General features: G+C 48.9%; 44 protein-coding genes. 16 read left to right on the plus strand and 28 right to left on the minus strand.

Annotated elements, in window-relative coordinates; all coding sequences use genetic code 11:
* Positions 1 to 85: 85 nt before the first annotated feature.
* Positions 86 to 598: a DUF1269 domain-containing protein gene (locus tag PsWM33_RS26300; RefSeq protein WP_063302220.1), complete on the minus strand. Its 513-nt coding sequence runs from the start codon at positions 596 to 598 to the stop codon at positions 86 to 88.
* Positions 599 to 827: 229 nt separating this feature from the next.
* Positions 828 to 1,526, minus strand: a complete 699-nt coding sequence (locus tag PsWM33_RS26305) for a Crp/Fnr family transcriptional regulator (protein ID WP_153040022.1) — start codon at positions 1,524 to 1,526, stop codon at positions 828 to 830.
* Positions 1,527 to 1,794: 268 nt separating this feature from the next.
* Between PsWM33_RS26305 and PsWM33_RS26310 the strand changes: the two genes are divergently transcribed.
* From PsWM33_RS26310 to PsWM33_RS26330, 5 genes are all read left to right on the plus strand, one after another.
* Positions 1,795 to 2,097, plus strand: coding sequence for an HdeA/HdeB family chaperone (locus PsWM33_RS26310; RefSeq protein ID WP_063297779.1), 303 nt, complete (start codon positions 1,795 to 1,797; stop codon positions 2,095 to 2,097).
* A gap of 139 nt (positions 2,098 to 2,236) precedes the next feature.
* Positions 2,237 to 3,655 carry an amino acid permease gene (locus PsWM33_RS26315; protein ID WP_063297778.1) on the plus strand — a complete coding sequence of 473 codons (1,419 nt, stop codon included), beginning with the start codon at positions 2,237 to 2,239 and terminating at the stop codon, positions 3,653 to 3,655.
* 14 nt (positions 3,656 to 3,669) lie between these two features.
* Positions 3,670 to 5,058: a glutamate decarboxylase gene (locus tag PsWM33_RS26320; RefSeq protein ID WP_063302222.1), complete on the plus strand. Its 1,389-nt coding sequence runs from the start codon at positions 3,670 to 3,672 to the stop codon at positions 5,056 to 5,058.
* A gap of 322 nt (positions 5,059 to 5,380) precedes the next feature.
* Positions 5,381 to 6,841 (plus strand): catalase, encoded by a 1,461-nt coding sequence (locus PsWM33_RS26325; RefSeq protein WP_063302223.1) that lies wholly within the window; start codon positions 5,381 to 5,383, stop codon positions 6,839 to 6,841.
* A gap of 105 nt (positions 6,842 to 6,946) precedes the next feature.
* Complete coding sequence (locus PsWM33_RS26330) at positions 6,947 to 7,267, plus strand: hypothetical protein (protein ID WP_208994765.1); 321 nt, start codon at positions 6,947 to 6,949, stop codon at positions 7,265 to 7,267.
* A 417-nt stretch (positions 7,268 to 7,684) separates the two neighbouring features.
* Here PsWM33_RS26330 and PsWM33_RS26335 read toward each other — a convergent pair whose 3' ends face one another.
* Positions 7,685 to 8,596 (minus strand): LysR family transcriptional regulator, encoded by a 912-nt coding sequence (locus PsWM33_RS26335; RefSeq protein ID WP_063302224.1) that lies wholly within the window; start codon positions 8,594 to 8,596, stop codon positions 7,685 to 7,687.
* A gap of 97 nt (positions 8,597 to 8,693) precedes the next feature.
* On the opposite strand from PsWM33_RS26335, the gene PsWM33_RS26340 reads away from it, so the two are divergent.
* The 3 genes from PsWM33_RS26340 (at position 8,694) to PsWM33_RS26355 (ending at position 14,764) form a co-directional block, all read left to right on the plus strand.
* Entirely contained in the window at positions 8,694 to 9,803 is a 1,110-nt protein-coding gene (locus PsWM33_RS26340) for an NADH:flavin oxidoreductase (RefSeq protein ID WP_063302225.1), read from the plus strand.
* A 1,118-nt stretch (positions 9,804 to 10,921) separates the two neighbouring features.
* Positions 10,922 to 14,257, plus strand: coding sequence for a M10 family metallopeptidase C-terminal domain-containing protein (locus PsWM33_RS26350; RefSeq protein WP_063302227.1), 3,336 nt, complete (start codon positions 10,922 to 10,924; stop codon positions 14,255 to 14,257).
* Between the two features lie 99 nt (positions 14,258 to 14,356).
* Complete coding sequence (locus tag PsWM33_RS26355; protein ID WP_063302228.1) at positions 14,357 to 14,764, plus strand: hypothetical protein; 408 nt, start codon at positions 14,357 to 14,359, stop codon at positions 14,762 to 14,764.
* Positions 14,765 to 14,847: 83 nt separating this feature from the next.
* Here the strand turns inward: PsWM33_RS26355 and PsWM33_RS26360 are convergent, their stop codons facing one another.
* The 12 genes from PsWM33_RS26360 to PsWM33_RS26415 form a co-directional block, all read right to left on the minus strand.
* Complete coding sequence (locus PsWM33_RS26360) at positions 14,848 to 16,143, minus strand: hypothetical protein (RefSeq protein WP_208994766.1); 1,296 nt, start codon at positions 16,141 to 16,143, stop codon at positions 14,848 to 14,850.
* A gap of 46 nt (positions 16,144 to 16,189) precedes the next feature.
* The gene (locus tag PsWM33_RS26365; RefSeq protein ID WP_063302230.1) at positions 16,190 to 16,747 is read right to left on the minus strand and encodes a hypothetical protein; all 558 of its coding nucleotides are present in this window, start codon (positions 16,745 to 16,747) and stop codon (positions 16,190 to 16,192) included.
* Between the two features lie 10 nt (positions 16,748 to 16,757).
* Complete coding sequence (locus tag PsWM33_RS26370) at positions 16,758 to 18,149, minus strand: FAD-dependent oxidoreductase (RefSeq protein ID WP_063302231.1); 1,392 nt, start codon at positions 18,147 to 18,149, stop codon at positions 16,758 to 16,760.
* Complete coding sequence (locus PsWM33_RS26375) at positions 18,133 to 18,951, minus strand: FTR1 family iron permease (RefSeq protein ID WP_063302232.1); 819 nt, start codon at positions 18,949 to 18,951, stop codon at positions 18,133 to 18,135. Before PsWM33_RS26375 ends, PsWM33_RS26370 begins: the two co-directional genes overlap by 17 nt.
* Entirely contained in the window at positions 18,951 to 22,385 is a 3,435-nt protein-coding gene (locus PsWM33_RS26380) for a multiheme c-type cytochrome (RefSeq protein ID WP_208994767.1), read from the minus strand. Before PsWM33_RS26380 ends, PsWM33_RS26375 begins: the two co-directional genes overlap by 1 nt.
* 118 nt (positions 22,386 to 22,503) lie before the next feature.
* Complete coding sequence (locus PsWM33_RS26385; RefSeq protein ID WP_063302233.1) at positions 22,504 to 24,537, minus strand: hypothetical protein; 2,034 nt, start codon at positions 24,535 to 24,537, stop codon at positions 22,504 to 22,506.
* Positions 24,538 to 24,853: 316 nt separating this feature from the next.
* Positions 24,854 to 25,612 carry an iron ABC transporter ATP-binding protein gene (locus tag PsWM33_RS26390; protein WP_063302234.1) on the minus strand — a complete coding sequence of 253 codons (759 nt, stop codon included), beginning with the start codon at positions 25,610 to 25,612 and terminating at the stop codon, positions 24,854 to 24,856.
* On the minus strand, positions 25,609 to 26,553 hold the full coding sequence (locus PsWM33_RS26395) for an iron chelate uptake ABC transporter family permease subunit (protein WP_193778484.1): 945 nt from the start codon (positions 26,551 to 26,553) through the stop codon (positions 25,609 to 25,611). Before PsWM33_RS26395 ends, PsWM33_RS26390 begins: the two co-directional genes overlap by 4 nt.
* Entirely contained in the window at positions 26,543 to 27,496 is a 954-nt protein-coding gene (locus tag PsWM33_RS26400; RefSeq protein WP_063302236.1) for an ABC transporter permease, read from the minus strand. Before PsWM33_RS26400 ends, PsWM33_RS26395 begins: the two co-directional genes overlap by 11 nt.
* Positions 27,497 to 27,555: 59 nt before the next feature.
* Positions 27,556 to 28,464: a siderophore ABC transporter substrate-binding protein gene (locus PsWM33_RS26405; RefSeq protein ID WP_063302237.1), complete on the minus strand. Its 909-nt coding sequence runs from the start codon at positions 28,462 to 28,464 to the stop codon at positions 27,556 to 27,558.
* A 156-nt stretch (positions 28,465 to 28,620) separates the two neighbouring features.
* Positions 28,621 to 30,177, minus strand: a complete 1,557-nt coding sequence (locus PsWM33_RS26410) for an alpha/beta hydrolase-fold protein (RefSeq protein ID WP_208994768.1) — start codon at positions 30,175 to 30,177, stop codon at positions 28,621 to 28,623.
* Positions 30,178 to 30,285: 108 nt separating this feature from the next.
* Positions 30,286 to 32,322 carry a TonB-dependent receptor domain-containing protein gene (locus PsWM33_RS26415; protein ID WP_063302239.1) on the minus strand — a complete coding sequence of 679 codons (2,037 nt, stop codon included), beginning with the start codon at positions 32,320 to 32,322 and terminating at the stop codon, positions 30,286 to 30,288.
* Positions 32,323 to 32,585: 263 nt separating this feature from the next.
* Here PsWM33_RS26415 and PsWM33_RS26420 point away from each other — a divergent pair, with 263 nt between their 5' ends.
* The 3 genes from PsWM33_RS26420 to PsWM33_RS26430 all read left to right on the plus strand — a co-directional run bounded on the left by PsWM33_RS26420 (position 32,586) and on the right by PsWM33_RS26430 (position 36,333).
* Positions 32,586 to 33,446: a helix-turn-helix domain-containing protein gene (locus tag PsWM33_RS26420; protein ID WP_208994769.1), complete on the plus strand. Its 861-nt coding sequence runs from the start codon at positions 32,586 to 32,588 to the stop codon at positions 33,444 to 33,446.
* Positions 33,447 to 33,591: 145 nt separating this feature from the next.
* The gene (locus PsWM33_RS26425; protein ID WP_063302240.1) at positions 33,592 to 34,086 is read left to right on the plus strand and encodes a ferritin; all 495 of its coding nucleotides are present in this window, start codon (positions 33,592 to 33,594) and stop codon (positions 34,084 to 34,086) included.
* Between the two features lie 306 nt (positions 34,087 to 34,392).
* Positions 34,393 to 36,333: a TonB-dependent receptor plug domain-containing protein gene (locus PsWM33_RS26430; RefSeq protein WP_063302241.1), complete on the plus strand. Its 1,941-nt coding sequence runs from the start codon at positions 34,393 to 34,395 to the stop codon at positions 36,331 to 36,333.
* A gap of 33 nt (positions 36,334 to 36,366) precedes the next feature.
* Here the strand turns inward: PsWM33_RS26430 and PsWM33_RS26435 are convergent, their stop codons facing one another.
* The 3 genes from PsWM33_RS26435 to PsWM33_RS26445 all read right to left on the minus strand — a co-directional run bounded on the left by PsWM33_RS26435 (position 36,367) and on the right by PsWM33_RS26445 (position 38,288).
* The gene (locus PsWM33_RS26435; RefSeq protein WP_063302242.1) at positions 36,367 to 36,825 is read right to left on the minus strand and encodes a MarR family winged helix-turn-helix transcriptional regulator; all 459 of its coding nucleotides are present in this window, start codon (positions 36,823 to 36,825) and stop codon (positions 36,367 to 36,369) included.
* Positions 36,826 to 36,933: 108 nt separating this feature from the next.
* Positions 36,934 to 37,695 (minus strand): hypothetical protein, encoded by a 762-nt coding sequence (locus tag PsWM33_RS26440; protein WP_063302243.1) that lies wholly within the window; start codon positions 37,693 to 37,695, stop codon positions 36,934 to 36,936.
* Positions 37,692 to 38,288, minus strand: a complete 597-nt coding sequence (locus PsWM33_RS26445) for an RNA polymerase sigma factor (protein WP_244275174.1) — start codon at positions 38,286 to 38,288, stop codon at positions 37,692 to 37,694. Before PsWM33_RS26445 ends, PsWM33_RS26440 begins: the two co-directional genes overlap by 4 nt.
* Before the next feature lie 25 nt (positions 38,289 to 38,313).
* Between PsWM33_RS26445 and PsWM33_RS26450 the strand changes: the two genes are divergently transcribed.
* Positions 38,314 to 39,249, plus strand: a complete 936-nt coding sequence (locus PsWM33_RS26450; protein WP_063302245.1) for a c-type cytochrome — start codon at positions 38,314 to 38,316, stop codon at positions 39,247 to 39,249.
* A 56-nt stretch (positions 39,250 to 39,305) separates the two neighbouring features.
* Here PsWM33_RS26450 and PsWM33_RS26455 read toward each other — a convergent pair whose 3' ends face one another.
* Genes PsWM33_RS26455 through bioB form a run of 5 tightly spaced genes read right to left on the minus strand, consistent with a single transcriptional unit; the run spans position 39,306 to position 44,294 of the window.
* Positions 39,306 to 40,298, minus strand: coding sequence for a beta-ketoacyl-ACP synthase III (locus PsWM33_RS26455; RefSeq protein WP_063302246.1), 993 nt, complete (start codon positions 40,296 to 40,298; stop codon positions 39,306 to 39,308).
* The gene (locus PsWM33_RS26460) at positions 40,285 to 41,544 is read right to left on the minus strand and encodes an adenosylmethionine--8-amino-7-oxononanoate transaminase (RefSeq protein WP_063302247.1); all 1,260 of its coding nucleotides are present in this window, start codon (positions 41,542 to 41,544) and stop codon (positions 40,285 to 40,287) included. The genes PsWM33_RS26455 and PsWM33_RS26460 overlap by 14 nt, the downstream gene beginning before the upstream one ends.
* Entirely contained in the window at positions 41,544 to 42,182 is a 639-nt protein-coding gene (gene bioD / locus PsWM33_RS26465; protein WP_063296839.1) for a dethiobiotin synthase, read from the minus strand. The genes PsWM33_RS26460 and bioD overlap by 1 nt, the downstream gene beginning before the upstream one ends.
* Positions 42,179 to 43,318: an 8-amino-7-oxononanoate synthase gene (locus PsWM33_RS26470; protein ID WP_063302248.1), complete on the minus strand. Its 1,140-nt coding sequence runs from the start codon at positions 43,316 to 43,318 to the stop codon at positions 42,179 to 42,181. The genes bioD and PsWM33_RS26470 overlap by 4 nt, the downstream gene beginning before the upstream one ends.
* Positions 43,302 to 44,294 (minus strand): biotin synthase BioB, encoded by a 993-nt coding sequence (bioB, locus tag PsWM33_RS26475; protein WP_063302249.1) that lies wholly within the window; start codon positions 44,292 to 44,294, stop codon positions 43,302 to 43,304. Before bioB ends, PsWM33_RS26470 begins: the two co-directional genes overlap by 17 nt.
* Before the next feature lie 758 nt (positions 44,295 to 45,052).
* On the opposite strand from bioB, the gene PsWM33_RS27020 reads away from it, so the two are divergent.
* Genes PsWM33_RS27020 through PsWM33_RS26490 form a run of 3 tightly spaced genes read left to right on the plus strand, consistent with a single transcriptional unit; the run spans position 45,053 to position 46,938 of the window.
* Entirely contained in the window at positions 45,053 to 45,625 is a 573-nt protein-coding gene (locus tag PsWM33_RS27020; RefSeq protein WP_082827168.1) for an amidohydrolase family protein, read from the plus strand.
* A complete protein-coding gene (locus tag PsWM33_RS28755) occupies positions 45,622 to 45,786 on the plus strand; it encodes an amidohydrolase family protein (RefSeq protein WP_084407826.1) in 165 nt (54 codons plus the stop codon). The genes PsWM33_RS27020 and PsWM33_RS28755 overlap by 4 nt, the downstream gene beginning before the upstream one ends.
* A gap of 48 nt (positions 45,787 to 45,834) precedes the next feature.
* Positions 45,835 to 46,938, plus strand: a complete 1,104-nt coding sequence (locus PsWM33_RS26490) for a nitrilase-related carbon-nitrogen hydrolase (RefSeq protein ID WP_063296836.1) — start codon at positions 45,835 to 45,837, stop codon at positions 46,936 to 46,938.
* A gap of 574 nt (positions 46,939 to 47,512) precedes the next feature.
* Here the strand turns inward: PsWM33_RS26490 and PsWM33_RS26495 are convergent.
* Positions 47,513 to 49,579, minus strand: a complete 2,067-nt coding sequence (locus tag PsWM33_RS26495) for a VCBS domain-containing protein (RefSeq protein ID WP_063302250.1) — start codon at positions 49,577 to 49,579, stop codon at positions 47,513 to 47,515.
* A 588-nt stretch (positions 49,580 to 50,167) separates the two neighbouring features.
* On the opposite strand from PsWM33_RS26495, the gene PsWM33_RS27590 reads away from it, so the two are divergent.
* Positions 50,168 to 50,326 (plus strand): hypothetical protein, encoded by a 159-nt coding sequence (locus PsWM33_RS27590; RefSeq protein ID WP_156701956.1) that lies wholly within the window; start codon positions 50,168 to 50,170, stop codon positions 50,324 to 50,326.
* Between the two features lie 40 nt (positions 50,327 to 50,366).
* Here the strand turns inward: PsWM33_RS27590 and PsWM33_RS26500 are convergent, their stop codons facing one another.
* The 4 genes from PsWM33_RS26500 to PsWM33_RS26515 form a co-directional block, all read right to left on the minus strand.
* Positions 50,367 to 50,603 carry a hypothetical protein gene (locus PsWM33_RS26500; protein ID WP_063302251.1) on the minus strand — a complete coding sequence of 79 codons (237 nt, stop codon included), beginning with the start codon at positions 50,601 to 50,603 and terminating at the stop codon, positions 50,367 to 50,369.
* A 195-nt stretch (positions 50,604 to 50,798) separates the two neighbouring features.
* Positions 50,799 to 51,236 (minus strand): hypothetical protein, encoded by a 438-nt coding sequence (locus PsWM33_RS26505; protein ID WP_063302252.1) that lies wholly within the window; start codon positions 51,234 to 51,236, stop codon positions 50,799 to 50,801.
* Entirely contained in the window at positions 51,233 to 51,703 is a 471-nt protein-coding gene (locus tag PsWM33_RS26510) for a lysozyme (protein WP_063302253.1), read from the minus strand. Before PsWM33_RS26510 ends, PsWM33_RS26505 begins: the two co-directional genes overlap by 4 nt.
* Positions 51,704 to 51,750: 47 nt before the next feature.
* Positions 51,751 to 52,395, minus strand: a complete 645-nt coding sequence (locus PsWM33_RS26515; RefSeq protein WP_063302254.1) for a hypothetical protein — start codon at positions 52,393 to 52,395, stop codon at positions 51,751 to 51,753.
* Between the last annotated feature and the right edge of the window lie 27 nt (positions 52,396 to 52,422).

A 52,422-nucleotide genomic window follows, 5' to 3' on the forward strand; every position in this document is an offset into this window, starting at 1 on the left:
GTGATTACTCAAGTCCTTTAACTTATAAAGGTCAGGCTACGCAGTACCTCAAAGACATTGGTAACCCGACCCTATCTCTTGAATTCTATACGTTTACACTTGAAACTTCAGAATGAGCTGCGTCGAAAGCTTCACGAAGGGAGCTTTCTTTGGAGCGATCAAGATTTGTTCGGATGATATGACCGCCCTGTTGACCAAGCTTTTCAATGACTTTGTCGGATACTTCCTTGCGGACCATCATAAACAAAGCTGCCTGCCCTGGTTTTAGTACAGAAGCGACGTCCTTCATGAACTTGTTGTTGATGCCATAGTCACTGAGCGCCCCGCCAAGTGCTCCGGCTGACGCCCCGGCAACGACACCTAGAAGAGGGTTCAGGAAAATTAGACCAATCAGCAATCCCCAAAATGCGCCTCCAGCGGCTCCGGCAGTCCACATGTTGACCATCTGGTTTAGCTTTATTTTTCCGTGTTCATTTGCTTTGGCGACGACTGCATCTGCAATTTCCACCATATACTCGTGTTGTAGTTCTAACAGTTCTTCGCGTGCTTTTTCTGCTTCTGCTTCATTATCGTAGCCAATGACGATCAATTCGGACATTTTTATCACCTTGTTTTAGTCTTTAAAACAAGCAAACAGGCTTGAACATCGATCATTGGGTTTGGTCGATCGCGCAGGCCTGTGTTGTTTGCTGGCAAGCTATGAAGCAGATGAAGGTGCTGTGTCTGTTAGCTGGTTAACAGACCGCCGAATATTTTAGAGCTAAGTTGGGAGCTTTGGAAAAGCGTGTTTATTTCTAACAGAACTGTATTGAAGAATGTGAATCTATTTACTCTGCATAACTCGGAGCAGCGTCGGCCAACTTTTCAAGCTTGTTGAGCTGGACAATGCTTAGATAGCCATCTTTCAGCTCAATTATGCCTTGTTTTTTAAAGTCATTGAGAGTGAGGTTGACGGTCGGTCTTGAGCATCCAACTAGGGTTGCAATTTCGCCTTGTGTTAAACGCACATTAATGCTGATGCGATTGTTGTTTTCCTGGCCAAGATCATTTGCAAGCAGGCTTATCATTTTTGCCATGCGCGATGTCGCGCTTTTAAAAATCAAATCTTCAGCTCTGGTCTCAATCCGTTGCAGGCGCTTTCCGACCTGTTTGGATATTGCAAAACTAAAACTGGGAGCAGTTTGCATTAGTTCGATGAAAACCTTTTTGGGGAGTTTTAAAACACCGCATTGATCAATCGCAACTGCAAAGCTTTCACGAGAGTCATTATTGAGTGCTGATAGCTCCCCAAAGACTTCTCCAGGCTCTACAAAGCCAAGAGTGAATTCACCACCGGAGTTCGAACAGCGGTACAATCTCGTTAAGCCCTTTTCCAGCAAATACACAGTATCAGGCTCGATCATAGGAGAGAAGATCGTTTCCTTGTCCTGAAACACCTGAGTTCTTGAGGCCGAACGAATACTTTTGACAGTGTCATCTGGTAGCGCGTCAAGCCAGTTAATTGTTGTAAGATGCCAGTGCGACAACTTTTCCTCCCCTTGTCATCAATAGACGAACATGCAGCAAAAATAACTTCTGAGAACACATTTTATCTACACTCAAGTGTCTTGTTATCCGTCATTCGAGGCAAAAACAACAAATTAAATAATGTTAATTTTGAGCGTTTTTGAGCGCAGCTGTTGGCCAGCTAACAGCGAGTCTATGAATGGACTGCTAATCGTTCGCCTGTAGGTTGGGAGTTCGGCCTACCTATTAGAAACATTAGATAATTAGCTCTGAAGGGAAAGTTAGCTCATGCGGTTTTTGGGTATTACACTAGCATTATTGCTTGCAGGCGGAAGCAGCGTCTATGCAGATGAAGCTGCCACATCAAAGCGTGATATGTCAAAACTCACTTGTGGTGAGTTTTTGGAAATGAGTGCACCTGATGCGGTTGTGACACTTTTCTGGATTGATGGATACCTATCCAGCAAAAACGATGCGCCAGTATGGGATGCTGAAACTTTTGTGGAGCATCGCGACAAACTCGTAAAAATTTGCGCCTCAGAAGATGGCAAGGAGAAATTCCTCTTCGAAGAAGTGGAAGAACTAAACTAGATCTGCCGTGAAGTGGGACTGCGTAGCAGTCTCACTTTTGGTAAACTGATGCCTCCCGTTTAGGGACGTTGCTCCTTGAAGACCAATCAGTGATGCAACTTTCCTTCGCTTCTTGTCCTCTGATACAGCATCCCACAATATGAAAACTCAACGCGCCAAAGGCGTGCAGCAAATAGGTGCACTTGCGCTTACTTTGACCACTGCTGCTTTGTTTATGACACTTCGTAATATGCCGATGATGGCTGAAACCGGGATGAAAATGATCCTCTTCAACCTCATCACCATTTTCGCCTATCTTATTCCTGTGGCTCTTATCTCCACAGAACTTGCTACAGGATGGCCAAAAAACGGAGTTTACCACTGGGTAGAAGAGGCATTTGGATCACGTATGGGCTTTATTGCTGTATGGATGCAATGGGTCCAGAGTATTTTCGGGATAACGTCTATCCTAGCCTACATAGCGGCTTCACTAGCATATGCTTTCGACCCAGAACTCGGTACCAACAAGTACTTCATAATATTCATTATCTTGTCTGTTTACTGGTCTGCCACCCTTGTCAATTTCCGAGGCAGCAAAGGCTCAGGCATAATAAGCTCTCTCGCTGTTTCCGCAGGAGTTTTATTGCCTTCTGTTCTCCTGATTGCATTGGGTGCGATCTATGTAAGTTCTGGAAATGAGCTCCATCTAGATACGACATTGACTGCCAAAAATCTGGTCCCATCAGTTTGGGAGACAGGGAACCTGGTTCTCTTCTTGAGCTTTATCTTTGGTTTTGTTGGGGTTGAAGTATCGGCCAGCCACGCTCGAGAAGTTAAGAATATACGACGTGTCTATCCCATCGCAATTTTCAGTGCTGCCGGGATTGGGTTTGTAACAACTTTACTGGGTGGGTTGACGGTCGCTTCAGTGTTACCCGCGGGGTCCATTGATCAAATCAATGGCGCGATGCAAGCGTTCTCTGCTTTGCTGACACACTTCAAGCTACTGTGGTTCTTACCGATAATAGCTATTCTTGTTGCATTAGGTGCTGCAGGACAGGTGAGTACTTGGATTGTGGGTCCGGTGAAAGGGCTTTTTGCTGCAGGCCAAGCTGGAAATTTACCCCTCTGGGCGCAGAAGGTGAACCATCAGGGCGTGCCTACTAATCTTCTTGTTTTGCAGGCTGTACTTATTTCGCTCATTGCGATGTTCTTCATTGTTGTCAAAGATGTAAATACGGCGTTCTTGATACTCACCTCAGCCGCAGTCCTCATATACTCACTGATGTATATATTGATGTATGCCGCAGCAATACGCTTGCGATATACACACCCAGAAGTTGAGAGGGCCTATCGAGTTCCTGGTGGGAAAAAAGGCATGTGGCTTGTTGCTGGAACCGGCCTAGTTGCTTCTACCGCATGTTTTGCAATTGGCTTCATTCCCCCGCTTCACAGTGGTTTTGCCATCGAAACCTTTGAACTCTTGATGGTTGCAGGTCTGGCAATTGTCGTTGCTGTTCCAGTTCTAATATTTTCAATTCGCCGACCATTTTGGTCACTGACAAAAGCGATCAGTTAAGAAGGACCCGAATAATGGGTAACACAAAAACCGATATGTCTGATGTTGATGTATCTTCATCTATGTTGATGCCCTCTTATGGCGGGCGCGTGATGCGGGAACCTATCCCTAAGTTCAGTCTGCCTGCTGGCCAGATGGAAGCTGAGACTGCGTACCGGATCATCCATGACGAGCTTATGCTTGATGGCAATGCCCGACTTAATATGGCAACTTTTGTAACAACCTGGATGGAGCCTCAGGCAGAGCGCCTGATGGCTGAAACCTTTGATAAGAACTTAATTGACAAAGATGAATATCCAAACACAGCAATGATAGAGGAGCGCTGCATCAAGATTGTAGCGAACCTCTTTAATGCTCCAGATGGGTTTACTGGTTCGTCAGCGATCGGTTCGAGTGAAGCTGTCATGTTGGCGGGCATGGCATTGAAGTGGAAGTGGAGAGATCGACAGAAAGCTAAAGGCAAGCCCACTGACAAACCGAATTTGATCCTTGGAACCAATGTGCAAGTTGTCTGGGAAAAGTTCTGCCGTTATTGGGATGTAGAACCACGGTTTGTTTCAATGTCAGCAGATCGATATGTTATCGATCCTGACGAAACTGTTGCGAAAATTGATGAGAACACCATTGGTATTGTTACAATTTTGGGAACGACTTATACCGGCGAATATGAACCAATCAAAGAAGTTCATGACGCGCTGGTGATATCCAACGAACAGACTGGTTTCGAAGTTCCTCTTCATATTGATGCTGCAAGTGGTGGGTTTGTTGCACCGTTCTTGCAGCCTGAGTTGGAATGGGACTTCCGCTTGCCACTGGTTAAGTCGATCAATGTCTCAGGCCATAAATATGGCTTGGTTTATCCTGGTGTTGGTTGGGTCGTGTGGCGGGACAAAAGTGATCTGCCTGAAGATCTTGTTTTTCATGTAGATTACCTGGGCGGTAATATGCCCACCTTCACCTTAAACTTCTCCAGACCGGGCAATCAGATCGTAGGCCAATACTACAACTTCCTCAGATTAGGACGGGATGGTTACACACGGATAATGGAGAACTTACGTTCAATTGCCAGCTATCTGTCCCAGAACATCGCGCAAATGGATCAGTTTGAATTGCTCAGTGATGGAAGTACCATCCCGGTCTTTGCATTCAAAATGAAAGGCCCGAACAAATACACCGTGTATGCTGTTTCCGAGCACCTGAGAGTTCATGGATGGCAAGTTCCTGCGTATGCAATGCCAGAGGGAGCTGAAGATATACACGTGCTCAGGATCGTTCTTAGGGAAGGTTTCAGTCGTGATATGGCGGAGCTGCTTCTCAAAGATTTAGCGACCGTTATTGAAAAATTAGAACGAGAGTCAAAGAACGGACATGAAGCGCCATCAAAACACTTTGCTCACGTATAGTCCCCCTACCATAAATTTTTAGCGTGCTAAGCATATCAAACCAGTGTTTCTGAATACGACTATATTAGCCTGAGAATTACAAGGCTATACCTATCGGCTTTTAGGCAGGTTTGATATGCTCCTGCACCCAAATTCATTACTGATGGAAAAGTTATTGACAGGTCAGAGAGTCCTCAATTTGATGCTGCCCGCTATACTCACTCACCCTTTTAGCTTTGTTTGGTGGCATCATCAAAACTAGTTATGACTCAATAAGTTTATTTGATTTTGATTTTCTCCGCTCTGAAATCATCCTTCAGGCATAATAATATGCGGAGAGAATATGACTAATCAACCCAAGTTGACCACTGCTTTTGGTTCCCCCGTCCCCGACAATCAGAACATTCAAACTGCAGGCCCCCGCGGTCCAGCTCTGCTGCAGGATGTTTGGTTCCTCGAAAAAATGGCCCACTTCGATCGTGAGGTTATTCCTGAGCGCAGAATGCATGCCAAAGGTTCTGGCGCTTATGGAACGTTCACAACAACCAATGACATCACCAAGTTCACTCGCGCTAAGATATTTTCCGAAGTTGGCAAAAAATCCGATTTATTTATGCGTTTCTCGACAGTGGCAGGAGAACGTGGCGCTGCTGATGCAGAACGGGACATTCGCGGCTTCGCCATAAAGTTCTATACTGAGGAAGGCAATTGGGATCTGGTGGGCAACAACACACCAGTCTTCTTTCTCCGCGATCCGCTAAAGTTTCCAGATCTGAACCATGCAGTAAAACGAGATCCGCGCACCAACATGCGCAGTGCGGATAACAACTGGGATTTCTGGACGAACCTGCCTGAAGCTCTGCATCAGGTCACAATCGTCATGTCAGACCGCGGCATTCCGGCGACTTATCGCCATATGCATGGATTTGGCAGCCATACCTATAGTTTCATCAATACTGATAACGAGCGTTATTGGGTTAAGTTTCACTTTGAAACCCAACAAGGTATCAAAAACCTGACAGATGAAGAAGCCGCTCAAATCGTTGCAAATGATCGCGAAAGTCACCAGCGAGATCTATATGACAGCATTGAGAATGGCGAATTTCCGAAATGGACACTGTCAGTCCAGATTATGCCAGAAAAAGAGGCCGGCAATTATCACATTAATCCGTTTGATCTAACCAAAGTCTGGCCTAAGTCCGACTACCCGTTGATCGAAGTTGGCGTGCTTGAACTGAACCGGAACCCTGAAAACTACTACGCTGAAGTTGAGCAGGCTTCATTTGCCCCTTCCACAATTGTGCCCGGCATCAGTTTCTCTCCCGACAAAATGCTTCAAGGCCGCCTGTTCTCTTATGGGGATGCTGCTCGGTATCGTCTTGGAGTTAATCACTCGCAAATCCCGGTCAATGCACCGCGCTGCCCATTCCATTCCTATCACCGCGACGGAGCCATGAGAGTTGATGGCAACAACGGTTCACGTATCGGATATGAGCCGAACATGTTTGGCGAATGGCAACAGCAACCAGATTTCTCCGAACCGCCACTCTCAATAGAAGGAGCCGCAGGTCATTGGGACCATCGGGAGGATGAAGATTATTATTCTCAGCCTGGCGCTCTTTTCCGTTCAATGAATGCAGACCAGAAAGAAGCTCTGTTCGCAAACACAGCCCGCTCGCTTAGCCCCGCACGTATCGAAATCCAACACCGTCATGTCCGCAACTGTTACCGCGCGGACCCTGCTTACGGCACAGGTGTTGCAGCCGCGCTCAACATCAGTATTGCAGATGTAAAAGACATCTAAATTACATTGATAACCAAAGATCAGGGGCTCTGCCAAAGCCGACCAACCAATCAATAAAGGCCCCTGATCCACAATTGCCGAAGTACATTCTAAGGGGAAAATTCAATGGATTTCAAAGGTAACGATACCCATATCAATCGACGCATGCTTTTAACGCGCGGTTCCACGATGGCTGTCGCCACAGGAGCATCTGTCGTTGCGAGCAATGCCTGGAGCGCGAGTCAAAATGAGGAAGACTTAAGCGCCAAAATCCTTCAGGTCATATCGGAGCTTGAAGCAGAAACAAATTCTGAGCTCGCAGCTATTACCTGGTCCAGACAACATATCGCCAATAAGCTGCGTGCATCGCTTGGAATGCCAGTAGAACAAGAAGAGTATAACAAAAACTATCGAGATTATTACAATTATAGCCTGCAGGAAGCGTGATCTTACGTGGCTGGTTCGATCAATATTAACGTATACAGCTGACTGATAATAAAAATAGAAAAAATAACAATAGACAGGGATTTCTCAAACCCTGTTTACTGATGTGTTTATACCGAGATCACAATACTCTCAACCGCTTCTGCTATCTTTTACGCTTTGGAGTATAAAGGATGGTCTCAATTCTCTTTTCGAGCACTTTCGTGGATTGATAGATCCGGATATGAGCCAAGCCTTATGACTGAAACGTGCAAAGTCTTTGGGGGCAATGTACTGCTAATAAAGTCAGCTGACTTAACTGCTTGAAAATCTTGATTGCCAGTTCATATTAAAGAGTTTCTTTCGGGTCGTTGCATGATACTGCTCCTCTTCTGCTGGGGCTTGGAATGATTTACCGGCAAACTTCAGGAAGCTACTAAACTACTCCCAGCTTGTTTTGTCTTTGCAAGCTTGGGCAAAAAAGCGCCATGCAATTTGAACACGCTTGGGAAGATGTTTTCTGGGCGCGCGCAGTAAGAACAATTTAAAGGGGTCAGCATCTTCTATTTGGTTTAAATGGATCAGCTGACCAGTTCTTAGTTCATTTTCTACAATCACTTTAGGCAGAAAAGCGATACCCGCGCCGCTGATCGCTGCTCGTTTTAAAACAAAACTATTATTGGCACGCAGCACGACATTTGGCGCAATCCACTCCTGCCCCTCGCGACAGCGCAAAAACCACTCAGAAGAACTCTGAGGGCCATCGAACACAAGAGCTTTATGGCCTTTCAAGTCATGGCTTGTTTCAATTTTTGGAGTACGCGAAAGGTAGTCTTTTGAGGCGCAAAGTACTCGTGGCACAAATGAAACTTGCTGTGTAATAGCTGTGCTGTCTTCAAGGGCTCTGGAGACCCTAAAAATGATATCAACATCCTCGTTCAAGACATCAGAAAAGCTATCAGACACAACTATATCTAGTTTTAAGCTCGGATATTTCATCTGAAACTCAGAAATGTGCTCAGCTATGACATCTTGAGCAATTATTGAGGGCACATTGAGCCGTACAACGCCCGTAATGGCCTTCGAGTCTGCACAAAGCTTGTCCTTCAACCATGTCAACTCATCAGCAACAATACTTGCGGTTCGGTAACATTCTTGCCCGGCGTCTGTAAGACGCAAAGCACGTGTTGAACGGATCAATAAGCTAGCGCCTAAAACGGCCTCCAACCGGGTAACCTGCTTGGCAACCCAGGCAGGTGAGATATTGAGATTGCGTCCGGCAGCTGAAAAGCTTCCAGAATCAACAACAACCCGAAAAATACCGAGTAGATCTGATAGGTTCTCGCTTGTCATTATATAACGAATTGGAAAAGGTGATTAGTCATTGCATCCAATTAACATGCGATCAGGAAAAGGTATACCCGATTGACCACCAGCAAACGGAGATACCATGACCTACTCTCAGTTATTCGAAAGCGCAAAACTTGGGAAGCTAGAGCTACGCAACCGAACTCTTGTCGCTCCAATGACGCGCGTCAGTGCAAGTGCTTCAGGCTGTGTTGGCCCTCTTATGCAGCCGTATTATGAGAGATTTGGCAAGGGGGGCTTTGGAGCAATCATTACCGAGGGCGTCTACACTGACCAACACTTTAGTCAGGGATACGAGTTCCAGCCGGGGATCACTGATAAAACGCAAGCCGCAAATTGGACTGAGTTAATCAAAGGCGTGAAGGCAGCAGGCGCAAAAATAATTATGCAATTAATGCATGCTGGTGCCCTGTCTCAATTTAATCGCTTCTCTAATGAGACACGTGGCCCTTCCCCCGTACAGCCTAAAGGTCAACAAATGGAGTTTTATCGGGGTTCTGGTATGTATCCTACCCCTTCTGAAATGACGGTTTCTGAGATTAAGACTGCAATTTGCGGTTTTGCAGACTCGGCTAAACGTGCTCAGGAGGCCGGTGCAGACGGGGTCGAGATTCACAGTGCCAACGGTTATCTTTTGGATCAGTTCCTAACCGATTACGCAAACCAGCGTGGAGACCAATACGGCCAAGGCATATTTGAACGCACGCGACTGACACGCGAGGTTCTAGAAGCTGTTCGCGATGCTGTCGGGGGCGATTTTACGGTTGGCGTACGTCTATCACAGAGCAAAGTCAACGACTTCGAGCACAAATGGGCAGGACAAAGAGACGACGCTAAGGTTATCTTCGAGGCGGTTGAAGCGAGTGGTGCTGATTACATACACACTACAGAATTTGCAGCTCAGGCCTCGGCATTTCAACATGGAGCGTCTTTAGCTGCACATGCAAAAAATCTTACCGGTTTACCTGTCATAGCGAATGGCGGCCTAGGTGATCCTGCAATCGCACAAAAAATGATCCTGCAAGATGAGTGCGATTTTGTGGCGATTGGTAAAGACTCGCTTGTTACGCAGAATTGGCCTGTGAAAGTGCAAAAGAACGAAGCACGGCGTCCGTTTGATTTTGAAATGTTCACGCCTCTGGCTGATCTAGAGACAGCGAATGCTTACTTTTCTGCCCGTGCCGAAATCTAGTTTAGAACATTCTCTTTACGGCATCTCTCCACAAGAGGGGTGCCGTCAGTTCCTTAGTTTAGGATTGAGGAATGAAACATCTCATAATATAATGATCTACTTTGGGCTATCTCTAATTTTTCTTTATGCCTTTGAAACTTTCAAGTAATAACGATTAACTTTTTCAGTTTGTCATGCTCTAAAAATATTGCCAAAAGCTGATTACACCCGATCAATTGTTTCTCCTAGGTTATCTGCTTTGCCTATCGCTAAATCCAATATCTAGTAATAATAGCTCCGCCAGTTCTTATTTGCTCCTCAAGGAGCTGTATGAACAAGATTACTCACACAAGTGCTGAAAAATCCTGAAAATGAAATTTCTTCAAGATTATCAATCAACCGCAAGCGGGTAATAATGATATTGGCACACAACCTTAGATTGGCGATGGTAAACGTCAAGCGCACGAAATAGCGATAAAGTAATTTATTATATTATTGATTAAATATTTTAGCATTACGTTTGGTAACTTAAAAATTATCATCTTTAACAGCGTTGACTTTAAACCTCATTTAAAAAAGAATTCTAGCACTGCATGCAGTGTGCTTAGGTTAAATCTACACAAGGCATTGAGGAACCAAAAGAATTCTGAATGTGCTTACTCTTGAGGGGACGGCACTTCACCTGAGCTTGGGGCTGTCGAAATGTTTGATTACTATGAGGAATCTCTTGCCGAATGTATCGATAAGCGCACTCGCTCTTCGCGAGCCACAACTGACGGCGTCGCTAGCCGGTTTCTGGGAGGAACCGACAGCCCAGAAAACTTATGGGAACCTTTTAGAGGTAGCATTTGCGCAGCCGGCATTGCGCTTGCTCGCAGATTGAAGCCTATGCTTTTATTCAGTCCAGGTCTTCAAATTCGGGCAACCAGATCAGCTCTTATCGGGCTCATTCTAAGGCAATCTTCAAGCAAAGAATGCCTCAGGCAGCAGCTTTCATAGCCTCTTAGCTAATTAATCCCTTCAGTCATCCTTCAATGCCGTTGAATGCATTTATGCATGCGATGTCAGGCTCTAATTGGCCGCACCATAAAACCAAGCAGCATTAAACACCCAAACTTTGTATAACGGGAGAGACAAAGATGCCAAATCAAAACCAACCCAACGATCAGTGGTGGGTTAATGACCAAACGCCGGATAATCCGTTTGGTAAAAGTGATGATTACGAAGCTTTTCTAGATTACGTTGGCGCGCTGCCCCGCAGTCTGACACCTGAGATTGCAAATAAGCCGCTGGTGATCAATGTTACAGACCTCAATGACCATCCTGAGTACAAGGCTGCCGCTATTGGCGCGCTGAAGATGTGGTCAGCAGTTACGCCTTTTGAATTCGTGATTGTTGATGATGCCCCATATGATGCAGATGTGCATTGGATGGAAATCGTAAGCCCTGAGCTGGGCGAGCCTAGTGATGGCAGTGCTTTCTCGAACAACCGAAAAGTCAGCATCGGTCAGCGCTTCCATGATACAGAGCCGAACAAAACCGATATTGGCGGCTACGTATTTGACAGTTTCATTCATGAGTTTGGTCATGAATTCGGCCTGAACCATCCAGGCCTTTACAACTACAGCGGTCCCGGCGGCGTTCAGATCAACTACCTGAACAATGCAACCTGGATTTATGATCGTCAGCAATACAGTGTCATGTCCTATTTCGATGGCATTGATGTTGGTGAAACGACACGTTGGTCCGCTTCAACACCGTTGATGGCAGATATTGAAGCTACGATTCGTCGTTTTTTCTCAGAAATCGATGAGAACGGTGAGCGGACCTATCAGACAATTGACCTCAACACTGGTGACAACACCTACGGCTTTAACAGCTCCGAATACGGTTATGAGCTGACCTCCTCAGGCATGCAGCACGACATTGGGTTCGTGATCCATGATACGGGCGGTGTTGACACCATTGACTTCTCGGGATCAACCGCAGGCACGATCCTTGACCTGCGTGCAGGACAGTTCTCAAGCGTTAATGGGCACAGCAACAATGTGTCTATCTTTGCTGGCCACAATGCAGACCAGACCGAATATTACATCGAAAATGGCATCGGTAGCAATTACGATGACATTCTGATCGGTAATGATGGCGACAACGTGCTGGACGGTCGCGGCGGTGCTGATAAAATGGCTGGCGGCAAAGGTGACGATGTCTACTTCGTCGATTCCGCTGATGATATCGTACGCGAGGAAGCTGACGGCGGAAACGATACGATCATTGTGCTGAACAGTGATCTGGATCTGGGTGAAGTTGAGAACGTTGAAAACATCATCTACGTGGGTGGTACACCGACCCAACCCGTCGTTGACGGTGACGATGACACTTCCAGCGATTCCAGCGATTCTCTAACCAGCCTCATCTTTGGTGATGAAGACAACAACACCCTTGAAGGTGGAGCTGGCGGCGACACGATCTTTGGTCTGGATGGTGATGACCTCATCATTGGTGGTCGTGACTCATTGGCGAGCCGTGATATCAACAACACCATCGCAGTCGAAGATCTCGAAGATCAGACCGAAAGCGATGACGGAAACGACGTGCTTTATGGTGGTCGCGGCAACGATACCATCTTTGGTGGTGCTGGTGACGACATTCTTGATGGCGGCGAAGGCGACGACACACTGATGGGTCAGGATGGTGTTGACATCTTCCGCGGTGGTGACGGCGTTGACACAGTGGACTACAGCCATGAGAGCCCGTTCCAGCTGCTTGTAAACCTTGAGACCAACGTTGCAAGCGGCGGTACTGCATCAGGTGACACGTTCTATAGCATTGAGAACCTGATTGGCTCTGATGACCGTATTGACCGGTTCATCGGCACAGATTCAGACAACCATTTCTGGGGTCGTGGTGGCGGCGACGTCTTCAATGGCGGCGGCGGTGATGACATCCTCGACGGCGGCAATGACGGTGACCTGCTGTATGGTGATGAAGGCAATGATACGCTTATCGGCGGTTCCGGTCAGGATTATCTTGATGGTGGCGAAGGCATCGACACGGTCGTTTACTCTGGAAGTTCTGAAGGAGTAACGGTTGACCTTGCTAACGGCACAGCACGCGGTGGCGACGCAGATGGTCCAGTCCAGATTGTAGGACGAGGCACAGTCATCAGGCATGATATCATCGTCGACGTTGAAAACGCTGTCGGCTCTTTCTTCGATGATCACCTCATTGGCAATGACCAGACAAACGAACTCTCTGGCGGTTCAGGTAACGACATTCTGACCGGTGGCGAAGGTGCTGACATCCTGAACGGTGGTCGCGGCAGTGATACTGCGGACTATTCCGACGCAACCAGCGGTGTCAATCTCAACCTGGGACGCGGTAAATCAGAAGGTGACACCTACATCTCGATAGAGAACCTCTCAGGTTCTGGACATAATGATCGCATGAAGGGTGATAACGCTGCCAACACCTTGACTGGTCAAGGTGGCAACGATGTTCTTCGTGGTGGCAAAGGCGATGATGTCCTCTTCGGTGACTTCGCTGATCAAGGTGAACCTATCCCACGCCCAGGCATGGGTACAGGGTACGCGACGCTTGGTCCGGATGCGACGAACAACTCAATCGCAACTGCATTCGATATCTCCAATAATTTCTCTTTGACAGAAGATTCTGACATCTTCGATTCAACAACTGTTCTTCATACAACAGTTAATGCGACCGGAAATGGCCTGGGCGGATACTATGGTATCGAGCTTGCGGCAGGTACGACCATTACAATCGATATCGACGGTATTGCAGATCCAGACGTCCATGACAGCTGGGTCAGACTGCTCGATGCTGATGGTAATATTGTCGAACAAAACGATGATGGTGGCAGCGATCCCGGCTCTACAACCAACCGTGATTCAAGCATAGTCTTCATTGTTGAAGAAACTGGTACCTACTACATTCTGGAGGGTGCGTGGTCACCGGACGTTCAAGGTTGGTCAGAAGCAGTGCCAGAGGGCTCTACCTACAAACTCAACGTATCAGTTGAGTTCCCGCCTGAGCCAATTCAGCCGGGTGAAGCTGGCAATGATAAGCTCTACGGCGGAAAAGGTAGTGACTTCCTCGACGGTGGCCTAGGTGCAGACATTCTGGTTGGTGGCGCAGGCGAAGATTCCTTCCGCTTCTCAACAGAGCTTGGCAACGACAATGTCGATAAAATCAAAGACTTCAGTGTTGGCGAGGATCTGATCCTTCTCGACAATGGCATCTTTGCTGAACTTGGTGGCACTGGCGCTCTTGATCTCACTGCATTCCACATGAGTGCTGCAGGTGTTAGCCAGGATGCTGCTGACCGCATCATCTACGACAGCGACAGCGGTGCTCTGCTGTATGATGCCGATGGTTCAGGAGACATTGGTGCAATTCAGTTTGCTCAGTTGAAGACTGGTCTGTCACTTTCTGCAGATGACTTCGTTATCGTTTGATAACTTACAGGAGGGGGGCTCTTATGCTCCCCTCTTGCTATCTTCTTAGCTACTCATGCATCTAAACTGCTCTGATGATGCAATCCAAAGGGGAAAAGAATGAAGCCTCTGATCAATCGAAGTGCAGTGTTCTTGACTGCCGGTCTACTGGTCGCCGGAACTGGTGCCATCTCTAAGACCACCGAAGCGCAAGCATCAGACATTCGCGGCACCCTTACGTTCGCAGGTGATACAGAAATTCCCAAAGGCCAAATCAAAATTTACATTGAAGACACTGCCATCAAGGACAGTACACGAGAACTCACCACTCAGACCCATCTCAAAAGCTCAGGCAAATCGAAAGCCATCGACTTTTCCGTCACACGCCCCGCTAATGTCCAGGCATCACCTACACTCCGGATCATAGCCCAACTACAACGCCCCGACGGCTGGCTCCTCGCCCAAGGCAGCACGAAGATCAAGTCCGGCAAGCTGTTGGACATTGTGTTTTACAAAACTATGTATTGAAGGAACAAGCTTTTTTAAGTAAACGGATAGCATCACAGAATAGTTAGTTATAATGATTGCGATCACAGTTGCGTACGCATAATCTAAAGTACTAACTTACCATAAATCACCCCGCCAATTTGATGCAATGGACACCTTGTCTGTAAACTCAACACCGTTTCTCCGGGTACTCTTGCTGCAAACTTTTTTTCTAATTTGCACCAGGCATTGCTCATGGACAGAGACCCAGTTAAACTCCAGAATGATCCATTCTTTTTGCTTTTTAAAGAAACTTCCACACTGTCAGAAAAGAATGCATCATGAATCTTATGTTGTGGCAAAGTGGTTCGAAGATAAAAAACGCCTCTATTTGTAACAAGAGTTCCGGTTGGTTGTTGCCCTAGAAAGTCTGCTGCTTGTTTGAGAGGCGAGTTGGTTACAGGTTTGATCAGAAACTGGAGCCAAATACCAAGCTGCAAAACGATGACAAGAACCAAAGCAGGTTTTGCCCACTTGCCAGAAGAATACACCAACCAGATCACCAGCAAAATCGCAGGTAGGACCACGTGGCGGAGGTTTTCAGGGTTTTGGGCAAGTAGTGTCCAGAGCACGGCTGTTGCTGCTGCTATTAGCAAGGGTGAGAGTTTGGGGTGGGTTAGGAAAGCAGGGGCAGCTATGAGGAGAAGCGAGAGCGAACTTGCAAGAGCTATGGGTTCTTTTTCAAAGACATCCAGCCAACCTTCACGTTCGAAGGTTGGCTCAAACGATGTGTTACCCCAGACGGTGAAATGACCTTCAGTGAACCGCAGCGCCTCAATCAGGTAAGCCTCGCCTTCCAGAAGAAATACTCCTCCGAAAGACACAAACAGTGTGCCGGCACTTGCGATAAAGAGTTTTGTGCGTGCCTCTTTTTTCAAATACCACTCAGTGATTAAGGACAGAGCAACTGGAACAATGAAAGATGGCCGACAGGCCAGGGCAAACCCTGCAAAGCACCCTGCCCTGACGTGTTTGCCTCTACCCATAAAAGCTAGGGCTGCAAGAAAGAATGCAATACCTGTTGCATCGCTCATCATACTCAATGCGACAAGCGGAAGGAAAGGCTGCGTCAAAACTGCGAAGAAGGCCAGCAGCACACCTCTATGAGATGCTCCCCAGGCTTGGGTAGTCCATGCTGCAAGAGGAGGTAAAGACAGTGCAGAAAATAGGCTCAGGTAGAAGACCGCTTGCTTCGCACTCATGCCCATCAAAACAAGCAGTTTGCTCAGCACTATAAATCCCGGATACCCCGGAAAATGTGGCCTGAACTCAAGCACACTGAAGCGAATTGTACCATTAACAAAGAAATAAGCGTCATCACTTGGAATGCTTGGTGTGTGGCGGAGCAGCCATATAGACAAAGTTACATAGCAAAAGAGAGCTGCCCCCCAGCCAAGTCGCAACATACTAGTTTGCCAACGCCTTTAAGACGTCCTCAACAGCTGCATTGTAAGCGGCAGGATCTGCCTCTCGCTTACCCACCCCAAAAACACCAGGATTCCCAATGGCTTCAAGTGCTTGGCGAAGGCTTTCATCTGCTGCTTGACGTCGCTTGCCTGGTAACTCCCCGGCCATGGCATCGAAGAAGCGTTTTGATTTGACGACAAGAACCTTAGCGGTCTGATAGTCGTTCAAATTTTCGGAACCTGATTGCAAACGACGGGTAATCTCCGCAATAAAAACGCGATTGATAGCAGCTGCGATTGTCGCTGTATCTTGAGAGGCTAATGCCTTTTCAAATGCGTCAGAGAGCCCGCTATCATAATCAGTCGTCAAATAGGCAAGTTCCTCGGAGATCTCGTTGGCGGCTAACTTCGCTGCTTCAAAGTCCCCGGCGTTCACAGCTTTATAGATGGCTTCCCGCGCATCAATCAGTGGCTCCTTGCCAGCAGCAGCATAAGAGTAAGCATGCGCCTGACCAGTAATAAGCAAAGACATAAGCAATGCATAAAATATTCTCACCACGACTGGTCTCCTAAGCCACACTTTCCGTTTCTATAACGGTTCTTTCACTACGATGCTCATAGATGGTGGTGCACTGATCCTTTTCGCTAATCAACGCATCAGCAGCCATCTGCCCCATCTCCATAGAGGTGTCTGTGAAGATGTAGCGGAAGGTACCTTGCCGCCCACACTGGATCAAATTTTCAAACTGATTGAGGTGAGTAATTGCATTTGCACGGTTCTTCTCATAACCCACTGTCATCAGCGGATAGGCCTGCCGCTGATAAGTAGAGAAGTATTCACCTGTGGCTGCTGCGCTATTGATGCCAAGCTTATTCAAGACACCACACGCTTGAGCAAACATCAGCTGGTTGTCCATCTCCCACAACCCGCTCGCCGGATCACATGGGATCTCTAACATTGCAGAGGTGTGCCCCTTGGGAGCCATGAACGGCGAGCGTCGTTTCGGCTCCTGCAATCGCGTTGCTATTATGTCAGGATCTGACAGATACTGCCATGTGCAGTCTGAGAGGTTGTCCATTTCAAGAGGCATATTAAAGAACCGCAATCCTCTGAACGCTAATGGACTCTCGCCACCTGTCATGTTCACCATGTAAGGCAAGGAGAGCGTGGAGAGCACAGCATCTGCTGGATAGGAAGAGCCCCCTGCTTTCACGGCACTAATTTTATTTGCTGCGTAGTCAAAGCCATCAACAGCTGCATCAAAGATAATCTCGCCGCCAAGCGCTTCAACCTTTTGGGCCATGCGCTCAAAAATGGCACCAAATCCATGCTTAGGGTAGCGATAGCTTCTGGCATAGGTGCGAGGGGTGTCGTTCCCGATTGGCAAAAGTCGTTTGGCAACATCTTTCAAGTCCAACAGACTTATGCGTTGACCAGCCCAGTCTGCGGACAGGTCGACCGGATCAATACCCCAAAGTTTAGCTGTGTACCCTTCAAAGAAGTTCTTGTAGAGCGCCTTACCAAACCGACTGGTGATCCATGTTGCGAAGTTATCGTCATTTGGCTTACCGAATGGCAGAAGTGCCAAGTCTTTTACCGCACCAATCAATAATGAGGTTGGTGCCGTTTTCAGGATGTTGCCCATTGCTAATGGATAATCGTAGGTACGATCCTGAAAGCGAATGACACTTTTGCGTTGACTGGTCAGCAGGTCATCGCCAACCAGCTCTTCGACCAATTTTAGCAGTTGCGCGTTGTGAGTGATAAAGCGGTGGCCGCCATAGTCAAAGCGATAGGTCCCATGGCGACCTTCAAACGTTGTTGTACCGCATTGGCCGCCCTCTTTTGAAGCCTTTTCAAGCACGGTGACCTGAATACCTGCTTCCAGCAAGCGGATTGCGGCTGTCAGACCAGCAGGCCCCGCCCCTAGCACCAAAACATGTTCAGGCTTTTTGAGCATAGCCGCGGCTCCAGAAACTCAGGAATAATCCAAGGTAAAGCACCCAACTGGTAAACTGGATTAGCGTTGGAGACGCGTTATATCCGAACAGCGCCCGCATGAAAGTGCCAAAGGTGCCCTGATCATCCAAAATAAACGAGATGTTGAAGATCTGCTCCACCAAAATCGGAACACCATCAATCGCCTGCAGCATATTGATGGCAGACGAGAACAATCCGGCTGCGATGATAATGATCAGCAAGCTGGTGTACTTAAAGAATGGAGCAATCGGAACTTCTCGGGTGCCGCGCATCATGATCCAAACCAGCAGGATGGATGCAACAAGACCGATAGTTGCCCCAATCAGACCACTCTCCAATGTCACGCCCTGCCCTGAATACATGAGAGCAGAGAAAAACAGTACGGTCTCAAACCCTTCTCGCAATACCGCAATGAATGCAAGGAACACCATACCCCACAGGTTGCCCGAGGAGATGTGGAATTCCAGCTTCTTCTTGACATGGTCGACCTGTGCCTTGGCCTGTTTGTGCATCCAGATCGCCATGTAGCTCAACACCAGCGTGGCAAAGAGCAGAATAAAGATCATCAGCAGGTGCTGATAGTGTCGATTGGCAAACTGGTCAATCACCACTTGGAAAACAAAGGCCAACGCCAGTGATACGATCAACCCAAGTACAACACCAAGATAGACGTATTTGTTGAAATGCCGCACGCCAAGTTTGTGCATGTAAGACAGGATGATGCCAACCAACAGAAAGGCTTCCAGCCCTTCGCGAAATGTGATCAGAAAACTGGCAAACATTATGGCCGCTCCAGTGTTTGAGTAAGTTCAGCCATAACAACAGCTTCTGGATTTGGTAGATCTGGGTAGGATTGGCGTACTGCATCGGTCACCCACTGCGGATAGATGCGGAACATCATCTTCACATCAACGCTGAGCGGATAAGTAACTTCCTTTGGCAATGCAAAGGCTTCATCCCGATAACCATTCGCTGGTATCTTGGTATCTTTCAGCATTTTTTCATAACGCCAGAAGAGCAGGCCGACGGGCTTGCCATCCTTGTCGCTAAAGACCTTTTGGAACATACGAGCATCGGTTGGTACGACGCCCTTATCATCCATCTTGCCATCTTCCAAAATAACCTTGCCACTTGCGTCTTTCACGGTCACATCCAGCCAAAGCTGACGGAAGTCAGCAACGCCGGTTGGCAAGGCATGCCCTGCTCCAACATTTTTGACACGAACGATCAGCTTTCCGTTTTCGTCGATGTAGCTTTCCAACTCAGCAGCAGTTTGCAAAAGCTCAATGCTCATGTCTGAAAGCTTCTTATTGCGCAGGCCGACAAGATGGTGATTGGCACCCGTGAACTGGTGTGTCACCACATTCTCTTTCACCTTGCCCCCATCTGTAGAAATGCCCGGGACATTCTCACCGATCTTTCGCACGTCAGCCATCATGTGACAGCTGATGCAAGTGCGGTTCCTGGAGGGATCTGCTGGATTGTTGTAGGAGGATTTTTCCCACTCACCGTAGGTGTTCACGATGACACTACCTGTGCCTGGAGCCACCTCATTATGGCAGGTGCTACACAGAGCAGAATCCTTGTAAAATGGCTGAGAGTACGACTTGGCATGCACTTCGGGCTTGGCGTTGATCTGGCGGTTACCCACCCAGTGCAGCAGTGCGTTGTCGTTGTCTTCAAAGATATACTTTTCTCTATCTTTCACATTGACGGTAAAGCTGGCGTTGGTGCCTGCCGTCTGCCCCATAGCTGCTTCAATACGAGTGATACGATGGCAGAATAAGCAGCCCGTGCCTTCATCTGAATCCGGTACGCCCGTCTCAAGGGCTTCAAAGAGACTGGCGCCGCCTTTCTCAAACATATGTCCTTCTTGCGGAACCGCCTTTGGCTCGGTGAACTGTTCTTGCGGCTCATGACATCCAAGACACCATTTGCCGAAGTCCTTACCTTCCGTCTGTTCTGCAACGGATTTCACGACCATGAAGTATGGGTTAGATTCTCCCATCAGACGATGGTTTGAATCTGCCCATTGCTCAAACATGTCAGAATGGCAGGACGCACAGGCGGCTGAGTTCACCCAATCTTTCTCATGTAGAATCTTACGATCATCATCAAGGCGTATCCAACTTGCATTCAGCGGTAAGTTTCCACGTGACGTGATGAAAGCTTGCAGAGCCTCCATGTCGCGTTTGACTGGTTCTGACGGTTCATCCGGATTGATCTGCAAGGCTCCATCACGGTCGTCATGGCCCATACCACCTTGCGTCTTCTGCATGATGCGCAAGTAGTCGCCAATGAAGTTACCGGAGATCATATTGTTTAAATTGTCATGACCAATCGTGGCACGGTCAAACTTTTTGGTTGGTGTGGATCGATAAAGATAGCCATTGGTGAAGTTGAAGCCATCCACGTGGCAACTCTGACAGCTCATCCAAAAGTCACCAGTGGTCGGCGTTAGTTTGGAATCATCCATGTTGCCGCTGTTGAAAAGGGTTTTACCTCGGCGTAGCTTGGCCTCAACCGGATCGCTCTGCACCAGTGGAGCTGGAGCTTGCCCACCCAGAGTGACGCGAGCAAACGGGCCGTCCCCACCTCTCTTCAGCGCTACGAAATCAAGTGTCATTGCGTTTTGCACGAAGATGTCCTGCCCCGAAACGACCAACCCACGCGGATTATTGCCCGGAATGTGGCGAAAGATCTGCATGACCTTTGCCCCACCTTGGTTCAGTTTGCCCTTGCGGCGCGCTCGGCGCTTCTTCTTGCTGGTCAGGGCTGTTCTGCGTGTCAGATCAAAGACCATCAAGTCTTCGCTTCCAGCCAATGTAACGTAAACTTTTTTACCGTCCTCGGAGAATTCAGCATCATGAGGGTTTGAAACAATGCGGGTGCGATTGTTGGTATCGATAATATTGATTTGCTTGAAGAGGTGCTTGCGGCGCTCAGCAACTTCTTTCTCTTGCCCTTGTTTAAGGCTCAACAATGAGACACTCGGAAACACGGTGGATTGAAACTGGAAAGGATGATCAAAGTTCCAAAGAACGTGTGGCAACCAGGCCTCGCTCTCATCCGGGCTTACTGCAATATCATCCAGAATGCGCGGGACACCCTGAGAAACAGTTTCGTCGTTGTCCTGAGTTTCAGCCAAACTGATCGTCTTCAGAAATGTAAGCTTAGCCCCTGAGGTATCCCAAATGGAGACCTTGCCAACCATGGCATGCGTTACGATCAGGCGACCATCACTGAGCAAAGCAAGACCACGCGGGGTTTCTTCGCTGTCGATTTCCTGAGTGATGCCTTGTCTCGGATCAACTGCAATGATCTTGTGCGCTTCAAACAATGAAACCCAGAACAGGTTGTTGATCTTGTCATAGATAATGCCAAATGGACGATAGTCAGTTTTGAACTCAGAGAGAACTTTGCTTGTGTTCAGATCAATGAAAACCACACGGTCACCCGTGTAGTCCGTTACACCTACAATATGCTGTTTTTCATCCAACGCGATGCGGCGTAGCTCACCACCGATCTTGATCTCTTGCGGCACTTTGTTAGAGCTACGGTCAACAACAGTGACACTGCCTGCATCAAAGTTTGCTGAGATGAGTTTTGTGCCCTCACTAATGAGAACAAGGGAGCTACTTTCAACGGCAGCATAGGCTGGCACCATGAGTGCGACCAGCGCCAGAAGAAACGGGAAGATCCAAGCTGCAACCTTAACCATCGAATAGCGCTTGGCATGGTGAAACACCAATAACGAAACCGGCAGTGCTGGAACCAGATGGAGCCAATATGCGACCTGCCCCATCATGTTGCCGCGATTGCCAAAAAACGCGAGATAAATGCCACTGAGAACCAACAGTACCAGGGCAATCTCAATCATCTGGCCTGTTCTACGAAGAAACGGGCGTCCGTTCTTCTTGATCAGGTCACGATGAGAAAACCAGAATGGAAGAACAAACAATGGAAAGAGGATAAGGGAGACAATGAAATGGATGGCAAGTGAAGGTTGGATGAGCTGCCAAGGAAGGCCAACAACATCCCACAGCATCAACCCACTGATAGTGAGGAAGTAAAGCACAAACTCAGCATGTTTGCTCTTGTAACCGAGACGCTTCCAGAACAATTCTATTGCGCTGGGTTGTGCTGGCTTAGGTCCATTGACTGGTACGCTATTCTTGCTTGCATCATCCATGACTGCGGATCGATTCTTCGTCAAATTATTATGATTGTTGTCTCTATAGTCAAATGCGAATGCTTCGCATTTGACTTAGGTTAACAGGCAGAAGAAGCCGGGATGTTTTACACCCCGGCTGTTCCAGGTCGCGGTAAACTACTTATTTTGCAGCAAAAACTTTGACCTTACCGGCCATCACCATAGCTGTGCCAGCTTGCACAATCTGCGGAACACCATCTGCATCCGTGTCCAGATCTTCACTACCAGCTACAACGTTTTCGCCACTGTCTCCCAGCCATTCAGCAAGCTGCATGCCTTCGTTCACATTACGACCGTTAATGACAGTGCGGAACCAGCTTTCATATCGGTGCGTCATGCTTGCAAGGTTCAATAGAGGTTCATTCTCGCCTTCACTGTTGCGCAGAATAAGCATTGCACTACGCAGCCCAGCACTGATTGCAGCAGCGGTGTATGGTGTATGCTCAGTTGGTTGGCCTGGCACAGCAGCGTATGTGCCAATCGCCTTGTCATACATTTTCGCTTCAATGGTCAGGAACAGCTTACGTGCTGCCTCTTTGTAGCTCTCATCCTTTGTTGCAAGGAATGCTGAGGTTAACCCATGAACAACAGCGAACTGCGTACCAAGGCTTTGCTCCGGGCTCGCGCCTTTACCAATCTCAACCCCATCAACTGCAAGGCCATTTTCAGAGATCAAATTCTTCAGAATAAAATCTGCCTGCGCATTAATCAGTTCGAGCGCCCGCTTGCCGCGTGCAGTTTCCAGGCTCTCACCCGCATCAGCGGAGGCATAACCAACGACCAGTGCATCCTGAGAACGCTGAAAAATGTTCAGGGCCTGAAGAGCATATGCCGCATCATAAGTGGTAACTTTGGAGCCCTGCTTGCCATCATAACGATCAACCAGAGTGCCCGCTTCTTTGTTGAAGTGCAGCGCATCAAGGTTTTTGAAAGTAGCGTTTGTGAGAACACTTGCAGCGGAGAAGACATCATCAGAAGCAATGTCATTCACCAGATCATTGTCTTTGTTCAGGTCAGCAGCTGCAGCAAATGGTGCACCGTCAAACACTGCGATAAAAGCCGGGTTCTGATTTGTGTTTGCAGTACGTTGGTCGCTATATGCGTAAATCTCTGAAAGTGGCCATAGCATCAACCATGTGTCACGCAGAGTGGATGCCCCGTCGATGACCTTCAAAGACCCGATGGCTTTCACGGTGTTCTCGGTCTTTTCAGTCACAGCGACCTTGCGCGGGAACCAGATTGGGCCCTGTGCAGGATCATAAGACGCGGTCAGCTTTGCGCCAAGCATCTTACCGTCATAACCAAACTGATCACGTAGTGTTATCAGACGGTCATTGAGCATTTCAGTTAGAATAACGCCGTTGAAACCATCTGCCGTGGATACCCCGAGCGCGTGTACGCCATCCTGATCCATGACAGAATTTTCAACCTCAACTTCTAGATCCTCTGCTATTGTGTGCATACCGCCGAGGAAATCCTGTGCCCACATGACATCCTTCAGCATGATGCCTGCCGCAGCTCCGGGATTGAAAGACTTGTCCATGCCTTCCTCTTTCCAGGAGAGCGAAGCATAATCTCGGAAGTACGCCGGAATATCGATTTTTACTGTTTTAGATTTTCCGTGAGCGGTCAGAATATCCGCCTCATCGCTGGAGACGACAGAACTGTCAATTGCCTGACCAAATTCAGGAAGCGCTGAGATGTATGGGAAGGTGATCGGGTACATGTTGAGCGGAATTTCTTCCACTGGGAAGGCAACAGATCCGGCCAGTTCAATCACGCGCTTACCAAGGCTTTCAAGTGAACCGCCACGCGCTTTGTTTAGTGGACCGTTTACGATATGTGGCCCCATCTTGGACTGATAATTGACCGCATACATAGCCTCCTCAGAGTATTCATAACTCTCAATGCCAGCTGCGTAATCAAAAGCGGTTGGCTGATTGAGAAGATTTGGATCCAGAACATCCAGATCCAGCCCCAGACCTTCCGCTAAAGGTTCGCCAGAAAGCTCAAACTCTGTGTAAGCCAGAAAACCACCCGCTGGATCAAAAGTTTTGTCTAAAACCTCGACTTTAACTTCAGTAGAACCTGCAAGAGCTGCAGAGCTGATTGCCACTGCTGATGCGAATGATAAAAGTGCCGTTTTATTCAACATGCTTAAACTCGGAATCTCTTTTGAGGGGATAGCCCAACATGAGCAAACCTCCCCTATCCCCCTCCAATGCAATAGGATCACCAGGGCAAAACTGGCGCCTTCTCGCAATTGAGAATGATTTGCAATCCGAGAAATAGAAAACAGAACATCTTTCGCAAATGACAAAAGTCAAATATGATTTAAATATTCATGTTTTATAATTATTCAAAAAATCAATATGTTATATGGACTTATGACTACATTACATATCCCAGCCAACTGTGCATTTCACCATTCTCAAAGCAGAAACAATTCGTTAGATCCCAAAGGGCTCTGCCTACAAATGATGTAAGGCCACGAGTTGTCCCTGGTGTTGGGTTACTTTGATTTCCATTGAGTAGAGGGTCTGCAGGGCTTTTGTTTCCAGGACATCTTGCGGTGTTCCGTGGATGGCGAGAGCTCCGTCTTTCAGGGCGATAATCTCGTTGGCGTAGGCGCCGGCGTAGTTGATGTCGTGGAGGACGATGACAAAGGAGCGTTTGCCTGTGTCTGCTATCTCGCGCAGGCGCTTCATGAGGCTGCGGGCGTAGTACATATCGAGATTGTTAAGGGGCTCATCCAGTAGGAGGTATTTTGTCTCCTGACAAAATGCCATGGCGACCAGTGCACGTTGTTTTTGGCCGCCGGAGACTTCATCAATGAACCTGTCAGACATAGCTTGCAGATCAAAATAATCCAGAGCTTCATCTACCGCTCTATGATCTTTGGCAGTTGGGCGACCTTTGTGGTGCGGGTAGCGGCCAAATCCAACAAGATCACGCAGAGATATGCGACTGCTGAGTGCGTTGTCTTGTCTTAAGATAGCAAGGGTCTTCGCAAGTTCTCTGGTGGGTGTTTGAGACACTGATTGCCCATCAAACGAGATGGAACCTGTCTGGAGTGGCTGCAAACGGGCCATGAGGGACAAGAGCGTGGACTTCCCTGCCCCGTTTGGCCCAATCAAGGCTGTGATTCCGCTTTCTTTTATGGAAAGCGAGATGTTTTGAAGAATTTTGCTCTTCCCGTAACTATGAGAAACATCATTAATTTCAATCATCTCATTTTTCCTCGAAAGAGAAGTAGCAGGAAGAGAAGGCCGCCGAAGAATTCTACAGTAACACTTAGGGTAGACTGGCTTTGCAGAATGCGCTCAAAGACCGTCTGGCCGCTGACGAGAATGAGTGCAGCGATCAGGATAGAGGCCGGTAGTAAAATGCTGTGACGGTGGGTGTTCATGAAAAAATGGGCAAGACTAGTCACCAACAAGCCAAAGAAAGCGACAGGACCGACCAGAGCTGTTGAGACAGAAACCAGAGTGGCGACGAGGATCAGAACAGCGAAGCTTGTTCGCTCATAGTTTATGCCCAGATTGATTGCATTGCTGCGTCCTAGTGCGATGACATCGAGGCTGTATCTAAGTCGCCAAATGATAAGGCAACATGCTGAGACGAGAAGGATGCTGAGGCCCAGCAGGTCTTTGTCAACGCTGGAGAACTGGGCGAAGCTTGCACCTTGTAAAATGGCAAAATCATTCGGATCGATGATCCTTTGCAGGAAACCTGTCAGACTTCGAAACAACGCTCCAAAGACAATGCCCACCAGAACCATTCGGTGAAGGTCTTGCCTACCTTTTCCCATCACTGTTGAGAAGAGCAATACCGCTGCGAGCAGCATAACGCCGACTTCAGCTAGAAACTTGATTTGTCCGTCAAGGGCCACGTAGGTGAACCCGCCGAGCGTGAACACCAGCAGCGTTTGGACAAGCAGGTAAAAGGCGTCAAAGCCCATGATAGAGGGCGTTAAGATACGGTTTCCGCTGATGGTCTGGAACAGTAATGTTGCAACAGAAATTGAGACTGATACCAGTAAAAGTGCAAGTAGTTTTGTTCCACGGAAGACCAGCAGGAAACTCCAACTGCCTTTGGCACCAAGGGTCATGAAAGCGATGCAAGCAAGTGCCAGCAAAACACTCAGGATGAGGAGCTTTTTAGTGTGCATGAGCCGGTCTCGCATACAACAGATAGAGGAATACGAAAGACCCTATAACACCCAGCACTGTGCCAACTGGTATCTCATAGGGGAAATGAACCAGACGCCCGATAAGGTCGCACATAAGCACTAAAAGCGCGCCGAGGACGGCAACCCACGGCAAGCTGGCACGCAGGTTATCGCCCATCAGACGACGGGCGATATTTGGTACAACCAGTCCGACAAACGGGATCATGCCCACTGTTACAACAACCAATGAGGTTGAGAGTGCCAGAATGAACAGGCCGACGATCACCACTTGCTTGTAATTAAGGCCCAGATTGATGCTGGCGTCTTTGCCCATGCCGATGATGGTGAACTGATCGGCAACAACATAAGTGAGGATTGCCAGTACGCCGCAGAGCCACAAGAGCTCATAGCGGCCGCGTAAGATGCCGGAGAACTCTCCGCTCATCCACGTCCCCTGAAACTGTAGCATTTCTGTCTGAAAAGCGATGAAGATGGTCAAAGCTTCAACGATACCACTGAAAATCAAACCAACGAGTGGCACAAGCAAAGGAGATGTTACCGGCAATCTGGAAATCATCGCAAGAAAGACTGCCATGCCGATCATCGCTGTTATGGAAGCAACAATCATCTTCACGATCAGCGGGCTACCCGGATAAAGCAAAGTGACGAGCAAAATGCCCAGTGCTGCGCTTTGGGCTGTGCCGACGCTGGAGGGCTCGACAAAGCTGTTTCGGGCGAGCATTTGCATCACAGCTCCTGAAACAGCAAGGGATGCGCCTGTCAGGATAACCGCTAATGTGCGTGGTATTCGACTGATGAGAAAGAGGTCAATGTTCTGAGGGCTTTGCCACCAGTCAGAGATGGAGATCTCTTTGACACCAACAAATAAGCTGAAGCAGGAAAGTGCGAACAGAGCGACGATAGCAACGCCGATGTTTTTCATGGGACACCAAGGAAATGGCTAGAGCTGAGCAACATGTGCCCAGCTCTTGGCGAGAACTATTATTTATTGAAGGCTTCGATCAGCTGTTTGAAGATGCGCGTGGTTGCCTGATAACCACCTTGGGCAATGTAAGTTGCAGCCGGATCAAGGTAGATCACCTGCCCCTTCTTCCACGCAGTCGTGCTGGCTACCAGTTCATTATCCAGAACCTGACGGGCATTTTCAGCATCACTGCCGATTGCTGTTGCGCGATCCATCACCAGAAGCCAGTCAGGATTGGCCTTCTGAATGTATTCGAAGGACACCGCTTCTCCATGAGATGCAACGGCAACCTCAGCCATTGCCGGTTCAATTTTCAGTTCATCATGGAACCAACCGAACCGTGAGCCCGGGCCGAATACGGAGACTTTAGGGCCGTTGGTGAGAACGAAAAGCGCCTTGCCCTTGCCTTTAACTGAAACTTTCACTTGTTCTAGCAACTTGTTGATATTACTAGTAAGTTTCACTGCTTCCTTTTGCTTGTTAAAGACCTTTCCGTAGGCTTCCAGATGCGCGAGCAGCGTTGCTGAAACCTCTGAAGAACTTGGCGTCATATCGATGGTTGGTGCGAGTTCAGACAATGGCTTTGCCTGTTTACTGGAACGGCCTCCAACGATGATCAGTTCTGGCTCAAGCGCATTGATTGCCTCGAAATCGGGCTCAAACAGAGTTCCGATGACGTCTGCCTCAGACTGAACACCATCAAGGTAATCGACATACATTTTGTTAACGACGCCTGCCGGCTGAACGCCAAGCGCATTCAGGTTGTCGATGGCCCCGATGTCAAACACAATCAAATTTTTTGGCTCGACAACGACGTTGGCTTTGCCATTGGCGGTGTTGATTTCGATCTGTTCTGAAAGGGCTGGAGAAGCTGCCAGAGCAAGGCAGGCGAAAGCGGCAACCGATCTCGTTACACGATGAAACATTTCTAACTCCGTTGGATAGATGTCTCATGGCTTGGCGTAAGAGCCTGGCTGTTGAGCTTTGTTTCTATCTAAAATCAAAAAAAGAGGAAGTCCAACAATACCTGAGGTTTACACTCAGATATTTATGCAGTTGCATCTAAACGGGTTCCGGATGCATCATGGAACGCCCTTCCCAATCAGGTGAATAAGACCATCACTGAGGATGGTTTGCCACGAGAATAAGTCATGGCCCGCAGCGTAGGTTTCCAGCTTCACCTGATAATCTTTAGCAAGCAGAACATCTCTAAGATGTTGGTTGGAATAAAGTATTCCAACTCCTCGACCGGCTGCACTTTTCTCAAAGAGACCCGCACTGAGGAAAAAACGGACATCTTGGCGAGGGGCATTTGCAACAAGGCTTGCGACGTAATTCTCGTTATTGTCCTCTGAGTACCAATAGGATCCAGACATAGAAAGTACGTTTCCAAAGTGCTGCGGGTAGCGCAGAGCGATGGTGCTTGATGCAAGTCCACCAAAACTGGAACCTGCCAAGATGGTTCTTTCTGGCGCTATGGATGTGCCAAGTTCTGCCTGCGCAAATGGCAGTAGTGTTTTGGAGATAAAGGCAGCGAACTGAGCGTTGTTGGGGAGTTCAACGGTTCGTGTTTTAGAATCTATGTGAGATATGAAAATGGCAGCTATTGGCGGAATTACGCTGTCTGCGACCATGTTATCCAAAATATCTGGAACTGAGACACGGCCTTTATAGTGTTCTGAATCAAACATGATGAGCAACGGAGCGGTTGCTTTAGATGCTTCATAGCCTTCGGAACGGTATAGCCAGATATCGCGTTTGTTCCCAAGGGCTTTACTCTCAATTTCATACAGCTTGATCTGGCTTTTTGCGACTACCTGACCACCAAGGAAGCGGGGAGATTCTGCTTCTGGTAGCTGAACTGTTGAGTGCTGATTGTAGGGATCGATTGCATCAGCAGGCCAAGGATGTTTGTTGATCGGATCTGCTGCCAGAGTTGCTATAATTGCTCTGCGGCGCTCCACCCATGTGCCTGAAATCACGGGCACATCAATAGCCAGTTGATAGGAAAGACGAGTGGTGTTTGGAACGATGAATGACTTGAACCAGACATCACTGCCTGTAAGTCGCTCAAGTTCCTCATGATTGCTTGTTGGAGCACCAAGAAGGCGGACGCCGGTTTTGGCACCTCTTGCAAGGAATGTCAGGATGCTTTCGCCATTCCCGTTGTCTTCGATCAACGGTGTGCCTTTCTGCTCGACCTCTGTCCAGAAGGTATCGGTTGAACTGCCTGCTCCTAGTTGATCTGCAAGGCGAGAAAGACGCGGGCTAAGGTATTTAGTTTGTTGGGATTCTTGATGTTCAATACTAACTTGGTTGATGACCGAGAGTGTGAAGTTTCCAGTTTCAATCGCGGATACCTTGAGGCTTATTGGAGCATCACCAGCGACCAACAGGAATGGTGCACGTCCGGTGTTGGCAGAGACAAATCTGCGGATATGAGCACCCGTCAAACGGTCGATAGTGTCCAGATTGAAGCGGCCCGATTCCACTTGCCAACCAAGTTGGACGTAGTCCCCTGGTTTCGCTTGCAGCTCAAAGGCCTCCTCGTGATCTTGTTGAAGAAAACGTACGTCAGCCGGGGTGTCCGCTTTTGAAAGTTCGAGTGTGAACCCTGACGATACACTTTGAGACATCATAAAAACGATCAACCCAATTAGAGTTTTCCTGAGTGAAAACATAGTGATACACCTATACGTATTGAAGGCGGGCGTGGGCCCACCTCCCTGCTCTTTCATCATTGGAGATCAGAAACGAGTGGTGCCTGAGATGAAATAGCGGCGACCATCGACATTGAATTCATCCCAGTCTGTTTTTAGGATCTGATTGTCTGCAATGTTCAGCACGCCAGCGCGGAGTGTGAAGTTCTCGGTTATGTCGTAGCGACCTGTGAAATCTGCTGTGATGTAACCGTCTACTTTGCGTGCGAATGCCATGTCTCCGTTGGCGGGAACCGATGTGTATCGCTCGCCTACGTAATTGGCAGATAACGCAAAACTGAGCTTTTCGTTGAAACTGTAATCCAGTTTGACGTTTGCAGTATGCTCTGGCTGGAATGCAAGTGGAGCATCCTTCGCGCTTGTGTTTTTTGCGTCCAGATAAGTGTAGTTGGCAGAGACTGTTAGCTCATCTGTTGGATGCAGTGTCAGGTTGGCCTCGATCCCCATTGTTCGGGCTTCTTCAATGTTCTCAAACTTGAAGATCGGTTTGCCATCTGCGGTAAGACCAACATAGTTGGAATAAGTCTGAGCAACAGCGACATCGGCGGTTCTGGCAGGTGGAAACTGGATCATGTCTTTGATCGTATTATGGAAGCCGGTTATGCCAGCACTCCATTTTGCTTCGTTATATTTAAAACCAGCCTCAAAGCTGCTGCCAACTTCCGGGTTTAAATCTTCTGCCCCTCCAAGAAAACAACTGCCACCGCAAGAGACTTGGTTCCAGTTTGGGGACATCTGCAGCAGGGTTGGAGCTTTGAAGGATGAGGACCAGCCGCCTTTGAATGTCAGGGCTTGTGTGAGGTGATAAACGCCGTAAACGCGGGGACTGGCGTTCCAGCCGAATTTTTCGTGTTTGTCCAGGCGCCCTCCAAGTGTCACCTCAAAATTCTCTGTGATTTCAAGGCGGTCTTCAACGAAAGCTGCGGCTTGCCAGAGGGAATTGTCTGACCCGCCCTCGCCTACAAGGACATACTTGTCTTCGAGGGATTGATGTTGGTAACTCGCGCCGACGGTGATGAAGTTCGGGACCAAGAGGTCTGCATCAAAGCTGACTTTGCCGTCGCCATTGAAGTTGTAGGCTGTGTTTGGCATATCGACACCCGCGGCGTTTCCGTGGCCGTAGGAATTGTCGATCCGGTCACCAAAGGCACGCAGTTCTGTCTCACCAAATTCGTAGGACCCATGATGAGTTATACCCGCTGAATACCTGTCCAACGTGGTCTTATCGTGCGTGCGTTTGCTGTAACCTGCGTTGAAATCAACGGAATTTTCTTCGTTCACGTCCCAGGTGACCGTCGTATCAAGGTGTTTGTTATCGCTTTTGGCAAACCCTGCATTGGCTCGTCCGCTTTGGCTGTCAGGATTCAAGCTGCTTGAATCTTTGCGGCGGAAATCCCAGCTGCCGTAAGTTCTCATGAAGAGTTTGTCTTTGAGGATTGGACCTGAAAGGTTGAAGCCCGTACGGCCATAATCACCGGATTTGCGGTTTTCCTGAAGGGTATATTCGTTGGTAAGTGAGCCGTGCCACTCCTCAGTTTCCTTCTTGGTGATGATGTTGACAACACCGCCAATTGCATCGGAACCGTAGAGCGAGGACATGGGACCGCGAACGATTTCAATACGTTCGACGGCTTCAAGAGGAACCCAACCGGAATCGTAGTCGTTTCCGCGGAACGCGTTTGGAGCAGAGGTGACGCGTTTTCCATCGATCAGGAACAACGTGTAATTCTCGTTCAGACCGCGGATCTGCACCTTGTTGAGATTGCCAGCTCTGTTGAAAGTGAGGCCTTCTACACTTTCCAGAAGGGAACGAACGTCGCGAGCGCCCTGATTTTCCAAGTCTTCTGCGGTGATAACGGAGATACTTGCAGGCGCGTTCTTGTAGGTCACTTCAGAAGCTGAGGCTGTGACGACCACTTCATCCAGCAGTTTATTCTCCTGTGCGGACGCCATTGAAGCGCAAGTCAGCGCGGTTGAAACCAATAAGAGGTTTAGTGCGTTCATTTGCGTTTTTTGCGTGAAACGGGCGTGCTTAAGTGCTCTATCAACGTCGCGGCTAGACATCGAAACATTCTCCAATCGTATCCGCGCGACAGCACAGCGCCATGAGCGCTCGCATTACGTAGCGAACACTCTGGGCACCTCTTTACCGAGATGTTCGTGAGCTGGAAGGTCGCGCTGGACTTACTTCATTTATACGAAGTTTTAAACTTGACTTCAAAACTCATAATATATTTATGAAGGGGTGTTCGTCGATTGGAAATGCATTGGCGTGTGCGCCAAAAACATATTCATTCGCGCCAGTGAAAAGTCAGGGGGCATTTTCCGTGCAGATTGAGCAGCAGATCCGAGTCAAAGTCCTGGATGAGACTATGGGCCACCATGCACATGACGGTCTGGTGGAGCTCTCACCTATTTTCCAGATTTTCATTTATCTGGAAGGTCAGCAGCAGTTTTACATTGATGATGTTTATTTTGATCTGGATGCTGGGGATCACGAAGCACCCAAACCTCAGGCGCTGCTGTTCAACCTGCGAAAACCTGCCAATCTGCGCTTGAAGCCGAGTCAAGCCGGGCACTCCCTGCGCAAGGTCGGCATCGCCGCTCAACCGGACTGGTACGGTGCAATTGGGTTTCAGGCCTCTGCTCTTTCTGAGGAAGTGCGGAGCTTTATGAATGGCCATCTGAATTACTTCATCTGGCAGCCAGATGAGCGCATGGTAGACCGTGCTGCGCGAATTTTGGCTATGACCAATGATGGGGCTGATGAAATTAGCGGCCTACAACGGCAAGCCGAGGCGTTAAGCCTGATGTCTCAGAGCTGCGCGCATTTGCAAGGGGCAGTACAGGCCGAGAAGCGGGAAGCGGACAGTCAATTACGGATCAAAGGATTGAAGGTGCGCGAGTTTCTGCTGGAGCATCTGGAGGAAGACCTTTCCATCGAGCGGATCTCCAAAGAAACGGGCCTCAGCAAACGCAGCATTCAGCGCCACTTCAAAGATAAGTACAATCTGACAGTCTCTGATTTCATTCGCAAACAGCGTTTGGAGAAGGCCCGGCAAGCCATCAATAAAGGCGGCATTACTGTTTCTGAAGCTGCCTATATGGCGGGATATAACAGTCCGTCCAGCTTTAGCAATGCCTTTAAGCGGGTCTATGGCTCAGCGCCGAAGACCTGGCGAACATAGGACATGAGCTCGCAAAATAGCCATTTCTGAAACTGCTAATCACTTGCAATTGCTAAGATAATTCTTTTCAAATTGACTTTAGTCAAAGCGAATAGTTTGTAGCTCTTCAAATCTGTCTCCACAAAATTACTGATTGGAGAATCCGATGAAGCTCAACATAAAAGTCGCAGAAGCTCTTAACCAGCAAATCAATGCTGAGCTGAGTGCCTCTTACGTTTATCTCGCTGTGGCTGCTTATTTTGACTCAATTGAGCTGCCAGGTTTTGCAAAGTGGTTCCGTCTTCATTCAAAAGAAGAAACTGACCACGCAATGCGGATTTACGACTTCATCGTAAAGCGCGACTCTCGCGTTACACTGGAAGGCATACCCGCTCCTACTGTTGAATTTGATTCAGCACAGGCTGCTATTGAGTTGGCCATGAAGATGGAAGTGAAGGTCACAGCGCAAATCCATGCTCTGTTTGATCTTGCTCATGATGAAAAGGAATACGGCACACAAAATATGCTGCACTGGTTTCTTGAAGAGCAGATTGAAGAAGAAGATCTGTTCCGCCGTGTTCTGGACCAAGTGAAAGCTGCTGGTGATGACCGTTGGCACCTGCTCACACTTGATGATCAGATGGGCCAGCGCCAGGCTTAAATCTCTTTTTATTGTAAGGCCCTCGCTATACTTTTAGCGGGGGCTTTTTTTGCTTTGTGCGTGGTGATGTTTGAACACCCCTATCAAATTCGGCAGATACACACAGATTAAATCTTGATGAAAATCACATAACACATTGCATTTTATGGTGATTTCAATTCAGCGATCAAATCGCACAGGTTTATAGATATAGATGCACTTGCATCTATAATTGCGCTCCAATATACCCTCGCGCATAAACATGAGTAATTATCTCATATTTGATTCGCCGTAGGTAATACGGCCAATATGCGGGTGGGGATCCTAATGAAGAAACTTCGGTGGCGTTTGCTTGTTTCCGTTTGTGTTTTAAACGGTGCTTATTTTTCTACCGGGGCTGCAGCGCAGGATAGTGTGGATGCCAGCGAGGAGCTGGACCCTGTTGTTGTCTACAGTTTCAACAATGACCGCTTTGCAGTGGCTGCTGACAGAAACACCTCAATCTACGTTTCAACTCAAGCGATTGAAGCCGCAGAGATGGGCGATCTTCGTGATGTGTTTGCTGAGAATGCCTCAGTAACGGTTGGGGGCGGTATCCCCATTGCCCAGAAAATCTTCGTCAATGGTGTAGATGCTCTCAACCTGAACATGACCATTGAAGGTGCGATGCAAAACAACCGTGCGTTCCACCATGTGACAGCTAATGCCATTGATCCAGCACTGTTACGTGCGGTGCGTGTGGATGCGGGTGTTGCTGCAGCTGATTCTGGGCCAAATGCTCTGGGCGGTTCGATCGCCTTTCAGCTGATTGACGCACTGGACCTGCTGGAAGATGGTGAGACCATGGGCGGCAAAGCCACGCTGAGCTTTGATACAAACGGCAACACGTTCTCCCAAGCTCTGACTGGCTTTGCGGAGCACAACGGCTTTGATATTCTGGCCTTCGCTAAAAACGCCAAGGGGCAGGATTACACCTCTGGCGGCGACTGGGAAATCCCGGGAACCGGAGCAAACTTGCAGACCGGCCTACTCAAAGCCGGCTACTCCTCAGAGAGCGGACACCGGTTTGAGATTTCCGGTATGATGCTGAAGGATAAGGAAGAGCGCCCTTATCGTGCTAACTTTGGTGCTTTCAAAGGCACTTCACCGACCCGCATTTATGATACGATGCGTAAGAGCTTCTCATTCCGTTATGAGCATCTGGAACCAACAGACCTTTATGACCCTGAGATCGTGCTTGGCTTCAGTGAGAGTAACATTGATGTGCCTGTGCCACATGGAAGCAACGGGACTTCCAATACCTTGAACGGCAAAATTGCAAACACTTTCCGGTTAACTGAGGATATTGGCTTCACTACCGGATTTGATTTTTACAGGAAGACCGCAAACTACGATGATCCATCCTCTGATTTGGAAGAGGTTGCTCATAACTTCGGCAGTTTCGGACAGGTACGTTGGACACCATCGTCAACGTTGAAACTGTCCGCGGGCTTACGCCTTGATCATCAGCGCTTTGAAGGTCTTGGAGATTTCGATACTTCTGTCACTGGTCTGAGTGGCAACAGCTCGGCATCCTATGAGGTCTTGGAAGGCCTCAAACTTAAAGCCGGTTATGCTACTGTTTTTGGTGGGATTGCGCTTGAGGACAATTATACCTTCAGCTCCTCATGGGATTACTCCGATATCAAGTCATCTCGTTCTCACAACGTGACTGCTGGGCTCGAGTTTGAACGTTCCGGCTTTTTGCTCTCCGGTGAAATCTTCAGAACTGACATTAGCGATGCTCGCTCGCGTGACGCAAATGTGGATGTTCTTACCGAAGGCTTCAACTTGGCTGCGGGCTACAAGTGGACCTCAGGTTCGGCAAAAATCACCTATTCCAACACGCGTGTGGAAGTTGATGGTGATGCCGCCGATTCCTATGTTGCTCAGGACTTTGCTGCCCCACTGGGACAAGTCATTGCTTTCAACGTTTCTCATGAATTGGAAGACTACGGTCTGATAATCGGCGGAGATGTGCAAGGAGCATTTGACTATAGCACCGGATCTGGAGATTCAGATCGAACACTGGAAGGCTATGCAGTTGTCGGGCTGTTTGCGGAATATGAACCAGAGCAGATTAATGGTTTGAAACTTCGTGTTGAAGCGAACAACATTTTTGATGAGGACTACTCAGACCGGGGAACCTATGGGGGCGATTACAACGTTATTGGCACCCTGAAGGAACCGGGCCGTTCCTTTAGCCTTACGGCAAACTACCGGTTCTAGGAAACGTGAGGGTCGCTGTTTAGCGGCCCTTTTTTATTCGTAGAGCTTGGTCAGCAGTTTGAAAAGCTCAAACGCCTCTTTCTTGGTGAGACGTTCTCCGACTTCCTGCTGGATGATCTTGAAATAATGCGGCCAAATTTCCTCGTGGGCATGGGCCGCTTGAGGTGTCAGGAAGATCAGCTGGGCGCGTCCGTCCTCTTTATCTGGACGACGCTCAATCAGCCCCTTCTTTTCCATACGGGCGATGTGGCGTGACATGCTGAACTGCGCCATATGCAGATGGTCTTGCAAGTCAGAGGCCTTTGCCCCCTGCTCTCCGGCACGTTCAACCTCCAGCAGAATTTCATACCAGACCGGGTTATCAATGCCATGCGTTCGCAAACTGCGCTCAAAGCGTGGGTAAAGATAGCGGTGGGCACGCATCAGGTGAAACCAGACACGGCTTGCAAGCTTATCTTCAGTCTCCGTTTCAATCTCGTCGTATGTTTTCATCAACGCAAAGTCCCAGTCAGCAATCCGACAGACCTAGCATACTGATCCTCCCTGCGGCGCTCACTCTGACAGATACTGACAGAAAGATTTGCGTAAGGCTCTCCTTGCCTACAAAACGCGGGAGTGGATTTGCTCGGCGACGGTGTCGATGCGGCTTTGGTTTTGGCCTCCAATAACGAGGTAACGATAGCCGTTGCCGGTCCAGTCTGCGGAGGCCATGCCTTTGAGGCTGGTGGATTGCATGATAGTTCCGGCGGCATCTGTGTCTTTGAGGATGCAGAATGCAACCGGGGCACCGTTGGGGTCTGCAAAGACTATCTGGATGAGTGGTGCGCCTTCATGGCCCAGAACCTGGGTTCGCAGTAGTTTCAAGCCTTCCAGATCATTGAGGTCTGAAAGGTTCAGCTGCTGGCCTACGGCGGTTGAGGCTTCAGCCAGCTCTTGTTTCAGCTCATCCTCGGACCTGTTCAGGGATGCGATTGTCTCTTTAACGTAAAGCGCCTGATAGCTTGCGACTTCCTGCCGCCAGTCAATTGCGTCATCTGTCCAGTACATGAGGCCTGTTCCGATGGCCAAGCCAATCACAAGCGTTGCTGCGCGGGTGCCCCATGTGCGGACAACAGATGGTGCGGCTGCATGATCGTTTGCAGGGGTTTGCTGTGCAAAGATCTTGTCTTCCAGCTGTTTGAGGTGATCTGCGTCAGGGATCTCTGCAAAGCCTTGTTGAACGACTGGGAGCAGGCCTTCAAGTGCCAGCAGGCGTTGTTCCAGGATCGGATCGCTCTCCAGATCCGCTTCTATTTGCTGCGCGGTTTCAGGGTCCAGAGAGCCTGCCAGATAAGACCGTAGGTGTTCGTCGGTGTACGTCATGCCAGCTCTCCCTTCTTCATCTGGTTGGCTTGTTCCTGCTTTAAAGGCGCAAGCGTTTTTCGGGCTGCAGATAAACGGCTCATGACCGTTCCAATAGGAATACCTAAAATTACGGCTGCTTCGCGATAGGTGAATTGCTCAACAAAGACAAGTTCCACCACAGAGCGCTGACCTTCTGGCAGTCGCATCACTTGTTTAAACACTTCAGCTGCGAAAATATTCGTTTCAGGTGATGGAGACGGATCAATCAGGCTGGATTCGATGGCGGTGTCGAGTTGGCCGGTTTTTCTCAGGTGCTGGCTGCGCATTTCGTTCAGCCAGATGGACCGGCAAATTGTCATGGTCCACGCGGCAAAGTTTGAACCTGCCTGAAACTGGCTTTCACGTTCCAATGCCCGCAGACATGTGGCCTGCACCAAATCGTCGGCCAGATCCTTCTGCCCTGCAAGCGAAAGTGCAAAGCGCCAGAGTCGAGGCATGAGGGTGATTAGGTCACTTTGAAAACGTTTCTGATATTTTTTTCCAAAATACATCGAATAAAAGCCAGCTGTCGTGTGTTTCTCAATTGATAGCAACCAAAAATCGTCAATCACATCAAATCACGAAGGCGACATACCTATGGTAAAAACCTTTTTCCGCACCTCCGCGATGCTTTTACTGTTGTCTGGCAGCGCCCTTGCACAAAACTGGACCGTGGACAGCGACAACTCACGACTTTCTTACGGGACCATCAAGAAAAACTCCGTGGGTGAGGTGAACAGCTTTGAGAAACTCTCGGGCTCTGTCTCGGAAGATGGCAAGCTGCAATTGAAGATCGATCTGGGGTCTGTTGAGACCAACATCAATATCCGCAATGAACGTATGCGCCAGATTGTGTTTCAAAGCATCGGGTCTGCTGATCTGACTGCACAGCTGGACGCTGCTGAGCTGAGCCAGCTTGCGGTTGGCGCAACCACTGTTGTTGATCTGGAAGCCACGCTCAATTTGCTGGGCACTGAGATCCCGGTGGAAACGGAAGTTTTTGTGGCGCGCATTTCCGACAGCAAAGTTTTGGCGACGACCAATGACATGGTGTTTTTAGGAACTGAGGAAGCGGGCGTGAACGCGGGCGTGGATCAGCTGAAAACACTTGCCAAGCTGAACGGGATTACACGGACGGTACCGGTTACTCTTCGCCTTGTGCTGACAACAGATGGGAAGCAGGCAGCGGCTCAACCGGCTCCGGCACCGGTTCAGGTGGCGTTTGCGGGTGATGTGAAGGCGGGCAAGAAGGTTTTTAAGAAGTGCAAGGCATGCCACAGCGTGAAGGAAGGGCAGAACAAAGTTGGCCCAAGCTTGCACGGTGTGATTGGCCGTCAGGCCGCTGCTGTTGAGGGCTTCAAATATTCCAAGGTCATGGCAAACGCTGATGTGGCCTGGGATACAGAATCTCTGACAGAGTTTCTCACTAAGCCGAAGAAATTCTTGCCAAAAAACCGTATGGCATTTGCCGGTTTGAAGAAGCCAGCAGATATCGAGAACCTGCTGGCTTATCTGGACAGCGCATCAAAATAACTGCGGTTTGATGCGCACGCGCCCGCTCGTCTTTCCACCACGAGTGGGCGCTTTTGCTACATGCCGATCAACAAGGACCCGCTGACGAAGCCCGCGCCTATGGCAGACAATAGAATTTTGTCACCCGCCTTATAGCTTCGGTTTTCCCGACACTTGGAGAGGCTGAATGGGATGGTGGTTGCTGAACTGTTGCCGTATTCCCCCAGTGTCATCAGTGTCTTATCGGCGTTTATTCCAAGATTGGTTCCGACAGCCTGAATGATCCTGGAGTTGGCCTGATGGGGTGCCCAGTGGTCCACCTCTGACGGTTTGATGTCGGCTTGCCCCAGAATTTTCATTGCTGAGTCCGTGAGCGTGTTGACCGCTTTGGCGAAGACCGTCTGCCCACCTTGCAGGCTCATCAGGTACTCATTGGGGTCCATATCCGGTCTGTACGGATTGCGACTGCCACCTCCAGGGATTTTGATGAGGTCGTAATAAGCACCATCAGATGCCAGATCAGCAGCAAGGATGCCCTGCTCTTTATGTGCTGGTGGCAGAACCACAACGGCACCTGCAGCATCGGCAAATAGCACGCGGCTGGCGCGTTCTGCCGGGTTGATACGGCGGCTCAGGATATTGGCTGCGACGACGAGAACTGCAATGCCTTGCGCTTTGGCATAGGCATCGGCCATGGCCAGTGCGTAAAGGAACCCTGCGCACGCTCCTGCCATATCGATGCCGCCGGAGTTTGGCAGGCCAAGTTTGTGCACCAGCAGAGGTGCTGAGGGCGGTAACAGGTGGTCAGGTGTGCTGGTTGCCAGCAGTGTCAGGCCGATTTTAGCCGGATCGATACCAGCGTCCTCAATCGCCATTTGAGCTGCTGGCAGTGCGATGTCTGTGAGAGCCTGATCAGAGGAGACATAGCGGCGCTCCCGAATGCCGGTGCGGCGTTCGATCCAGCCCTCTTCCAGTCCCAGATCCTGTTCAATCTCCGCATTGAGCACGCGGCGTTCTGGTGCGTAATGTCCGAAGCCGATCAGCCCGCCACGGTCCTTAGAGGAGTTCATCAGCAGCCTCAGCTATCGCATCGTAGATCTGGTCAATATCGCCCTGAGTGACGCAGTATGGCGGCATAGAATAGAGCGTGTTGCCCAGTGGGCGCAGCAGCAGGTTCTTTGACTTGAAGAACTCATAGAGGCGCGGGCCAACGTCAGACAGATATCCGTGATCCTTCACGTTGATATCCATGGCCGCGATTGTGCCCGTCTGACGGATGTTGGTGAAACGATCATCGTCTTTGAAACGCGCAAGGCCAGCGGATTGCATTTGCATGAGCTTTGCTATGCGGTCATAGACCGGCTCATTCTCCCAAATTTCCAGATTGGCGACTGCAGCGGCGCAGGCGATTGGGTTTGCTGTGTAAGAGCTGGAATGGAAGAAGGTTTTGCTTCTGTCCATGGAATAATGCTCATCATAAATTGCCGAAGAGCACATGGTGACGGCAAGCGGCAAAGAACCACCAGTCAGGCCTTTGGAATAGCATGCGATATCCGGCGTAATCTGTGCATGTTCACAGGCGAACATCTTGCCTGTACGGCCCCAGCCCGTCATCACCTCATCAGCGATGAACAGAACATTGTGCTTCTGGCAGATCTCATGGAGCGCCCGCAGTGTTTCAGCGGAATACATGAGCATGCCACCAGCACCCAGAACGAGCGGTTCTACGATAAACGCTGCTACATCGCCTTGGGCGCAGAGCTTATCCAGTTCATCTAACGTGTTCTGCTCATTGGCAGCGGTTGGGAACGGCACTTTGGCCACATCAAACAGCAGCGGATTATAAGGCTGGTTGAAAACGCCACGCTCGCCAACGGACATGGTGCCGATGGTATCGCCGTGATAGCTGTTTTCCATGACGACGATGCGCTGGCGATTTGCGCCCAGATGATGCCAGTAGCCGAGCGCCATTTTGAGTGCCACTTCCACGCTGGTGGAGCCGCTGTCTGAGAAGAAGACATAGTCCAGCCCGTCAGGTGTGCATTTGAGCAGCTGTTGTGCAAGGCGCTCTGCGGGCTCGTGGGTATGGCCTGCAAAGATCACCTGATCCAGCTTCTCAGCCTGTTCCTTGATCGCGCCAATAACATGGGGATGGCAATGGCCGTGGGTTACGACCCACCAGGAGGCAATGGCATCAAGCAGCTTTTCACCATCATCCTTCGTCAGGTAAGCGCCAGAGCCGCCTGAAATCTTGGTCATTTCCGTCAGCACAGCATGCTGAGTAAAGGGATGCCAGATTGGTGAGCGCTTGGACATCATACGTTCTCCCCGTTTTGCAGACAGAAGTCTTCCAGACGGAAATTCTCTGCAAACGCTGTTCTTATTGTTTCTGGGGTGATTTGTTTCAGCAGTGGCAAGCGCCCAAGTTTTTTGACACCTGCATACTCTGCGATCGTACGCTCAGAATCTGCCACTTCCTCACCGATAAACACGATGCCGAGCAGATTGCAGCCACGTGCTCGCAGCGCTTCAATGGAAAGCAAGCTGTGATTGATGGTGCCAAGGCCAGTGCGAGCGCATAGCACAATTGGTGCCTGCCACTTTTTGAAGAGATCAATGTACAGCGTCTCGCGTGTGAGCGGCACCATGAGGCCACCTGCCCCTTCAACAACGAGCGGTCCATCGACCTGAGGCATTGTCAGGCTCTCCGTGTCGATCACAACATTCTCTGCTTCCGCTGAGAAATGCGGAGAAGCGGGAACCTGCAAACGGTATGTCTCTGGCAGTGCTCTGCAGCCTGTCAGACGCACCACGGCCTGTGTGTCGGTTTCTTCTTCCAGTCCGGATTGAACGGGCTTCCAGTAAGTGGCGGCCAGTGCCTGTGTTAGCGCTGCAGAGAAAATTGTTTTGCCGATACCGGTATCAGTTCCGGTAACTACGATTGGTTTTGTCATGACGGAACAAGGTCCATTTCTTCAGCAAACGCTTCAAACATGCTGGATACACCTTGCTTGCTTGCATGCAAGGTCAACGCAATTCGCAAGCGGGATGTGCCCCGTGGTACAGTTGGCGGGCGAATGCCGCGGATATCAAAGCCGCGTTCCTGCAGTGCTTTTGCAATCAACATGGTGCGCTTGTCATCGCCAATGAGGAACGGAAGAATATGCGTTCCGCTGCCCTTTTGTCCGCACAGACGGTTCATCTCAGCATTTGCATGTTTTACAAGGTCAGCAAGCTGGTCCCGTCGTTCCGGTTGATCCTGTACCAGTTTTAGCGATGCACGCACGATGGCTGCGACCAGAGGTGATGGCGCGGTCGCGTAGATGAACCCGCGCGCGCGGTTGATGAGGTAGTCGATCAGAACAGCTGGCCCGCAGACAAGTGCGCCGGAGGCTCCAAGAGCTTTGCCACAAGTATGGAGCGAAATAACGTTCTCCCGGCCTTCAAACTCCGCTGCCAGGCCTTTGCCGCCCTCACCCAGCACGCCTGTTGCGTGGGCTTCATCGACCAGTAAAAACGCATCGTGCGTATCAGCGAGTTCTATCAGGTCCCTGATCGGTGCCTGATCTCCGTCCATGCTGTAAAGGCTTTCGCAAGCGATCCAGATCCGCCCTGTTTCGCCTTGTTGGCGCCACTGGGTAATACGTGCCAGCGCATCCTCAACCTGATTGTGCTTAAAGGCCATGGACTGGGCTGCACCCAACTTCATGCCGTCATGTGCACTGGCGTGGATAAGGCTGTCATGCAGGACAAGGTCGCCCTGCTGCGGCAGGGTTGAGAACAGCGCCATGTTGGCGTTGTATCCCCCACCAAAGAAAAGGGATCGCTCAGTGTTGAACAGTTTTGCAGCTTCCAGCTCAAGCGCCTCGTGTTCAGGATCATTGCCGCGCAAGAGGCGCGAGCCGCCTGCGCCGAGACTGACACCACGGGCAAGAGCGTTTTCTGCCGCTAAACGCAATTCTGGCGCTGTTGTCAGCGCCAGATAGTCATTGGACGAGAAATCGCAGCCATGCGCTTTGAGCAGAGAACGGGACCTGCCCCGTTCTGCCAGGCGCTCGAGCGCTCCTTGGTGCTTATTCAGCAGGCTCATGCTCAGCCGCACAGCTTTTCAGCCCCATAGGGCGGATACCAAGGCGTTTGAACAAAGCTGCGTCCTTGGAGTCTTCCGGGTTGTCTGTGGTGAGCAGTGTTTCGCCTTTGAAGATGGAGTTTGCTCCAGCAAAGAAACACATTGCCTGCGTCTCATTAGACATTTCTGTCCGGCCTGCTGACAGGCGAACATGAGATTTTGGCATCATGACACGCGCAACAGCAATCAGGCGAACGAAGTCAATCGGGTCAACCGGTTCGGCGTCCTGCAGCGGTGTGCCTTCAATTGGAATAAGCATGTTGATCGGCACACTGTCCGGATGCTCTTCCAGAGTCGCCAGAGAAACCAGCATATCGAGGCGATCCATATCTTTTTCACCCATGCCGACGATGCCGCCAGAACAGACTTTAATGCCGGATTCCTTGACCAGATTCAGAGTATCGATACGATCTGAGAACTTGCGGGTTGTAATAACCTCGCTGTAGTAGCGCTCTGAGGTGTCGATGTTGTGATTGTAATAATCCAAGCCAGCATCTTTGAGGCGCAAAATTTGCTCAGGCGTCAGCATGCCAAGCGTCATGCAGCTTTCCATGCCAAGATCTTTGACACCTTCCACCATCAATTCAATGGCGCGCATGTCGCGATCTTTCGGAGAGCGCCAGGCTGCACCCATGCAATACCGGGTTGCGCCGCCTTCTTTCGCCTTTTTGGCTTCTTCAAGCACCATTTGCACTTCAAGCATCTTTGAGGCGGAGAGCTCGGTGTTGTTGCGAGCCGACTGGCTGCAATAAGCGCAATCTTCCGGGCAACCGCCTGTCTTGATGCTTAAGAGCTGGCTTTGCTGGACCTCATTGGGATCAAAATGCTCGCGATGAACGCAGTGAGCTTTAAACAGCAGGTCATTAAACGGCAGGTTGTAAAGAGACTCAGCCTCTTCACGCGTCCAGTTCGTACGAATGTCAGATGATTTTTGCACGCAGTTCAACTCGTTGATTTCCCCTAGGGCGTGTTTTGCCGTCAATTACAGCAAAAATGTGGCGTGCACAATGATCTATTAGAGGAATTTATTAAAACTGCCACTGATTGAACACCTTACATCCCCTCAGTTTCGCTGGGATTTTGAGCATTTCAAAACTGAAGATTTTATTTGGTTTGACCACATTGGAACAAAAAGCTGCATCTGAAGAAGGTGAGTTGTCTTGATTAGCCCCATCTTAATAATTACAATGTTTAAATTTAGTACATATATCTACTAATTAAGTAATGTCAGGCAAATATATTGATGAATATGACACTAAATATCCCATAAATAGTAAGTGGCTTGATGTTAATGATAGATACAGGCCTAGTTGTGTACTTTGGCATCGAAAAAGACCTGATACGATTAAACCTATTACTCGTATACGCCATTTAATCTTATCCTTATTTTCTGTGCTCGTTGTTACTTCTTAATCCGTTAGGTGAGTTTTTCTTCGTGCACTAAAGCCAAGTGATAGAGGCGAACTCTAAAATGCGAAACAAGATTGGACTTGAAGAACACTATGTGATGTCACGCAGTGATGTCGCACCGATGGGAGCTGCTGGAGCAACCGAAGAGTGGATTGATCGGATATACTAATGCGGCAGTGACTTTGGGAGTAAGCGGCTCGAAGCCATGGACGAGGCAGGTATCGAACGTATGGTTCTTTCCCTCGCACAAGTTGTCAGGGAGCCCCTGAAGGTGAGGTTGTAGGTATTGCGCGCCGCTACAACGACTATCTTGCTGAAAAAGTATCCGCGAACCCGTCGCGGTTCTCCGGTTTTGCTGCCCTGCCAATGCACCATCCGGAGGCCGCGATAGAAGAATTGACTAGGTGCGTCAATAAACTCGGCTTTGTTGGGGCTTTGGTTGACGGATACAGCCGAATGGATGATGGCCGCGCCATCTACTACGATACCCCTGAATATGCTCCGTTCTGGCAAACGGTTGAAGAGCTTAATGTGCCCTTTTATCTTCATCCGGCGATGCCTAGTGAAACTTGCGCGTACAAAGGGCGTGAATTTATGCTGGGGCCGGTGTTTGGATTTGCGGTGGAAACACTCCTGCATTCTTATAGACTGATCGGATCAGGTTTATTCGACAGGCATCCCAACTTAAACATCGTACTTGGTCACCTAGCAGAAGCTTATGCTTTTACAGTGTGGCGCTCAGATCGTTGGTTGCAAGATTTCTCCAAAGGTTACGAAGCGGAGAAGGAAATCTCGTATTATTTTCGGCATATTTTTTTGCTACGGTTGCCGGAAATTTCTTTACACAATCCTTCATGATTACATTGAATTTACTTGGTGCTGATCGGTTGCTGTTTTCAACCGACTACCCTTACGAGGATGCAGTTGCAGCAGCACAGTGGTTCGACGCGCTTGATATCAATTCTGCCAACCTACAGAACATTGGCCGAGAAAATGCCCGCAAACTGATGAAGCTTTAGCATTCAAATATGCAGACAGTACCAAGTTAATTGATGAGGAGACTTCAGATGACGAACCAATCTTACATTGCTCCATACAATGCGGTCTGCCTCACATTCAATTACGTCTTTGTGAAGAATCGCAATGAAATGGATGGTGTTTTCGATCGGATTGACGCGTTGATTGGTGCGGCGGTTTGGCTCGCTTCCACAAAAAAACAGGTAAAGCTGGTCGTGTTACAGGAAGCGGCAGTGCAAGGCTTCCCGGATGAACTCTATGATATGGATCCCAATGAGTATATCGACAAGATTGCGCTTACTGCTGACGGCCCTGAGATGGCTCGCTTTGGTGAGTTAGCCAAGCAGTATGGAGTATATCTCGTTGCAGGAGTTCGAACTTATCGCCCAGAGTTTCCAGGGCGCTATTTCAATGAAGGTATCCTGTTTAACCCAGAAGGTGAAATTATCCTCCGCCATACAAAAAACTCTGTGTTGTATCCCGGCGAACATTGTTCAACGCCTCATGATGTTATGGAGCAATGGGAAGAAATGTTTGGATCTGGCTTGGATGCATTTTTCCCTGTCGCGAAGACTGAGATCGGCATAAGTGTGGCTATGGACGGCTCCTATCCTGAGTATATTCGCGGTCTCGCTATGAATGGCGCCGAAATACTGTGTCGTGTGAATCTACCAAGCCCGTATTCGGAAGCATATGAGATCCAAAATAAAGCGCACGCTTTGTTCAACACAATGTATGTTGTCGCGTCCCAAATGGCGACAGCTAGTGTTAATCTCGGAGATGAACCTATTAGCATGTCAGATGGGAGATCCCAGATCATCAGATATGATGGGCAGGTCCTTTCGCAAAAGACCGTGGCGGCAGACTCTTATATGGCGGGCGAAGTTGATGTCGAAGCACTTCGAGAGTTTCGCATCTCAGCACAGGTTGCGAATTGGATCAAAGATCTACGGACTGAGGTCATCCAAAAGATCTACGAAAAGCCTATTCTGCCTGCAAACATGAACAAGGATAAAACAGCTTACAATACACCGCAGTACACAAAAGCACTTCAAGAACAGGTGCACCTCATGATCGCGCGAGGGATCTTTACACCTCCATCAGCTCCGGGTTGGGAAGAGCGCGTTGTCGGAGCAAACATCAAGGATAAATGATGTATGCACACCAATACGCGTGGAAAGCCGCGGACGAGTGGTGGCTTGAAACTTTGTTGCAGAAAAGCGATGGATGCAGCATGAGGGTTAGGCAGATGATAGATTGTTACTCAGTATTGGCGTGACATCAAAGACCTAGACAGCATCCCAGGGAAACATTAGTCAAACATGGCTCAAACTCAAGTCATGGGAGCGAGTAGGGCTAAAAGGGAACATTACTGTAAAACGGTCGGGTCTGCTTTCTGGACGAAACAGCTAAGCCATTGAAAAAATTGGCGATCCCTGCAGGATTAGCAAAATCAAGGACTTCTGCGGGTTTGAGCGAATGTTAGGGGCAAAAATGCCAAATATGGGCCTTTGAAAACTCTAGCAAATTTGAGGCCGAACCCTAACAGAATTTGAGCGCCGATTGTCACTGTAATCTGATCGTAGAGCGCCTAACCTACAGCGCTCATTCTCATGAAGTAAGCTGTCCGTCAGAGTACTTGGCAACTTAAAATTACTGCTCATCAGCAATAAAAAACCCCGGCGAAATGAACCGCCGAGGTAGATTTTTGAGGTTCACACCGGAGACTTAAACGAAAGAAAAATCGTCCTGATGCAGATCGGAAAGAGTGACACCCTCAAGAGTAATCGACGTGTCGTCGTCAATTATGATCGCCGTGTTCGCACTAAACTGCTGAGCTGCCGCAAGCACCGCATCAAAATCAGTAAAGATAGATGCTTCAAACTCAATTATGTCAGAAGCTCCTTCTCCAGCAGCAAAGTCTTTGATAACATTGTGGCCGGTTTGTCCTCCTGCAAAAACGAATATGTCATTGCCTTCACCGCCAGTGAGAGTATCGTCGCCGCCTCCAGTTTGAAGAGTTTCAGCAGCAGCGCTACCAATGAGTTCAAGAGATGGCATGTCAAAGGTTTCTAATACTGACGAGCCTTCTGGTTCATATACAGTGCCATCTGCACCGACATAATTGCCTTCTGAATTGGGTGTGTAGACATAGGCCGAGCCAGAATTCTCTCCCCTGTCGTCATCCAAATAAGCAGTAACGATGATAACACCGTCGCTTGTGATGGACACCGCTCGTCCAAAAGAGTCTCCTTCTTGTCCGTCAATGGCGGAGAGTACAAAGCGTGTGTAACCGCCCTCATCGTCTGGTACGTGCACAAAAGCTTTACCAGTCTTGGAGCTATCATTTGGGACGCCTGAGACAATTACCCCATCTGCATTCATGTCAAGAGAAGCACCTCCAGTTAAACTAGATATGGTATAGTTTCCCTCACCATCTGGCTCATAAACATAGATTCTTGTGAGGCCTCCCACAACAATAGTCCCGTCGGCAGCAACCGCAACATTCCGCCCAAACAAGCTGTCAGGTGCAGGTCTGTTAATCACCATCTCGCTGTAATTACCTTGCCCGTCCGGTGTTAAAATGGAAACAGAAGTACCGTTGCGTACAGAGATTATACCTTCTTCATTAATGTGAACGCCTCCATTCCCGCTGCTCGCATATCCAGAAACTGGGATGTTGAGTTCGTCATACCCACCTTGTCCGTCAGGTGTGAAGACATAAATCCGGTTATATGATCCTTCAAATGCGGTAGCAACGATTACCCCATCATCATTGATGACAAGATTTCGTCCGAGCCAATCATTAGTGAAACCACTAGAAGCAATCAGTTTAGTCTCATCATAGCCACCTTCTTCGGTTGGAGTGTAGACATAGACTGATCCGGAGTTTTGGCCCTTATCGTCATCTAAATAAGCACTTACCGCAATAACACCATGATTATTAATCACCGTGGTGATGCCAAAGTTGTCTGACTTGGCTCCGTCTGAGGCAGTGATCTTGGTCTCAGATAGCCCGCCTTCGCCGTCCGGCGTATAAACGTAGACTGAGCCAGATGACGCTCCCCTATCATCATCTGAATCTGCTCCAACAACAATTACACCATGATCGTTGATCTGGGCAGAAATACCAAAAGAGTCTCTGCGAGCACCGTCAGATGCCCTAATTTTCTGAGGAGCAATTAATACTTCACTTTCTCCATTAATAGTCACTGTCACGGTTTCAGTAGAGCTCTCTCCAGCTGCATCTGTCACTGTGTAGGTAAAGGTATCTGTCGCAGTCTCTCCGGCTTCGAGGTGATCAAACTTCCCATTTGGATCATATGAGAAAGTGCCATCCGCATTTACTATCACGCTGCCAATCGTGCCGGACGTATCTACTGTGAAGCTATGAGTATCGTTGTTGTCTGGGTCGGTAAAATCAGGGAGGATGACGATTGACGTGCTCTCATCAGTCTCGGCAGCCACTGCAACAGCAATTGGGCTATCGTTATGTCCGATGACAGTTATCGTGACAGTTGACGTAGAGCTTTCACCTGCTGCATCAGTCACCGTGTATGAGAACGTATCAGTGGCAGTTTCGCCAGCAGCGAGGTAATCAAACGCAGTTCCTGGATCATAATGGAACGTATCATCACTGACCACAGTACCAGCACCCGCCATTTCATCTGTGTTCAGAGTGAGGGAATGAGTGTCACTGAGATCTGAATCCTGAAAAATGACCCGAATTGAAGTTACTCCGTTCTCATCGACATTGACTAAGACAGGAGAGGAAACTGGTGTGTTGTTTGGCATTGAAATTACTCCAAAAAATGCAATTCGAATTTTAGGAGTAGAACGCTTGCGTAAAACTTGAGGTTGTATCTTTAGGATAGACTAGTAGACAAAAACGGCAAGGGCGTAGGCGTTTTATCGGAATAGATGACGTCGCGATAGCAAAGTGGTTCACCTGTCCACCACCTACCAGCAACACATATCTCCCCACGAATCGTGCATTGACCAGCTTTGAGCGCATTCCCTAAGTTGCGAGTTTAAGTAGATAGGGACCCTTGCGCAACCTTGAGGCGAAAGATATTTTTGTCAGCAACTCAGGATAAGCTTTTGTCGCCAAAAGTTATACGAATGACCAATTTTTATTGTATTATCAATAATTTCCGGCTGAACTACTACCGGAAATGATTTAGTTATTTAAACTAAAACTTATTGCTCTTACCGAAATACTTATCAATACAATATTGTTAATCGATCACTTTTTGTAATTAGTTAGATTTATCAATCTATTTTAGCTTACATAAAAAATTTTACTTGCAGAATGACGGTGCTTTGCCAATAGTTTTTGAAGTCTGCTCTTTGGAATAATGAAGAAATTTAAAAGGTAAACTCATGCTATCCGCGGCTTTAGATTTTATTGCACAGCGTTGCGAAGTCACCACCGTTGGCGAACTCATCCATCTGCATGTGACGCTCACTCAGAACGAAATGGACCGTCTAGCGCTCTTTGGAGCAACACTGGATGACTTAGAGCCAGATGACTGGATCTGATCAAGGAACTGGATAGCCCCGTTTTTGGGGCTATCATTTTTTATTCTCGTTTGTCGTCTGCTTGTTCCAGATCTTTCAGCTGATGCAGCTTGATACGAGTGTCCAACCGTTTGTTACGGGCATCAACCCAGCGGCCATAAGCCAACAAGATTGCTCCGATTAATACCGCGAGCAGTAAGGCGAATTGAAGTACAGGCTCAAGGTAGCTCGAAGCATACCCCAGAGCCCCATAGACACTTAATCCTGTGATTGACCCGAACTCTGTCTTCGGCATCATTTGGCAATACCTTTCAAGTTGTCCTGAATGCTTCCATAAAAGGACTGCCAGCCCTGTTCCTTTGCATGGCAGGCTATCAATGCAGCTCTGTGCCTGATTGCATCCCGGCCTTTATCGCCGGTTATGCCAGGGTCTTTTGTTGTGACTGTCAGATCGGGTGGAGGATCTGGAGGCTTGAACAGCTTCCCAGAGTTTTTAACGAGCCTTCCGGAATTGAAGTGCCCGCATCCGGCTAAGATAAGCGGGATCAGGAGGACAAGCTGCAATCTTGCCCCTCTCCAGCTCAAGTTCATAGTCCCTTACCTTTTCTTCAACTGAGCTTAGCTGCTGGATACGGTCCAACAGGTTGTTTTTACTCGCTTGCTCTGAGATGACTTTGTGTGCCGCTGCTACGCGTGTGAGAGCGCTGTTGTCGGCTTTCAGCTGGGCTACTTCGGCTTCCCTGTCATGATGTAAGGCAGAGAAGAACCAAACCGAGACGCAAAGCAGAGCCGTTGTTGCGAGAGTAGAAAGCCAGTTGGGTGTGCGAGGTTCAAATCTAGCCACAAAGGCCAGAACAGCGCCAACAAGCGCCCCATAAGCCAGCAAGGTTTCAATGCCTGTGCTGATAAACGAGGAGATGAGATCTATCATCCCTTCGCCCCTTGCATGCAAAGTTTGTATTCATCTTGCCTGCGATTAACGAGGCCCTGTACTTTCCGACCACCTGCCCTATTAAACCAAGTGGCAGCCTGACAAGCTCCCGTCCAATTGCCTGCATTCAACCTACGCCTTGCAGTCGATTTGCAAAATGCACCTGATCCGATGTTGTAAGACAGCGAAACCATTGCAAGATAGGTTTTGATTGGGATCTTTCCCGGGGTTGTCAGGCATTTACGCATCCCGGCTTCATGTTCTTTGAGGGATACATCAAGCATTGCATCACACTCGGCCTTGGTTGCTGTATCACCTAGCTTGACGCCTTTGGTTTCGCCGTAGCAAATCGTTGGTACACCGACTATGTCTTTGTAGGCTGTTGTTTTCAGACCTTCCCAAGCGCCCACAAATGCAACTATGAGGGCTGCAGAAGCGCCGACCAACCGGATTTTGGTTGATTTCATGTTAGGGATCTCCAATAAAAAAACCGCCTCTGAGGGCGGTTGGTTGGCTACTGTTGTGTCCCGGTTCTACCGTTTCGATTTAGACCGTCTCCCGTCAGGGCGGGTTTCTTGGTTGGGGTCGTTGTTTTTGCCCCTTCCCTTTTCCCTGCACCGTCTTGGGGATCTTTCACGCTTAAGGTTGTAGTGGCTCCTCCACCTCTCGACGCCTTGTGTGTTCTGCTTTCTACCCGGTACTTGCCATCAATGCCCTGCTTGATGCCTTCAACGGTGCACAGAGCTTCTGCCTGCACCTCAGGCTCAAAGTTGGTCGTGATCGACCCCGAGGCTTTCTCTCGCTTGCTTTGGCTCTCACGTGCCTTAAGAAGTTCTTTGGCTTGGTCTTCATCTTTGACCGTAGAGCGGATCGCATTTAATACTGAATCTTTTAGCGCAGGGTCTTCGATTTCCTCCTCTTTGTAGGGGCGTTTGATTTCAACCACCTTGCCTTTCTCTCGATCCACATAGCGGACAGAGCTTCCAGTAAAAGCCCTGCGCAGGTCACGGGGTTTCAAGCGCCAAGTGATAATATTGCCGGGATAGGTGCACTTGATGGTCGGGAGCTCGTTGTCAGCACCCAACGGCAGTAAAACAGCCGTCTTATCTCTGATCTTGAATGCCCCGTTCAGCTCTTTCGCATAGCGCTGACCTGTCAATGAGCGTTCAAAATTGATCCGGCATCA

This window comes from Pseudovibrio sp. WM33 (assembly GCF_001623165.1).
Taxonomy (GTDB): domain Bacteria; phylum Pseudomonadota; class Alphaproteobacteria; order Rhizobiales; family Stappiaceae; genus Pseudovibrio.

Bases quoted from the DNA above. Each gene is read 5' to 3' on its own strand.
- PsWM33_RS26300 (WP_063302220.1), bottom strand. From the start codon at position 598: ATGTCCGAATTGATCGTCATTGGCTACGATAATGAAGCAGAAGCAGAA.
- PsWM33_RS26310 (WP_063297779.1), top strand. From the start codon at position 1,795: ATGCGGTTTTTGGGTATTACACTAGCATTATTGCTTGCAGGCGGAAGC.
- PsWM33_RS26315 (WP_063297778.1), top strand. From the start codon at position 2,237: ATGAAAACTCAACGCGCCAAAGGCGTGCAGCAAATAGGTGCACTTGCG.
- PsWM33_RS26320 (WP_063302222.1), top strand. From the start codon at position 3,670: ATGGGTAACACAAAAACCGATATGTCTGATGTTGATGTATCTTCATCT.
- PsWM33_RS26325 (WP_063302223.1), top strand. From the start codon at position 5,381: ATGACTAATCAACCCAAGTTGACCACTGCTTTTGGTTCCCCCGTCCCC.
- PsWM33_RS26330 (WP_208994765.1), top strand. From the start codon at position 6,947: ATGGATTTCAAAGGTAACGATACCCATATCAATCGACGCATGCTTTTA.
- PsWM33_RS26335 (WP_063302224.1), bottom strand. From the start codon at position 8,596: ATGACAAGCGAGAACCTATCAGATCTACTCGGTATTTTTCGGGTTGTT.
- PsWM33_RS26340 (WP_063302225.1), top strand. From the start codon at position 8,694: ATGACCTACTCTCAGTTATTCGAAAGCGCAAAACTTGGGAAGCTAGAG.
- PsWM33_RS26350 (WP_063302227.1), top strand. From the start codon at position 10,922: ATGCCAAATCAAAACCAACCCAACGATCAGTGGTGGGTTAATGACCAA.
- PsWM33_RS26355 (WP_063302228.1), top strand. From the start codon at position 14,357: ATGAAGCCTCTGATCAATCGAAGTGCAGTGTTCTTGACTGCCGGTCTA.
- PsWM33_RS26370 (WP_063302231.1), bottom strand. From the start codon at position 18,149: ATGCTCAAAAAGCCTGAACATGTTTTGGTGCTAGGGGCGGGGCCTGCT.
- PsWM33_RS26375 (WP_063302232.1), bottom strand. From the start codon at position 18,951: ATGTTTGCCAGTTTTCTGATCACATTTCGCGAAGGGCTGGAAGCCTTT.
- PsWM33_RS26385 (WP_063302233.1), bottom strand. From the start codon at position 24,537: ATGTTGAATAAAACGGCACTTTTATCATTCGCATCAGCAGTGGCAATC.
- PsWM33_RS26390 (WP_063302234.1), bottom strand. From the start codon at position 25,612: ATGATTGAAATTAATGATGTTTCTCATAGTTACGGGAAGAGCAAAATT.
- PsWM33_RS26395 (WP_193778484.1), bottom strand. From the start codon at position 26,553: ATGCACACTAAAAAGCTCCTCATCCTGAGTGTTTTGCTGGCACTTGCT.
- PsWM33_RS26400 (WP_063302236.1), bottom strand. From the start codon at position 27,496: ATGAAAAACATCGGCGTTGCTATCGTCGCTCTGTTCGCACTTTCCTGC.
- PsWM33_RS26405 (WP_063302237.1), bottom strand. From the start codon at position 28,464: ATGTTTCATCGTGTAACGAGATCGGTTGCCGCTTTCGCCTGCCTTGCT.
- PsWM33_RS26410 (WP_208994768.1), bottom strand. From the start codon at position 30,177: ATGATGTCTCAAAGTGTATCGTCAGGGTTCACACTCGAACTTTCAAAA.
- PsWM33_RS26415 (WP_063302239.1), bottom strand. From the start codon at position 32,322: ATGTCTAGCCGCGACGTTGATAGAGCACTTAAGCACGCCCGTTTCACG.
- PsWM33_RS26425 (WP_063302240.1), top strand. From the start codon at position 33,592: ATGAAGCTCAACATAAAAGTCGCAGAAGCTCTTAACCAGCAAATCAAT.
- PsWM33_RS26430 (WP_063302241.1), top strand. From the start codon at position 34,393: ATGAAGAAACTTCGGTGGCGTTTGCTTGTTTCCGTTTGTGTTTTAAAC.
- PsWM33_RS26435 (WP_063302242.1), bottom strand. From the start codon at position 36,825: ATGAAAACATACGACGAGATTGAAACGGAGACTGAAGATAAGCTTGCA.
- PsWM33_RS26440 (WP_063302243.1), bottom strand. From the start codon at position 37,695: ATGACGTACACCGACGAACACCTACGGTCTTATCTGGCAGGCTCTCTG.
- PsWM33_RS26450 (WP_063302245.1), top strand. From the start codon at position 38,314: ATGGTAAAAACCTTTTTCCGCACCTCCGCGATGCTTTTACTGTTGTCT.
- PsWM33_RS26455 (WP_063302246.1), bottom strand. From the start codon at position 40,298: ATGAACTCCTCTAAGGACCGTGGCGGGCTGATCGGCTTCGGACATTAC.
- PsWM33_RS26460 (WP_063302247.1), bottom strand. From the start codon at position 41,544: ATGTCCAAGCGCTCACCAATCTGGCATCCCTTTACTCAGCATGCTGTG.
- bioD (WP_063296839.1), bottom strand. From the start codon at position 42,182: ATGACAAAACCAATCGTAGTTACCGGAACTGATACCGGTATCGGCAAA.
- PsWM33_RS26470 (WP_063302248.1), bottom strand. From the start codon at position 43,318: ATGAGCCTGCTGAATAAGCACCAAGGAGCGCTCGAGCGCCTGGCAGAA.
- PsWM33_RS28755 (WP_084407826.1), top strand. From the start codon at position 45,622: ATGATTACATTGAATTTACTTGGTGCTGATCGGTTGCTGTTTTCAACC.
- PsWM33_RS26490 (WP_063296836.1), top strand. From the start codon at position 45,835: ATGACGAACCAATCTTACATTGCTCCATACAATGCGGTCTGCCTCACA.
- PsWM33_RS26495 (WP_063302250.1), bottom strand. From the start codon at position 49,579: ATGCCAAACAACACACCAGTTTCCTCTCCTGTCTTAGTCAATGTCGAT.
- PsWM33_RS27590 (WP_156701956.1), top strand. From the start codon at position 50,168: ATGCTATCCGCGGCTTTAGATTTTATTGCACAGCGTTGCGAAGTCACC.
- PsWM33_RS26500 (WP_063302251.1), bottom strand. From the start codon at position 50,603: ATGATGCCGAAGACAGAGTTCGGGTCAATCACAGGATTAAGTGTCTAT.
- PsWM33_RS26505 (WP_063302252.1), bottom strand. From the start codon at position 51,236: ATGATAGATCTCATCTCCTCGTTTATCAGCACAGGCATTGAAACCTTG.
- PsWM33_RS26510 (WP_063302253.1), bottom strand. From the start codon at position 51,703: ATGAAATCAACCAAAATCCGGTTGGTCGGCGCTTCTGCAGCCCTCATA.